This is a genomic window from Planifilum fulgidum (genome assembly GCF_900113175.1).
Taxonomy (GTDB): Bacteria; Bacillota; Bacilli; order Thermoactinomycetales; family DSM-44946; genus Planifilum; species Planifilum fulgidum.
The window spans coordinates 1-55,567 of record NZ_FOOK01000001.1 but is presented as its reverse complement, the minus strand read 5'-3'; the positions used below and the strand labels follow the sequence as shown (position 1 = coordinate 55,567).

Sequence of the window (55,567 nt, the reverse complement as noted above, 5' to 3'; positions counted from 1 at the left end):
GCTTGGCCTCGTGCGCCGTTTTGCGAACACCTCCTTCATTTAACCAATTTTTAGGCGATTGGGTGCGCGCTTTGGAAGTTGCAAAACGCCGTTTTCCCTTATTTTATGCGGGTTTTCACGTTTGCGAACAACCCCCGGGTTTTTGCCGAAGCTCCCGGTGTTCGCAAAATCAACCCATGCGGGAAACCAGACAATCCCATTATAAAGGCGTCACTGTTGCAACCAATCTCGCAGGGGACCACAAGATCGGATGATCCCCTGGATAAGACCCGACAATTCAGCGGGTGCCATTTACAACTATAACCTTCGGAAACAATTTCGTCAATTGAGAAGTTTGTTGTATTCCCATCAATCTACTGAAAGAAGAAAATGAAAGTGTCGTTGATCCGAGGGGGCTCGCGCTGATGCAGGTCAACGACATGGTGAACTACTTTACAATTTTCCATCGGGTTGGACCCTAAGTCTGAATCTGCACCGCGCATGGGGTTCTCATCGAAACCCGGGAAAAAGGATCCAATTGATTTCCGGATGCTTTATAATCAGTTTTTCGAGCATTTTAATGGATTGACATCGCTTTTCTGCTATATCAGTTCCCATCGCCACCTGACCGCCGATCAAGCCTTTTTGTTTTCATCCTGCTCCGGCAGATTCACAGATTTCGACAGGTTTCCCAGCCGGACCGGGGGAGATGGAGCGGTCGTGACCGGCCCCTGTGGAGGGCGGCTGCGATTTGGGCGCGGCAGCCGGCCTTCGGACGATGATGGGGAAATGCCGGCCGTGGTTTCTAAAGTAATCCAGGCCTTCATGCCCGATCTGCAAACCGGCGGCCGCCATTTTGTTTGGTCCGCGAGGATGAAACAACCGTCTCATGAGGTCCGCTTCCCTTACATCGGCTTTTTCTGTAGTGCTATTTGGCAAAGACGGCGGTGAGGCGGAGGCGCTCCTCCAGGATATTGGATGAATAGGCTTTTCGAAGGGCGTGCCTCAACGCTTCCTCTGCGGATCGTTTCTTGGAGAAGGGGCACGATGCCGCGAGGATTCCTTTCACCGTCTGGTCGATGGTCCGTCTCTGGGTCCAGCGATGAATGAACAGGTTCACCTGCCGGAAGGGAGAATGTCCGAGCGGCTCCACGGGACGGCAAGGAATGGTTTTTTCCACGGGAAGCCTTTCTTCCAGCTGCCGAAGCACCTCCAAGGCGACCTTTTGCCAATCGGTGAGGGGGCTGCACCGGTGGACCTCGGCGATGACGGCGCCGCCTTCCGGTTCCGTCATCTTTGCCAGAAAGGATAGCCGCCGCATCCGGTCCCTGCGGAGAAAGGCATCCTGCACGATCACCAAGCGAAACCGCCCCATCCGGGGATGCAGGAGTTCCGCCCCTCCCTCCAGGGGGATGACGTTGCGGATCCCCATCCGCGTTGCGTCCCGCCTTGCTTCTGCCAACCGATCCGGTTCCGGGTCGGCAATCAGGATCGATTCGAAGGATTCTGCGAGGGGAAGAAAAACCCCTGCACCGCACCACAGCACCAGCAGCCGCCCGCTTCCGTCGAGGCGGAAGTGCCTGCGCATCTCCTCGAAAAAGACCTCGGGAAGATCGGGAAGGCCGATAGGGCTTGCGCCCTCCCATGCTTCCAACAAGGGGTCTTGTCCATTGCGAAGGTCTTTCATATTCCTCACCAGGGTTTTCCTCATGATCTTCCGTTGTCCGCTCCCAGGTTTCATCTAAAAATGGGACAGATGCGGATAACCATGGCTTTTATCGGCCGACGCACCGAAACCCAATTGGCTGGCTCCTGCCGTATCCGCGGCTGCGGCGGATTCCGGAGGAAAAAGCCTGTTGCACAAACGGAGTTGTTGTGGTTCTTTCCGGGAGGAGATAGGAACCGGGCGACAGGACAAACGGCGGCGAAGTGGAGGAAGGAGCAGGCTTGGATGGGGGGCCTTGTATCGTCATTTGCTACGCTCCCGGGTTTGCCAACGCCTTTTCCGACGGGAGTTTGTCATCGTTTTCCATCTGCTTCGCCCGCCTGGTCGTCGGCGGGTCCGGTTTTTTTAAAACCGGCTGGATCTGCTCACGGCGGATTCGGGAAGGGGCTTTTAGCCGATAGAGTTTATAGGCGGGATCCGTGTTTCCAGTGGCGATATTGCATGTTTTTATTTGAGTATATATCCTAAAAACCGGTTATTCAATAGGTTGATTTTTAATAGAAATGACGACGAATGGATCGCATAATACGATTTGCATAAAGATAATCCGCTTTTATGAGCAAAAATTACACAAACGACAAGGGGAAGAGGGAGGGATGGGAAGGCGTTTATCGGAAGCGCCCTTTGCGTTTCGGAAAAGCAAGGTTTGGCAAAAATGTAGCCGATAAAAAAACACGAAAACCGTCCTTTTCCGTGGTTTTACCGCTTCGTCATGTCCAGGTTTTTCCGCATTCAGATGACGAGACCGAGGGCCGGGAAATGACCAATTGCAAATGAATCGCAAACCTCAAGTCACTTGGTATCTCATCATGAGAGGAAATCCATCGGAATTGGTAATGGATGAGTGGCCAAAGGGTTCATACTATCTTTGCTGAAGATAATGTGGCGTGGGTGGCGAAGGCATGGGAACGGACGGGCACAAACCGTTTCTAATTAATTGACCATGCTCCCGGGAAAAGCGATCATCGATGTGCCAGCCGGGCTGCAAAAACGAGTTATGCCCGACATTCCGCTGCCAAAGCGGTTTTCAAGCTGCTGAGCAAACAGCCATGGATCGCCGTCGGTTTCCATCCGTCCAGTCATAATGGAGAGAACAGGATTTGAAGTCCACATTACCCCAACGGCCAGCACAAATCTCTTCGCGATGTATTAAAATAAGAGAATGCATATACCTACAGCGCTTAATTCAAAATATTCTTTCGTTGTCTATAGACATTATATCGCCGGATTATGTCTATATGCAACCATCCTGCATAACAAGTGTACAGGCATCAGTGGAATAACCGTTTGTTTATAGACAACCCCTTGGGTTATAATATTGTCAAACCCAAATGATGGGGGAAAAGAGGCGAGGGGACATGAGTAAATTCCCAGCTATTCTTAAGGAGTTGAGGGCAGAGCGGAAAATTTCTTTATCTGAGTTATCGAAATTGACAGGCATAGATCAGGGGTATCTTTCCAGGCTGGAAAGAGGGGAAAAATCGAACCCGTCAGCCGAAGTGTTATCTAAGTTGGCCGATGCCCTCGGAGTCACCACTGACTTTTTGCTCGGCAGGTCATTTTACCTTTCAGATCGGAGAGGCGGATTTTCAGGTTTCGGCAGGCATTACGGGAAAAAGGCCACAAAAAAGTTGATAGAACTTCGGACAATCAAAACACCGGATGATCTGCCGAAAACGATTCGCCATGAATTGCAACCGCCCGTGTTGCTCTACAGCGTCATCCAATTGTTGGACAACAAACCTTTGGCCATATCTCGTTCCTACCTTCCGAGCTCCCTGCCGCTGGACGATCTTGAAAAAATCCTTGGGGGAGTGAAGAAAGACCCGACTCTCAGCCTGTACAAAACGCTGGAATCCTTAGGAAAAAAACCTGCAACCTGTGAAGAACATTTGACTGCTGAAATGCCATCCTCCGATGAAACATCTCTTTTGGAAATTTCCGAAGGCATTCCGGTGATCCAGATTACTCGGCGAACGTTTGATACTTCCAGTTATTTAGTCGAATGTTGCCTGATGACTTTAAGGGCCGATGCACACCAGCTCACATACCGTTTTGCTCTTTGAGGTGGGCCGGGGGATCCCGGCCCCAATTCGCGTAGACACCACGAAAAAACCGGGCAGCTGGCGCCGAAAAACCAAAAGCGGCGACAGGTGATCCGGCCGGCATCGATTGGTATATCAGGAATCGGATTTGTTGAGAAGTGGATGAAGTTTCACCATCGAGCATACCAACTATTATGCGGATGCCGGGAAGGGGCATTCCCCAATTTCAACGAAAAAATGTGACGTGAAAGGCCGGATGATATGACCCAGCCTTTTTCCTTACAGGGGGGAGGATGGCTGATTCCGTTTCATGGGGGAAGGAGAAATGCTGTTTCATCAAGCGGATCGTGGACTGTCCGGCGACCGGTGGCAGTTCCGGGCGGTTTATCGTCCAACGGAAAGCCTTGGCGGGAAGGCCGCAGACCCGCGACATCTCTGAGGCGGGTTTCGCGGATGCCGTATGTGATGGAGCCGTCCGCCGGAAAGCGAAAACAGCCGGCACTCCCAAGGCGAGGATGCAGGGGATCGATCACATTGAAACTACCATATTTCCGCAACCCATTCCGCATCACAGAGGAGATCTTCCGCAAGTAAATGCGCTTTTTTCCCCCTGCGCCTGATTGGATCCACCCGCCGGTGAGCCCAAAAATCAATCCCACCATAAGTGAATCAATCCCGTTGCTTCTATCACTTCTTTCAGGTCTTTGACCGAACCCCAGCCTTGATGGACGATATCCGGACAAAATTCATAGATCTCTTGGCAAAGCTGGTCCAAGTCATCAAATTGAGGCCAACACAGGAATTCGATCCCCACATCATCCGTTTCGGCGTGAAAAATGGATATCCCGTATTTCTCGTCAAACCGTTTCAGCCTTGTGATGATCTCCTCAGTAGTCCAGTCGCGGTTGCAATCAATCGTTCTGGCGATGCGCAGCTTGTCCCACTGATCCTTTCCGCACCCGATCACCACTTCCACGTCCTCTTCGCGGCGCCCATCCCCCAACCGTGTGCCGGAGGTTCCGGTGAACATCAGCACGCCTTCGGGCAGGGACGGCATTGCTTTCTGAATCAACTGGGCGGCATTTGTCTGAGACAGAATGACGGAACGATGGCTGCAATCCTTTGAGCGGCCGAAATCATATGTGGAATAGGGGCGGACTGCCTGACCGGTTTCCCGCTTGACCCATTCACATACGTCCTGGAAGTTGCGCATAAAAATCTCTCCTTGAACCGGTACTTCAATAACAGTTTACACGTTGTGACAAATGGTTTGGGCCGCAAAAAATCCCGTGTTTGTATTGTTAAGGACTTGGATGAAACCCAGGTCCTGGCAAAAGTCATCCCACGGCAGGATCATACGAGTAAAAGAACTTCCGCACATAAAAAAAGGCCGGTACACACCGGTCTCTTTCTATAAGTCTCTTTCTATAATCTGTTAATTCGTATTTCCCATTTGCCGGATTTTCTGCATCAATTTGAGGTAAAACTCCTTGACCTCTTCCTCTTTGATGAACTTTGGAAAAGCAAACTCATGGGTTTCAGATCTTGTTGCAACATAGACTTTGTTGGAAAAACTGTACATCTCTCCAAGAACCATCTTGACTTCAACGATTTGAGAATAGGGTAAAGTTATCAGAACCCTTGATTTGTCTGTGTTAAACTCTTCCACAAAAAGAAGTCTCCATTCAGTCATTGCCAAAGAATCGGCTCCAACCGGATACAGCGATTCAATAACTTCTCCTTCGAGGAGGAACTGTTGAAAATACTCTTTCCGCCTTTGAATTTCCTTTGCTTTGGTTTCTTCCGCCTTGGCCTTCATCTTCTCCGACATCCCGCTAAACAAACCCATTGTTGGTTCCTCCTTTCGCGTGAAATGGCATAGAAATCTGCTGAATCTACTTTAGAATGATTTCAATATAGCACACGATATTAAATTTGGTCAATTTATAAATTAATCACTTCATTCCGCATGATTTTCCTGTATTTGTAGAAACGTTGCGGATCTTAGGTCATCCCTTTTTGGGCCTCTCCCGTCTCCACCTGATGGGGACGGTCTTTTGCGTCCAAAAAAAAGAGGCTGTGCCTTTTCACGGCACAGCGATAGGGACCCAATTACTTGTTCTTTTTCGGGGGAACGATTTCCCCTATATCCGTCACCGGTTTCAGGACGTCATTCACTTTTTCGACGAGGATTTCCTTATCTACCGTAAAATGCAAAGTGTGTTTGATATCCTTGGAGGAAGCTCCGATGTAAACCGTGTATTTTCCGGGCTCCACGACCCAGGCCGAGCGTTTTTCGTCAAAAGACGCCAGCGATCTTGCATCCAGTGTGAAGGTCAAAGTTTGGCGTTCGTTCTTTCCAAGCTCCCTTGTCTTGCCGAAGGCCTTCAATTCTTTGACGGGCTTGTGCAATGCTTTGCCCGGAGCGCCGACGTAAACCTGGACCACTTCTTTTCCCGGCACATTGCTGGTATTTTTGACATCGACGCTTACCTTGATGGACTGATTGAATTTCTTGGAGCTCAGTTTTGGCTTGCTGTAGCTGAAATCAGAGTAGTTTTTGCCGTAGCCAAACTCATAGGACACCGGCACGTTGAAGGTGTCATAGTAGCGATACCCCACGTAGATGCCTTCATGGTACGTGACGGGATTTTCACCGAAAGTGGTGGACGGCACATACGGCCGGCCATTGGGAGCTTTTCCCTTTATGTCGATCGGGAAGGTGGTGGACAGTTTGCCCGACGGATTTTCTTTTCCGGTTAGTACGGCCGCGATCGGTTTTCCGAGTACCGTTCCGGTTTCCCAGGCGAGCAAAATGGCATCGGCCTTATCCTTCCAGCTTTCCATCTCTATGGGGGCCCCGGTGCTGAGCACGACAATGAAGGGTTTTTTGGCTTTGCGGCACAGTTCGGAGGCTGTGTCGATCAAGTATTGTTCGGCGTCGCTGAGATAATAGGCACCTTTTTCGGCCTGAACATCTACGCCTTCCGCCGAGCCCCTGCGAATGGTCATAATGACGCTGTCGGACTTGTCGACGATATCCTTGGCCAACTGTTCTTTGGAGGGTTTCATCTCTTTGAATGCGGGATCGCCGCCAAGACCGCCCACCGGAAGGATGCTGTCCACCTGTGGATAATCAAATTCGGTTGCATCGATCACCTTAGCCCCTTCCTCTTTCAGGGCCTGTGCCAGATGCACCAGTTTTGAAGGATCCACGTTCACATTGCCGCTTCCCGCGCCGCCGCGGACCAAATTGTTGGTCGCATTGCCGATGGTACCGATGGTTCCGCCTGTAATCGGAAGAGCCTTTTTGCCCTTCACTTTTTCGTTTTTCAGAATCACCATGCCTTCAACGGCGGTGTCATAGGCCACTTGCTCGTTCTCTTCGGCGTATTTGTTATGATCCGTGCTGGGCTGGACACCCTCAAATGCCGGGGTTTTCAACACATATTTCAAAATCCTGGCAACCGCCGCGTCGATTTCCTCCATCGTCAGGAAGCCCTTTTGATATCCCTCGATGATAGCTTCAGGGCTGCCGGAGGGCATGCTGAGATCTGTCCCCGCCTTGACCATAGAGGAATATGCGTTGTTTCCGGGCTGCGGCTCCCAGTAGGAGGCATTTCCTTGACCGCCCCAGTCCGTCATCACAATTCCGTCAAAACCCCATTCTTTCCGCGCGATCGTTGTGATCAGCTCGGGGTTTTGCGGGGGGCTTACACCGTTGATCTGATTGTATGCGGTCATGATCGCCCAGGGTTTCGCTTCTTTTACTGCGATTTCAAAGCCGCGCAGGTAGATTTCGCGAAGCGCCCTTTGGCTCACGTTGGTCGGCAGATTGCGGCGGGAGTTTTCCTGGTTGTTTGCTGCAAAGTGCTTAATCGTCGCGCCCACGCGCTGGGATTGCAGTCCTTTCACTTCCGCCGCCGAGGCTTTTCCGGACAACAGGGGATCCTCTGAATAGTATTCAAAGTTCCGGCCGTTCAGCGGGTGCCTGTGAATATTCATGGCCGGGGCCAACCACAGGTCGCCCCCGAAGTAGCGCAGCTCTTTGCCGATCGACCGGCCGACTTTGTTCAACAAATCCAGGTTCCATGTCGATGCTCTTGCGGAGGCGTTGGGGAATTGGGTGGCGTAGCGGGTAAGGGGAGTCCCATCCGGAGCAGTTCCTCCCGGAAGGGGATCGATCCGGACGCCGGCAGGCCCATCGGGGAGAGAGGTTGCCGGTATGCCGTACTTCTCATACAAATCGCCCGTTGTGCTGCCGGCCGCACCCTTTAATTTTTGCGAATCCCAGTCCCCCGCGAGAAGAAGCGCTTTCTCCTCCAGCGTCATGACTTTGAGCAGTTCGGGGATGGAAGATTCGTCTTCCAGGCGGACATTTTTCTCGTTTGCAAATGCGTAAGGCCCGACGGCGAACACCATGACAAGCATAACCGCTGTCATCAGGGATAATGCGCATTTGCTTTTGCCAGGCATCGGTTTTCCCCCATTTTCATTTGTTCATTTTTTCGTCCTCTCCGTCCGATTCCACCCCAACTGCCGACTTCTCAAAAACTTCCGGAAAAAGGAGTGTGCAGGGACATACATCCGGCGGAAATGAAACGCTCGAGGGATGGATGGTCCTTCATATATCCCCTCCCATTTCCAAGTAAGTGCTTTCATTTTCATCATAGATTTTTTATATTGAAAACTGCAACCCGGACATTAATAAATCCACGCAATGTTCATACCCGGATATTTTGACGCCATTTTCAGTGATTAAACGCATTGAAGGTTTGTCGTGCAGAGATTTCCCGTTTGATCGGGAGGGTTTTTTCCGACAATGTTTTGCAGAATCGCAAATATTCCTTCAAAGGTTCAAAGGTCTCCCTGCCTTGATTCAACAATATGTGCACGCTGCCCCTTCCCGCGCCGGGATCTCCCATAACGCTTGTCCGATTGATTTTGCAGCAGCGGATGAAACGAACGACTAAAGGATTCTGCGGTCGTCGTATGGATGAGGCAGGCTTGCGCTCCCATCCAACGGGGAGGATTGTCCAAAAATTAAAGGAAGAGGAGTGCGGCATTCCGGATGCCGGCGTTTTATCAAAGAGTGGGTAAAAGAGCTGTCCGTCTACCGATAAGGAAAAAGCCGGTCCAGCTGCAGGTCCTGGAGGGCGCGCCGGCAGGGTCCGGAAGGACACGGATGATCTGGAGGCAAGCGGTGAAGATAGAGCGATGGGGATGTAAAGGGGAAGTGGAAATTTTATGGGGCCAAACCGCAGGTGACGGTTTCTGATCGCAAATCGGATGAAAAGGAGCGTTATGTGGGCGCACTCTCTTAACCGCGAATCATTCCCCGTTTCAACAACTAATGGTTTTTCCGTCCCACCCGGTAAAATTCGTGAATGGTTTATGGGATCAGGAAAGTTTGAGTTTCTCCAACGTCGAAGAAGGTTTAGGGTCGAAAAAGGAACATTGAATAATAAAGATTATGGCTGCAAGAATAGGTGAAAGTATGAAAAAAGAAGTAGGCCCATCCACTATTGCCATAAAAGAATGATTCTTCTTACCTTCTTATTCTTTAAGGTCGTTATCGTGTTTTAACTAATAGAGAAAGGTTTTCCGTGTATACATTTTTTTTTCGTTTTGGACTAATGCAGTGATAGAGTTAGTATTTGTAATCAAATTGAGGACTGAAATGGTTCAATACAATTTCAACATTTAATTATCTAACAGAAGGAGATCATTATTTTTATATCGAATACTGCCTTTGTAGGATAAAGGGGTGGGAATGGGGAAAATGTTACGTGTTGATTTTCAAATCGTGACGCCGCTCGTGTTGTCTGGTGCAGATCAAAGAAGAGCGGAACTTCGCTTGCCTTCCGTAAAGGGAATGCTGCGTTATTGGTATCGTGCAGTGGATCCTGGGTACAACCAAAGTAAGATTGGAGATGCCAAAAAAGCGGATGGTCCAACTTGGGAGAGCAGTTTGTTTGGAGGAACGGGTACCGGTGAGGGGCAATCCAGCTTTCTGATGCGGCTTTACTCCGAAAAGCCGTCCGTCCGGAGTTGGAAAAAAAGGATAGATCTTAGCTATTTGGCTTTTTCCTTAGAAGGAAAAACCAGAAAGAATCGAATTGTCCAGGAGCCTCGGGGCTACCTGGAACCGAATAACGTTTTTTCTATTTATTTCTATATGCGTCCCTCAAAAGAAGAAGTAGATCAGTATTGGCGACGACTGGTTGCGGCGATATGGCTTCTGGGGCATGTGGGCGGGTTGGGGTATCGTTCCCGTCGAGGATTTGGTTCGGTGGCTTTGAAGGCTTGGCAAGTTGACAATTCCTTACAAAAAGAGATTACCACAGAAGTGATCCAGCAAGTGACCAGTCAATTGCCCATTGCACACGGATCCGGTAGTGTACACGAGTGGATGGACAGGTTTGAGCGAGGACTTCGGACTTTGAAGGGTGAAAAGGGATGGTTTCCTCGTTTTTCCGCAGTAACTCACACGGTGCTCGATGAATCTGTTTTTCTATTTCACAATAAGGGCTTTTCGAAGTGGGAGGAGGCCCTTGCCTTTGCGGGATCGCAACTGAAAGGCTACCGAAAAGAGATTGACATTCGTAAGCGAACGGTCTTTGGCATGCCCATGTTGGTTCCACAGCGGAAAATCCAGTATACGCCGGAAGAGGTTGAGCGGATGGCTTCCCCTGTCTGGATTCGAGTGGTGGAGGCTGGAGGATGTTATTTTCCGATGTTTTGCATTTACCGTACACCTCCCTTGAAAGCCGTGGAAAAGCCCATAGGCAAACACAAGGGGAATCAATCGCTTAATGGACGGTCCTTCCTCGTACCTTTTAAAGAGGTCCTGGTCGAGTTTCAGAACCATTTGCGACGGAACGGGTTTACGTTGGAGGTGCACGTATGAGAAAACTTCATTTCACCCTCGGACCGGTGCAGAGCTTTGTCGCTCAATCCCGGCGGACCCGCGATCTTTTGGCCGGCTCTTTTCTTCTTTCATATCTTGCGGGGCACGCTATGGTAGCAGTGATCCAGGGAGGCGGGCGCATTCAGTTCCCCCAAGTGCATGGTGAGGGAGCGGAGCAGGTGAAGGATGAATTGCTCCAAGCTATTCTTGAAAGCTTGAAAGGCCTGCCGACAAAGGGCCCATGGAAAGGATCGTTACCCAACCGCTTTCAGGCGAAGGTACCGGAAAACTTTGATCCCAATGCGTGTGTCGAAGCTGTCCATAAAGCTTGGGGCAAGGTAGCCGATGCGGTTTGGAGACATGTGGTGGAGAAGGCGGAACTTTACGGATGTAAAACTCGAGAGATATGGAACCGGCAGGTGGGAAAATTCTGGGATATCGCCTGGGTGTTGGATCAAGGGGATTTAGATAACGGCGACCTGCTTGATCGCCGGAAAAATTGGCGGAGTTATGTACCAACGGTCGAGCCCGGCGATAAATGTACACTGATCGGTCATTTGCAGGAGCTTTCAGGATGGCTTCGGATACGGGAGCGAACGAAGCAGGAAAAGTTCTGGTCCGTGGTGCGCGAGGCGGCGGGGGGACTGGATCTCCAAGAAAACGAACGGCTCAGTGCCGTTGGGCTGATTAAGCGCTTGTTTCCCCGATTTGCCGAGGAGTCGATTGGGTGGAAATTTCCTGAAACAGCTATCCATTTCCCCTCGACATCCTATATGTCCGCTTTGCCGTGGATAAACAGGGCGATTCGGGAGGAACCGAAGAAAGCGTTGGCATTGGTTGAGGCGGCTCAGTCTACGCGGACAATTAAAAAAGTGGGAAATGGAGAGCGCTTTCCACTGTTGAAAGAAGCGGTATCAGGACAAGATTCGTTAAAGGATTTTGCTTGCTTGGATGCCTCTTGTTTTTTCCGGTCCAATTTAGAAAATGAAAATTTCTGGAATGAAGCGGATGACCAGGAGAAAAGAGAGGCCGTAAAAAAAGCTTTGTTCGAACTAACCGAAGCTTTAAAGGAGAGTCCCCGCCCCTATTACGCTCTTCTCCTCATGGACGGGGATCGGCTGGGGAAGTTGCTGCGGGAAATCGGCGGAGAGAGGGTAAGTCAAGCGCTGGCTCAGTTTACTAAAAAAGTTGACCGGATCATTACTGATCACAACGGCGCGCCAATTTATGTCGGTGGAGATGATGTTCTGGCCCTCCTTCCCTTGGATCATGCGCTGGATGCGGTGGTGGAGGTGCGCAGCGCCTATTTGGAATCCTTTGCAAAGGAAGGTCGGAATTGCGATTCTGCCACCATTTCCGCCGCTATCATCTATGCCCATACCAAGGCGCCTCTCAAAGGAGTGTTGGAACACGCTCATTTTTTGTTGGACAAGGTGGCGAAGGACCAAACCGGTCGGGACAGCCTAGCGGTCTGTGTTTGGAAAGGGGGAGGTCCCACGATTACCTGGTCGGCTCCATGGAAGGTGGTATGCGGGGAAAGCTGGCGAATGACTGGAGACCCCACCGATTTGCAAAGGCTTGTTGAGGAATTTCGAAGCATGGCTTATTCCGGAAGTTTCTTCTACAAGTTAAAAGAACAGTTTGAGGTGATCGGTTCAAACCATGCAGAGGAGGATTTGGTTGAATTTCTGACTAAGCTGATTACCGCCGATTACCTCCGTATTTTGGAGGATCGACAAACCCTCAATGTTGGGACAGCCGAGATGCGCATCCGTCGATTGGTGGAGTTTTGTCTGTGCAATCGAAGGGATGAGCATGGAGGCATTGAGCTGGAATTACCGTTCCGGGCGGATGCAGCATTGTTGATACGTTTTCTCGGGCAGAGGGGAGGAGAGGAGGCGTGAAAACGGTCTGGACTTTTCGAGCATTGGATGCTTTATTTTTTCGGGATGGTACCCCTTTTCACCAAGGGGAAGGGGGATTCGTTCAGCCCAAAGGGACCTTCCCCCCAACGATAATGCCCCTGCAGGGGGCCATTCGTACGGCCCTGGCCCGTTGGCGTGGTTGGGAACCGGGACGGGAAACGGATTGGCCTGCTGAACTTGGCGGACCGGAGGATCTGGGGGATTTGCAGTTGTACGGTCCCTATCTGCAGCTCGGGGAAAGAGTGTTATATCATGCTCCTCTCCTCCTCTTCGGTAAGAAGAAGGAACAGACGTGGGAAATAACCCGCCTTGTCCCCGGGAGTCCGGTTTGTTGCGATCTGGGGAGAGAGATCTGTCTTCCCCGTCTGGTTTTTCCGGTGGAGGGCGGTGATCCCCTTGATGCTTGGTTGACCTGCGAAGGATTGGAAGAAGTGCTATCAAATGGAATTCCGAAGAATTATCAAATTTATTCTCATGATGAGTTATGGAAAGAAGAACGGCGTGTAGGGTTGGAGAGGGAGAGGGACAAGCGGACGGCAAAGGATCATCACTTGTACGGCATTACGATGATCCGCCCAATGCAAAATGTGCGTCTTGTTGTCTGCGTTGACGGAATTCCTGATGACTGGGATCTGCCGGAACGAGCCATTCTTCCCCTGGGTGGAGAAGGTCGGGCAGTGGAAGCGACTATTACGAAGGGTCAAAGTATCAATGGATGGCCAAAGCGACCAGAGATGATGCAAGATGAAGACGGTCTGATTCGGTTTACCGTGACGCTGTTGACCCCGGGGTGGTACGAGGATCCTGAGGCTGTCATCCGCTCTGGTCCGCCTGAGGTGCCCGGGCGTTGTGTGTCGGCTTGTCTTGGCAAAATGATGCAAATTGGTGGTTGGGACATGAGAAATGGATGCCCGCGCCCTCTTTGGCCGGTTTTTCCCCCGGGGAGTACTTGGTTCTACGAGGCTCCGGCTTCTGAACGTCACAGAATCGAAAAATTGCACGGAAAAGTTACCGGTCCACGCTCCCGTTACGGCATGGGACAATTGCTCATTGGTACTTGGAGTGAAAAGGAGGCAAGTGAAGGATGAAAGCGTTAATTATGGGATTGTTGGCGGAAACGTCTCTTCACCCGGGTAGCGGACAGTCGACCGGCGCAATTGATTTGCCGGTATCCCGGGAGGCAGCCACTGGTTATCCTGTGGTGATTGGTTCCAGCTTGAAGGGGGCACTCAGAGAGAAAGTGGAGCAGGAGCGAGGGAGACAGGATCCTTTGGTGGATAAAGCTTTTGGAAAACAATCCAATGCCGGAATGGTGTTGGTGACCGACGCTCGCTTATTGTTGTTGCCAATCCGTTCCTTGAGCGGTCATTTTCGCTGGGTGACCTGCCCTTATATCCTGGAGAGGCTGGAACGGGATTTGGCTCTGATTGGACGACCCTACGATTTTGGTTCTATCGAGGTGGGAAAGGGAGAGGCAGCCTTGGCGCAAATGAATGGATCGGAACTCTTTTTGGAAGAGATTTCTTTCAAGGTAAAGCAGATTGATCAAAGCATTTGGGATCGAATTGTGGATGCTGTCGCTCCCCTCATTCGCCACGAACGGACCCGCCGGAGGCTTGAGCGTCAGTTGGTGATCATCAATGACGATGATTTTTCCCACTTTGCCAAGTTTGGTCTGGCGGTTCAAGCACGCAATCAACTGGACAACGATACAAAGGAGAGCAAAAATCTGTGGTATGAGGAAACTCTGCCGCCGGACACGGTTCTCTATGGTCTTCTGATTTCCCGAACGAACGACGCAAATGTACTGCAAGCGTTGAAGGATCTTTTGGTGAAACACCCTTATCTGCAGGTGGGGGGCAATGAAACGATTGGCCAAGGATGGTGTATTACGTCCATTGAGGAATGAGGAGGGAACGAATATGTCGGATGCGAAGACATTGGATCAGGAGCGGGCGGCGGATTCGTTGAAAAAAGTGAGATGGATCCAAAAAAACTGCTCTGAAGAGGAGCAAGATTCTTATGCTGACTATGTGGAACGTCTTCCCGCCACCATCTTGATCAACGGCCTGGGACAAGCTTTAGCCCAACTCTTGGCGGCGGCGAAAAAGAACGAGCGGGATCCCCATTATCTTTTGTACCGTGATGTACAAGGTTGGTTATGCCGGGATGATTACCGGGCGCCCTACCGAAATGCGTCCGATGTATTGGAAGCGATCACCCAAAACGGCCGGGACAAGTACCTCCAAGCTCAGGCTGAAGCAATGGCTTGGCTGGAGTGGCATAAAAAGTTGGCAGTGGCTTATTTGAAGAAGGCAGGGGATGAAAATGGAAGGCCGGACACCGCTGTATAATGACGGAAGGAGTTTTCCGCATAAAATGCCTGATACCGCTCATACGGGACTTTGGTATGACAAGTTTTGCAACCGATGGAAAGTATATGTAGATAAGAATTCTGAAAAGAATTTTTGGGAACTGGGAAACAGGAAAGCCGATTGGATTCAAACGGTGACGAAAAAACGATGTGGAGACAAGCATTTGATCCAAGAGGCCGTCGAACGAATGGAAGCGTTGGTGAGGGCCCGCTCTGGTCGCCTGATGTATGCTCGGACGGAGGGACGTTTTGTTACTGGTTTGGGACGTTCGCACCCGGTAGAGAATGGATTGGTTTGGCACCCGGTATTGGGAACCCCTTATTTACCCGGAAGTTCGGTAAAGGGAATGGTTCGGGATTGGGCGGAGAAATGGACGGGCGGTTCAGAGATTGATCGCATTTTTGGATCCAAGCACACTGATTCTTCGAAACACATTGGTAGTGTTGTCTTTTTTGACGCTCTTCCCCGGGCTGCTGTGAAATTGGAAATTGACGTGATGACACCTCACTTTGCTCCCTATTATCGGGATCCGAAAAAGCATCCGCCGGTTGAACGGTATGCGCCTATTCCGATTCCTTTTTTGACGGTGTCGGAGGGGCAGTCGTTTGTGTTTGCCGTCGCTCCGAGGAAAAAAGAGGATCAATGCGATGTAGATAAGGTAATGAACTGGTTGAAGGAGGCACTGGAATGGATCGGCGCCGGTGCTAAGACATCGGTAGGATACGGGCGATTTGTCGTCGATGGGGGGGTATGAAGGAAACATCGGTGGGAGGATGGAAACTAGAGCTCTCTTAAAGTTGAAGAGGTTGGCGATTTCGAAGGCCGCTTCTCCCACGACATGGGAGGAATCCGAAATAACTTAAAGGGGGCTTTTCATGCATAAGTTACTTTCTTTTTTAGGTACACGCGATTATACACCGGTGTATTATACACTAAATGGGAAGAGGTCATCTAAGACTTCGTTTTTTCAACGGGCACTATTGGAGTTTATGCGGGATGATTCTCCGGACGAGGTAATAATTTTTCTTACAGACCAAGCACGTAAACAGAATTGGAAAAAACTCAAGGAGGAATTGGAAGAACTAGGGGTGAAATCGAAGGGAGTTCAGATTTCCGGTATTGGACGGGAAGAAGAACTATGGAAGGATTTTGGAAGAATATTAGAATGCTTGGACAATGGGGACGAAATCGACTTTGATATTACCTATTCTTTCCGATATCAGCCGATCATGGCGATGCTTGTCATCCATTTTGCAAGTGTGGTCAAAGATGTACAGATTCGAGGCATTTATTACGGTAATTTCGAGGAGAAAGTGGGCGATGAGGCCCCGGTGCTCAATCTGAGAAATTTTGTTGATATGCAGGAGTGGATCACTAATGTATATGCGTTTGTAGAAAGTGGTCGGGCGGAATCGCTAAGTAAATGGGTGGAAGAAAAGAAAGGTTTGATGAGTCAATCGTCTTTGTCTCCACGAGTAGAGGCAGCGGAAGAGTTAGTGAAAAAGTGGAATCAACTAGCTGAAAATTTACAAACCTGTCGTGGTCCTAAAATATCTCGTTCTGCTAAGGAAGCGCAAATCGCTTTGCAGCAGGTTCGAAAGGAAGAGCCTTATCCGACTTTTGTTCCCTTGTACGCTTTGTTTGATGATTTGGAAAACCAACTCGAAAAAATGGCTATCGGAGACGATATCGAAGCAAACTTGGAAACAGTTCAGTGGTGTATTGATCATGGATTGATCCAACAGGCTTACACCCTTTTAACGGAAGTCGTGATTACAGCATTTTGTTGGGCGGAGGGGCGGAATCCCATAAAAAAGAAAAAAAGAGGTGAAATAACATGGCACATTAATAAGGCGATTGAAGTATTAAAAGGACAAAAATCCTTTGACTGTTTTACACCGAAACAGCAGGATGTAATTCGGCGAATGTTGAAGCATTCAGAGTTATTAATTGCTTATCAACGGATAGCCGACCTACGACACGACATCAACCATGCTGGATGGAGGGAGAATAGCAAAGAAGCTGGCATATTTTTGAAAGGATTAAAGGAAAATTATCTAATTATTGTTAATTATATTCGTCAGCTGCGCCAAGAAGTGAAGCAAGTTTAGAGGTTATTGTACAGAACGATAAAGAATTTAGCATTTGCAATCCTTATAAGAATTATTTGCTGCAGTCGGGTGAACGATAAGGATTTGGGATCACAGTTATGGAGAATAATGGCTGGACAGTCTCTTAGGAAAAAGAACACGACATATCATTGACGAAAAAACCGGGTATTTACCCGGTTTGTCAGTTCATCGCATCTAATTACTTTTCCGTCCCACCCGGTAAAATTCGTGGAAGAGTTTGATCAACGCCCGTTTTTCGATTCGGGACACATAGGAGCGGGAGATGCCCAGTTCCCGGGCGATTTCCCGCTGGGTTTTTTCCTTGCCGCCGTCCAATCCGAAACGGTTGCGGATCACTTCCTGTTCCCGTGGATCGAGGATGTGTAGGTGGTTGTATATTCGATTCTTTTCGATCTTGGTTTGGACCGTTTCAACCACCTCGTCCCGGTCCGTGCCGAGGATATCGATCAGCGTGATTTCATTGCCCTCTTTGTCGGTGCCGATGGGGTCGTGCAGGGACACGTCTTTCCGGGCCTTCTTCAGGGAACGCAGGTGCATGAGAATTTCATTTTCAATGCACCGTGCTGCATAGGTGGCCAGTTTGGTTCCCTTGTCGGGTTGGAAGGACTCGATCGCCTTGATCAGGCCGATGGTTCCGATGGAAATGAGGTCTTCGGTGGATTCTCCGGTGTTCTCAAACTTTTTGACAATATGGGCGACCAGCCGCAGGTTGTGTTCGATGAGGGCATTGCGGGCTTCTCTGTCTCCCTGGGCCATCCGCTTCAGATGCTCTTCCTCTTCTTCCTCGGAGAGGGGTTGTGGGAACGCGTTGTTTTTGATATAGGAGACGAACACGATGATTTCCCGGATCAGCATGGCCAAAGCGGAAAACATTCCGAACAAGAGAATCCCTCCTTGGTCCGTCTCCAATAAAACAGGTATTATCACCTATATGAGGAGGGATTCCGGCGCGTGCCTGTACCCTGAAAAGATCCAGCAATTTTTGTGAAAAAAGGAGGAGCCTTTTTCCTTCGAAGAAACGGGAATGTTTCACCGATTCCCGCTCAAATCGGGAAGTGGCAGAGAGACAGTTTGTCTCATCGGAAATGTTTCCGCCTTCGGGAAATCAGGTCTTCAAAGAACCATCTTCGGTTTACTTGTTCCGGATAAATCAATTAAAACGGATGGCTGTTGATGGCTGAAGTCCTCCGAATGTTTGCAAAGATGGTGCGATGTTTTGGCTCCTTCACCGGGGGTAGCGTCCCTTTGGCCCGGGGCGGGAAAAAGCGAAGAAAAAAGGCAGCCTGTCCGCCCCGTCGGAAAGGGGGAGGAGCACCTTGTTTTCATGAAATGGCGCTGGATTGTCAAACGCTCCCATACAAATGGCGCAGATACAAGAACGTGCCCGGCCGCATCCTTCCGCTCACAGTGATGGTGGAGGTTTGTCAGATCCCGGGGTTCAGCATGGTGAGCCCAAAGGGAGGATCCTGTTCGTCAAGCAGGTGGAAAAACCGGTTTGAAAAAAGGGCAGGCATTATCTCGCTTTCAATCACCTATGGAGCAAAGCCCGGGGGGACAAAAAATAGGTCAATATTGAGGTGGCCGGTTGCGCAGGCCGAGGCGGGAATCGTTGATTCCTTTCTTTCCCATCCCCGCCGGTCCCTTTCACTACCACCCGGGATGGAAAGGGTTAAGGAGACAAGAAGCGATGGCGACCTTTTCACGCCCCTTGGCAAGATGCGAAAAAACTTTAAAATAGAGATCAGTATTATATAAAATTATGAGAAAAAAGGGGTGGAAAAATTGAGTGCCATCGAAGTAGTATTGGCGTTTCATCTGAAAGATGATACACCCTCCGAGGTCGTAGAAGTTCTTGAATACATGATTCATAAAGAAAAGCGAAATCCGGAAGACGAATTTGATCCTCCTTTTAAGCTGCCCGACCATCCATTTTTCCAAAAAGATCCCTATAAACAAGAATGGCTGATGTTTTGCAACATGGATCAAGGAATGTTTGCGAGCATTCCGCATGCGAATATGTATCAATATGGGCCGGGAGATGAATATCGCGTTTCCATCCGAACCAATCTTCCTGTCACCTGGATGGAGAAAGTGGATGATTTCTTGGACTGGCTGAAGCCATACATTTCGGGGGCAGGCGACGGAGATGAGTTTGTAGGCTATTGGAGATTCGAGAATGAAAGTGATCCTGTAATCCTTCGTGTATGAAGAAGCCGTGACCCTGAAAGGTCATCAAATCTGGGCGGGGCGTGTCTTGTCAAGGATGCATAAGCCCAAAAGTTGACCGCCCGCTTTTGATGACGGGTGGAATCGCCCAGTTCCGGCATCGGAACAGCCCATGCCATCGAAGTGCGGCGGTTCGGCTCGGATCGTCCGGGAAAACGTCCGGATAAGTTGAGAAAAAGGCGGGATTCGCCGCACGATCCCCGAACGACGAAATCCACGGGAACGGCACTTTTCCCTGACAAAGCCCTTCATGGAAAACGGATGCACACAAAAGGACAGCCGGTTACATAAGTTTTCGGTTGCCTTTACTTTTGCGGCTTTTTTCCTTGCTCGCGCGCAAGCTGCACCTGATCTTTTCAGGCGAAGCGTAGTTCCCAAATTGGATCATCTTGCGAAAATGGCTGAAAACATCGCAGGTTCCGTTTGGTGTTGAGATTGCCTTGATGAAAAAATGAGGGGGAAAATGCACGACTTTAGGTAGTTGCGGCGTTCCTTCTTCAGGGCCGCTCTCTTTTTTCGGGGATTTGCCGCCGGAAATCCATGGAAAGCGGAGTGGAGAGCCATGAGAAGGTGTTGGATTCTCTTTTTGGTTTTTGTCGTGTTGTCCGCCGGATGTGCGACAAATCCGGAGGCAGGAGGGGCGAATGATGATCTCAGCAACTCGGCGACGGAAAAAACCCAATTGGTGAAGGAGCCCGGGGATGCGGAAGAGGTGGAGTTTGTGGCGCCTGTGGACGGGGACACCGCCAAGGTGAAGATAAAGGGGAAGGTGGAAACCGTCCGCTTCCTTCTTGTAGACACGCCGGAAACCAAACATCCGAAGTGGGGAGAACAGCCGAAGGGAGCGCAGGCAGCCGCATTCACTCAAAAGATGTTGGAGGAAGCGGACCGGATTACTTTGCAGTATGATGTGGAGAAGCGGGACAAGTACCAGCGGGTGCTGGCCTATGTTTTTGCCGACGGTGTGAACGTTCAGGAGGAACTGCTGAAAAGGGGATTGGCCAGGGTGGGGTATGTCTACGACTCCCGCCGTCACCTCGAAGCCTTCAAGGAAGCGGAGAAATTTGCGAGGGAGCGGAGGCTGGGGATTTGGGAATGCGCCGGGTATGTTGCGCGGGATGGGTACAAACCGGAAAAGTGGTGCAAGGGGAATGAAGGCGCGAAGAAGGCGATGCACACCGTGGTGCGTAACGGAAGAACCTATCATGTCCCCTATGATCCCGAAGGCCCGGATCGAGACTGTTCAGACTTTGACTCCCAGAAAGAAGCGCAGGCATTTTATGAAGCCGCAGGGGGACCGGAAAAGGATCCCCACCGCCTGGATCCGGACCGGGATGGCATCGCCTGCGAATCGCTTCCATGAGGAGCCGATTGCGGTCAGTCCATAGATGGCGTTTGAAAATGTCGACGTAAGTGGGAAAAAGATCCCGGAGGTTGGCGACACTCCCGTTTTTGACCGTCTTCGCCGAAACCGATGGGATGCGGAAACGTGATTTTGGAATTGGCAGACCGATTCCTGGATAAGAGATGGACAAGCGGATCACCCTTTTTCTCGGATCGTTTCCCGCCGCGTTTGATAGCGGTTTGCAAAGCATACAGAAAAGTCTTGATTCCGGGGGATCAGTGGAATATGATGAATGATGCAGGAACATGTTACCTGCTCCCCTTTTTTGGTTTTGGTCGGGCCGCCGCAGGCGGCCCGCTTCAATTGATTCGGCCCACTTGCGGGAATGGGGCAAGCCGCCCAAGCCGCAAGCCCCGGTCGGGTTTGTGGGATTTCCGAACGCCATCGGTGAGACCCGGAAGGTGTTCGGAGACACGGGAAAGTGGAGGGGCGTAAATCAAGGGAATCCGCCGGGAGGCATTCCATGGGTTCGTCGATCTGTTCCATAACCTGATGCGGCGTCATCTGTGCGGTGATGGCGGCCCATTCCTCGAGAAAGCCTGTCTATGGGGAACGGGAAGCCCATGCTGGGTTTTCCCGGTTTTTGATGCTAAATTTTTCGGTGGGGTTCCGGGGAAATTCAGGCGCCTAAAGATTTTTTGCCGACAGAAAAATGGGTACTTTGTTTAAAAACTGAAATCGCGGCCGGAAGTGAAGGAGATGGGGACGATGAAAACGTTGTCTGCGGTGGTCATCGGGGCGGGAGACCGGGGGATGCGGGCCTATGCTCCCTATGCCTTGAAATTTCCTCATGAGCTGAAAATTGTGGGCGTTGCGGAGATCAACCCGAAGCGGCGGGAACAATTTCAGAAGATGTACGGCCTTGAAGATGGAGCATGTTTTTCCCGTTGGGAAGATCTGCTGAAACAACCCCGGATGGCGGATATCGCGATCATCTGTACCCAGGACCGGATGCACTACCAGCCGACGGTTCGGGCGCTGGAACAAGGCTATCACGTCTTGTTGGAAAAGCCGATGTCTCCCGATCCCGCGGAATGCATCGCGATGATCCGGAAAGCGAAGGAAAAGGGACGCTTTCTCACGATTTGTCACGTATTGCGTTACACTCCCTTTTGGTCGGCGATCAAGGAGTTGATCGATGAAGGAAAAATCGGGGAAGTCGTTTCCGTCCAGTTGAACGAAAACGTCAACTACCATCATATGGCTCACAGCTTTGTTCGGGGCAATTGGAGAAGAAAGGACACCTCCAGCCCCATGATTCTGGCCAAATCCTGCCATGATATGGATCTTCTTGCGTGGATTGTGGGAGCTCCCTGCCTCCGAATCAGTTCCTTCGGTTCCCTGATGCATTTCAGGGAAGAGCATGCCCCGGCTGGCGCCCCGGACTACTGCCTGGACGGCTGTCCCGCGGAGCACGAATGCCCCTATTGCGCACCGCGTTTTTATTTGGAAGAGGGCAGGGAGGAATGGGCTCCCAAGATCACCGAGGATTTGACGAACGAGGGAATCCTGAAGGCCTTGCGGCGAGGTCCCTATGGGCGGTGTGTCTACCGGAGCGACAACGACGTGGTCGATCATCAGGTGGTCAGCCTGGAGTTTGAAGGCGGCGCCACGGCGGTTTTCAGCATGTGCGGTTTCACCCATGACAACACCCGGACGGTGCAAATCATGGGCACCCGGGGAGAGATTCGGGGAAACCTCATTGAACAGCGTTTTACCGTCTACGACTTCGTAACACAGAACCGGATGGAAGTTCGAGTGAATGCAGCAAATGCTCAACACGGGGGAGGAGATTTAGGGATCATTCGCCAGTTTTTACGGGATTTGCGCCGTCACGACAAGACGGAGAGCCTCACATCCGCCCGGGAGTCGCTCCACAGCCACATGATGGCCTTTGCCGCGGAGGAATCCCGCCTGAACGGCGGACAGGTGGTGGAACTGGAAGCGTTCGTCCGGCGGTTGGAACATCAGATGCCTGAAAGGTTACCGCGGAAATAAAAAAGCCCTACACGGGATTGTTTGCCGGTTCATACCCGGGTCATGAAGCAATTTCCAACGCATATGTCTTTCTCTCTTTCTTGCGAAAGAGGTTAACAAAATCCTTGAATCAGGGGCACCTCATTGCCTGATGTTTGTGCTCGTGCGGTGAACCAAATCGCTTATTCGCAGAAGTCTCTGAGAAAGTTGTGCAGCGTTTCTGATAAAGCTGGTTGTAGTCATCAGGAATTGAAACAGACACAACGGAACAAAAGGTTACCTATGCTTTCGGGCTATCCGGATAAACCTCCCCATTGTGTTGGGGAGGTTTATTCATTTTGACGCAGTGCAGAGCAATGCCAGTTGTTTCAATTCTTTTCCAAGGAAAGCAAAATCTCGGTGTGATACGATTTAGCCGTATATGGTCGAATCCAAAAATCGCGGAAAAATCCGCTCGCCAGCGGGAGAAATCCGAACATAAAAACCCTGAAGCTCTTCAGGGAATATACAGATTGCTGTGTTATCCTTTTTGTTATCTTTTTGGCGGAGGGAAATGGATGACGATTCGAATTTTGCTAGTCGAGGACGATGAGCATATCTGCAACACCGTCAAGGCCTTTTTATCGGAGGCGGGATATAAGGTGGATGCCTGCCTGGACGGCGACGAAGCGTACACCAAGTTTTACGAAAACACCTATCAGCTGGTCATTCTCGACATCATGCTGCCGGGAATGAACGGGCATGAGCTTTTGCGGGAGTTCCGCAAGTTGAGCAATATCCCTATTCTGATGTTGACCGCTCTTTCCGATGACGAGAATCAAATCAAGGCGTTTGACTCGGAAGCGGATGATTATGTGACGAAGCCGTTCAAAATTCAGATTCTGCTGAAACGCGTCGAAGCCCTTCTTCGGCGAAGCGGTGCGTTGGCAAAGGAGATTCGTTGCGGTAAGCTAACGCTTTTTCCGGAAGACTACATGGCGGTTTATGATGACAAAGAGCTTCCCTTGACGCTTAAAGAATATGAAATCCTTTTGCTTTTGGCGCAAAACAGGGGCAGAACACTATCCCATGAAATGATCCTATCCCGAGTGTGGGGCTATGATTTTGATGGTGATGTGAGCATTGTGCATACCCACATCAAAAACCTGCGAGCGAAACTGCCCAACAATCCCATCAAGACCATTCGCGGTGTAGGTTACCGGTGGGAGGAAGAAACGGAATGAAGAGAAGCGGAATCTTTGTCAAGGTATTCATTTACACAATCATATTTTCGATCTTGTTGGTTGGTGTGACGGTAACCATGTTTTTGGCTCGGATTATGACCTACTACTCACATCTTCGCTCACAGGAAATTATCAACACCTATCAGGGCATTGTCATTCAGTCGCGGGGGGAAGATGACATCACCGAAGTGGCGAGGCAGTTCTACGAAAAGAATCAATCCATGCAATTCTACATCAAGGATAAAGACGGACACGTGGTTTACGCGACACCTGAAGCCCACGCATCCGGCATTGAGACCGGCGAACCACCATACAGCAGCTCAATCATGTTGCGTCTGGACAATGACTATTTGCTTTATGCGCTGAAAAATGACATTTTTGAGTTGAATTATGACAAGTGGATTGCAGAAGCGCTTGTAGTGTTGTCCGCCATGTTTGTCGTCTGCGTCATTTGCGCGTTGGTCTTTGCTCGGCAGATGACAAAACCCATCAAACATCTGGCGGATGCCACGAATAAGATGACCAATCTCGAAGAAGTACCGCCCCTGCCGGAGCGCAATGATGAACTCGGCGCTTTAGCCCGTGACGTTTATGCCATGTACAGCAAGCTGAAGGAGACCATTTCCCAATTAGAGAATGAGATTTTGAAAGTGCGTGAGCTGGAGGAAACCCAGCGCTACTTCTTCTCGGCGGCTTCTCATGAATTAAAAACGCCTATCTCGGCCACAAGGGTCTTGCTTGAAGGAATGCTTGAAAATATAGGCGATTACAAAGACCACCCCAAATATCTGCGCGAATGCTTGAAGATGATGGATGCACAGAGCAAAACGATTTCAGAGATCATGGAGATTGTACGTCTGAATGATGGGAAAATTTCGCTTATGTCTGAGAAACTGGACATCCGGCATGCCGTCGCCGAAATGCTGCCCGACTTTCAGACCTTGTGCGAAGCAAACGGCCAGCGCATCGTGACGGACATTCCTGACGGACAAATCTGTCTTGCCGATCCCAAAATGCTCCGGAAGGCGCTGTCCAACGTCATATTGAACGCGGTGCAAAATACGCCCGAAGGAGGAGAGATTCGGATATGGAGCGAAATTGCGGCTGATCAATATCGCCTTTGCATTTTGAACACAGGGGCGAGGATTGACGATGAGATCTTGCCGAAGCTGTTTGATCCGTTCTACCGCGTGGATAAAGCGCGAAGCCGAAAAGGCGGTCGGAGTGGCTTGGGATTGACCATTGTCAAGAAAACATTGGAAGCGATGGATATTGCTTTTGCTTTGGAAAACACCACAGACGGTGTTTTGTTTTGGATGGACTTGCCGCGGGCTTAAGCAGCATAAGAGAGAATACAATTCGTAAATCTGGATGCAACCGCCCATCATTGATTGATTTGACCGACAGGACGATTCCTGCCGGTTTTTTTGTTTGCATGCAGAGAAACTACAGGTTGTCTACAGGAAAAATACAGATTGCTTTGCCATAATCGCAACAGCGGTAAACCAAAACATGCGTTATATTCCCTGCTTTGGCGATGCGGAGAAGCAGAATAAACGCCAGGAGGCAGTAACCCATTGAGCCAACCGGGAACGAGCTTGGAAAGGTATGTTGATAACAAAAAATGGGGAGTGTCAACTAATGACGATTTTACAAGTCAAAGACCTGGTAAAGACGTATGGCAAAGACAACACAACCGTTATGGCTTTGAACGGCGTGAGTTTCAGCGTGGAGAAGGGGGAATTTGTCGCGGTCGTGGGTGCGTCCGGCTCAGGCAAATCAACCCTTATGCATTTAATCGGTGGAGTTGACCGTCCCACGTCCGGCAGCGTCGTAGTTGATGGAGTGGAAATATTCAAGCTGAATGAAAGCGAACTGGCGATTTTTCGCCGCCGAAAAATAGGAATTATCTATCAGTTCTACAATCTCATTCCGACTCTGACTGTGCAAGAAAATATCATGCTGCCGTGTCTATTGGACAATCGCAAGCCGGATCCCGACAAATTGCGGACCATACTTGAAACAATCGGGCTGACGGACAGGGCAAAACACTTGCCGAACGAGCTTTCCGGCGGACAGCAGCAGCGGGTAGCCGTCGGCAGGGCGCTGATCAACAATCCCGCGCTCATCCTCGCCGATGAACCGACGGGCAATCTTGACAGCAAATCGAGCAGAGAGGTTATCGACCTTTTGAAGCGATCCAATCAGCAATACAATCAAACTTTGCTTGTCATCACTCATGATGAAAAAATCGCGCGCCAAGCCGACCGGGTTATCACCATCAGCGATGGACAAATCGTCAGGGATGAGGTGTTGCGCCGATGAAGCTGACCGCAAAATTGGCGTACAGCCAAATCAAAACAAACCGAAACCGCGCCTTTTGGACGCTTGCCGGAATCGTGCTGTCAACGGCGATGTTAACCGCCGTTTTCGGTTTTGCGTCCAGCGCCGACTTGATGTTTAAGGAACTGCTGGGCGAGAGTGATTATTACAACTCCATGTATAATGAATTACTTTTGGGTTTAAGCGCTGTTGTCGGTTCTGTAATCATTGCCGCCACCGTTATCGTTGTCTCCAACGCCTTCCGCGTCAGTGCCGGAGAGCGTATCAAGCAGTTCGGCGCACTGAAAAGCGTCGGTGCGACAAAACAGCAAATTGCCGGGATTATCACGCATGAAGGTTTGATACTGGCGACTGTCGGCATCCCCCTGGGAATCGCGTTGGGACTTCTCGTGAATTTTGTCGGCATACAAATTATGGATCATCTCCTTGCAGCAGCGAATAAGAGAAACACGTTCCAAGTCAACTTTGATTTTGTTGTTGCGTGGCAGGCGATCCTTGTTTCGGCGGTGCTATCGTTTGTGACCGTATGGATGTCGGCGTGGCTTCCGGCTCGCAAGGCGGCAAAGATGGCCGCAATCGATGCCATACGGGGAACGGATGAAGTTAAGATTAAGGCGAGGGATGTCCGTGGCGGACGGCTCATTGGCAAGCTGTTCGGTTATGAAGGTACACTTGCTTATAAGTCCCTGAAACGGAGCCGGAGAAATTTCCGGGCGACGGTTGTGTCGCTCACCATGAGCATCATACTGTTTATTGTCGCGGGCTATTTCGGCGAACACTATAAAGAGACCACGCGCTTGTTTTACCCGGTCGTAGATAACGCCAATGTGGTGGGCGAATTTTTGAGACCGGAGAAAGGAACGCTTGGTCATGATGGCGATGAACAGACATACCATACGTTAAATAGCGTTCTTGCGGACGAAGTAACCCAGAAATTTCGCGAGTATCCGAACACGACCGTGTTCGGCGTGGGCGACAATTTGCGGGATGAAGATCACTCGTACAAAACAGTGATTCCGAAAGAGATGCTGACATCTAAAATGAAAGAGTTTCTCGACTCCAATGGTGGTGTCCCTGTCGGGGATGGATATTCGTTCCCGATCACCTTATATGCGATAGACGCTGAGAATTATGCGGAGTTGTGCGAACGCGCGGGTGTTTCGCCCGGCTCAAACATCCTTGTAAATTATGTTCGAATACCGGGCGATAACGGTGACGGGAAAGCCGTATTCACACCCTTTGTATCCTATCCGAAGACGTTGCTCTTAACCAATCAAAAGGACCATTCCGTGGTCGAACTGCCCTTAGAGGGTGCACTTGATCTTCGTGATGTTCCGAATGAGATTGCAGCTACCTATGTAGGCAATATAATGGTGATTGTTCCCCGGCTTGATGCGACGCGCTACACATGGTTTGTGAATGCAGCCGATCCGGAGGGGTTTAAAGGATACGCAACCAAGATATTGCATGAATCGATTGCATTTGAAGGAAGCTCGGAATATATCGATGTGAAAAGCGGGGAAGAAGTTCCTTTTGCAATGCGTGACATAACCCGCTTGATCTTGGTGTTTATATATGGTTTCATCACCATGCTCACACTGATTGGGATGACGAATGTAATCAGTACCATATCCACCAATGTACTCTTCCGCGCCCGGGAATTTGCGGCTTTGCGCAGTGTCGGCATGACGCCGGCAGGACTGAAGCGGATGTTGACCCTTGAAAGCATACTGTGTTCGGTCAAATCTCTCGTCATCGGAGTGCCTCTTGGGATGCTCGGGTCGTATTTGCTATATCGGGCCTTTTCGTCCCCCGTGGAGTTGGATTTTGCGATCCCGTGGTTGCCGATAGTACAGTGTACACTCGGTGTAATTGCCGTAACGTGGATCATTATGCGGTTTTCGCTGTCACGGCTTCGCGATGATAATATCGTTGAAACGATACGCTTGCAATACAGATGAAAATAGAGGGAAAGGCTTAAGTTGAACTATTCTGGCTGGCGACGAGGGTCTCTCGGCAGTTGCACAGGCAAAAGGCGGGAAAGGGTACGGGCGCGGTGGATGCCTGTTGTGGTCATTGTCCCATAAAACGATGATCGGAGACCGGGCATAACGCCCGGTCTTCGCGCCTTACTTACAGTTGATCCGTTCCTGTCTTGGGCTCTGAACCATCAGGAGAATGGACTGCCATATGATCTGTGGGCAGTTTTTTCCGCAGGGTAAGGATCAAAAGCCCTGCTGCCGCCAATGAGAAAGCCAGGTAAAGATAGGCCCAAGTGAAGGTTCCGGTTAGATCTTTTAGAAATCCGACCAAATAAGGGCCGGTCCATCCGCCCAAGTTGCCCACCGAGTTGATCAGACTTACTGCACCTGCCGCGGCGGCTCCCGAGAGGAACGATGTCGGATATGTCCACCAAACCCCCATGCCCACGTACACACCGATGGCAGTGATGCAGACCAGCACGAAACTCAATATCGGGTGGGTGACAACCGATCCCCATCCCATCCCGATGGCGCCAATAAACATGGGGAGCGCCACATGCCATCTCTTTTCCCCTGTGCGGGAAGAGGAGATGCCGTTCACGATGAAGCCGATCAAGGCAAGCGTCATCGGAATAACGATGAGCCATCCAATACTTGCATTGGACCAGCCGGAAACGGATTTCAAAATCGTTGGCATCCAGAACCCGAAACCCCAAAAACCGGTAATCCACATGAAGTATATCAGGCAGAGTTTAAGGACTTCCTTATCCCGCAGGGCTTCCCAAACCGTATAGTTTTTTGCGGAGCTTTTGATTTGATCTTCGCGTTCATATTGTTCAGCCAGGACCTTCTTTTCATCTTCACTCAACCAACGCACATCTTTTGGCCAGTCGGCCAGCCAGAACGGGATGATGAAACCGAAGAGGAACGCGATTCCTCCCTCTATCAGAAACAACATTTGCCATCCTTTTAACCCCATCCATGACAAATCCAATAACATTTCCGCCAAAGGAGACCCGATAATATTTGATACCAACAGCGAAGTCAACATGATGGAAATGGCCGTCGGCCGTTCCCTTACGTTAAACCAGCGAGGGATGACGACGGCATAGCAAACGGGATAGAAACTTGCTTCCGCGGCACCGATCAAAAAGCGGAGTATGTAGAACTGCATCTCGTTTTGGATAAAAGCCATGAGCGCACACGAAAGACCCCAGGTAATCATGATTCGCGCAATCCATTTACGCGGGCTCCATTTATGGGCGATCAGCGTTCCCGGCACCTCAAACAAGACGTAACCCCAGAACAAAATGCCTGCGCCCATGCCGAAAACCTTGGCGGTAAAACCAAGATCTTGGTTCATCGTCAAGGCGGCATAGGCGATGTTGAGCCGGTCGAGATACGCCAAGACGGAACCGATGAAAAGGGGAAGAATAATGTTCACGTATTTTTTGACCAAAGAACCGTTCAATATTCCTGTACCGTTCATGTCTTTGGTCCTCCTTTTTGTGCATCAAGTTTTAGAGACTGACTTTGTGAACCCGGGCAGGTTTGCACATAAAGGGTGACGGGAGACGTGCAGCGACGGGATGCTTTTTAACTTTGATTACTTTACATTTTATTCTGAATATATCATGCGATGAAAAGTATAGGGAGGCTTTTTCTTCCGAGTGGAGAGACATCAAAAAAGGGCAACTCAGTGCCCTGTACCGGTTGTGCCTGTGCTTTGAACGTTCTATTGGCTTTTTCGTCCCACCCGGTAAAATTCGTGAAAAAGCTTGATCAACGCCCGTTTTTCAATCCGCGATACGTAGGAGAGGGAGATGCCCTGTTCCCGTGCGATTTCCCACTGGTTTTTTTCCTTGCCTCCGTCCAGTCCGAAGCGGTTTCGGATCACTTCCTGTTCCCGCGGATCGAGGATGTGCAGGTGGTTGTATATTCGTTTCGACCACCTCGTCCCGGTCCGTGCCGAGGATATCGATCAGCGTGATTTCATTTCCCTCTTTGTGGGTGCCGATGGGGTCGTGCAGCGACACGTCCTTGCGGGCCTTTTTCAGGGAGCGCAGGTGCATAGGCCGGGCATCCGCCCGGCCTTTTTCCAGCCGTCATCCGGTGTGTCCAATGCCTTGAATTCCCGCCCCAAAAAGCATTTGCCCATCCGGCGATTTCCCGATGGGGCATTCCTTCAACCCCTTTTAGAAGGTCTTTTTTCGTCGATGCATTTTGTGCTAAAACTATATGCTAACGGTTATGAAAAAAGGGAAATAAATAATTAGAAATACGGGCCTGGAAACGGAATTCTGCCGGGAGGGGTGGACGACTCCATGGAAATGATCGGGTATTACGTGTTGTTGACCGCCGTGTTTGTCGGAGCCGTCCTGGTATACAGTTTCGCCAGTCTCTTTCGCAAACCGTCCCTCGGGGAGAAAAACAAGAGCGGGGATTTGTCGGGATTGGGCACCTGCCATGGTTCCGCTTCGGAAAAATGAAGGTTACCGGTATGAGGCGGATTTGCCCGCCTTTTTTGTTTGTTCAGCAAAGGTCCTGTTGATTCTGGTCGACCCCAACGAGCCTTTCATGCCGGCGGTCATCACTTTTTCCCAGGCGAAGAATTATGCGATCCATTTGATGAAGGAATGGTTTGACTGAGAAGAAAAGGGCAAACCGGCGTTACCCGGCATCCCTCGGTGAAATGGACTCGGAAGAACCTCCTTCCTTTTTCCTGCGCTTAAACTCCAATGGAGAACAACCCGCCACCTCGCGGAAAATCTTATAAAACCGAGAGGGATTGCTGAAACCGACCGTGTAACAGATGTCCGTGACGTTTTGGTTTCCGCTTAAAAGCAAGCGTTTCGCCTGTTGCACGCGAATTCGTTCGAGGAAGCGCTTGGGGCTGACGCCGGTTTCTTTTTTGAAGAGTCGCTGCAGATGGTGCGGACTGATCCCGATCCGTTTGGACAGACTTTGGAGGGTCCAGGGCCTGTCGAATTCGGTTTCCAGAAGCTTTTTCACTTCCTGAATCCATTCCCGGTTGGGGGCGTAGGTGGATGTTTGCAAATCGGGACGACACCGTTTGCAGGGTTTGTATCCCTTTCGAAGCGCCTCTTCCCGGCTGAAAAAGAACTCCACGTTTTCCCGTTTGGGCGTCTTGGATCGGCAGGAGGGGCGGCAGAAAATCCCCGTTGTCTTCACCGCGTAGTAAAAGAAGCCGTCATAACGCTCGTCGCATCGGATGACCGCCTTCCACAGGGAGTCCGGCCCAATCTTCACTTACAACCCTCCTTATTTAAATGAGCGGTTTTCCTCTTCTTGGCCTGGGGACCAGCCGATGGATCGTTTCACAGGGGTCCAGTCCCCCCTCCAGTTCCAGCAGCCGCTTTTCTGCGGCCGGACCGCCCAAGTAACCTCCCAGCCCCCCCTTGCGCCGACGACGCGGTGGCAAGGGATGATCAAGGGAACGGGATTGGTTCCGACCGCCCCGCCCACAGCCCGGGAAAGGCGGAGATCCCCCAGAGCTTTGGCAATGCTTCCATAGGTTTCGGTTTGACCGTAGGGAATCTTTCGGATTTCGTTCCACACCCGGAGCTGAAACCGGGTTCCCCGCAAATGGACGGGGACATCGCAAACTTTTCGTTTTCCCTGAAGATATTCCTCCAATTGTCGAAGGATCGTTGCCGATTTGGCCGGATCCCACTCGATCCGAAAGTGGGGAAAAAGCTTCTGCAGACGGGATAAGACCCGATCGGGATCAAATCCCGCCGAGTACACTGTTTTCCCGTCGGACGCCAGGCAGATCCGCCGCTCCCATTCATAGACGGCCAGGTACAGTTTCATCACCGCATTCCTCCGATATCTGGGATGTAATTTATAGATATCACGGACAGGGGAATGATTCGTCCGATTTTTTTGCGAAGTAATTTTGGAGCGGCTCCGGGGATTTCCCGGTTTCCTTGGGGCGATGCGCCAACCGTCAGCCGGACCGGATAAGGGGCGGGCGGCCCGTTGATGTATTGTGGCTTAAGATCCCCGAATTTTGCTGGATTCTTTTGCATGCGGGTCTGAGGATGTGGTATAGTTATTGCCGATAACGGAACGGACTTTTTTCGCAGAGGTGGACCCGTGCTGAAAGCAATCATACCGAAGCATTTTGCTGCATCCATCTATGAGATCGATTTTGAGAAACTTCAGCGGCGCGGGATCAAGGCGGCCATCTTCGATCTGGACAACACGCTGGTGGAGTCGACCCGCCCGGATGCCACTCCCCGGTTGGTCAACTGGCTGGACCAGCTTCAGAAGATGGGGTTTCGCGTCATGATCGTTTCCAACAACAATCGGACCCGGGTTTCCCGGTTCGCCAAACCCCTGGGGGTGCCGTACATTCACCGGGCGAAGAAGCCCCTCTCCAGAGCGTTTATCGAGGCGATGCGGCGCATGGGGAGCCGCCCGGAGGAGACGGCGATGATCGGGGATCAGCTGTTTACCGATGTGCTGGGAGGAAACCGGTTGGGACTGTACACGATTCTCGTGGCTCCCGTCTCCCATGTGGAGGGATTTTGGACGAGAATCAACCGCCGCATGGAGCGGCTGGTTTTTCATTTCATGCGCAAACGGGGGCTGTTGGAGGGGGAGGACCGCCGATGACGGAGGGTACCCGGTGTGAAGGGTGCGGAGCCCTTCTTCAGACGGAGGATCCCGCACGGCCGGGATACGTGCCGGAAGCCGCGCTGGAACGGGAAAATCCCGTTTGCAGGCGCTGTTTCCGCATCCGCCATTACAATGAGGTGGCGCGGGTGGAGCAGGATCCCGACGCCTACCTGCGGCTGCTTCAGCGGATCGGGCAGACGGACAGCCTGGTCGTCTGGGTGACCGATCTGTTCGATTTCGCCGGCAGTTGGATTCCCGGCATCCAACGCCACTTGGTCCAAAACGATATCCTGTTGGTCGCAAACAAGATCGACCTGTTCCCGAAGTCGGTCAAACGGGGCCGCCTGACGGAATGGGTCCGCCGATCGGCGGAAAATCTGGGCCTTCGTCCGGTGGGAGTCGTCCTGTGCAGCGCGGCCAAGGGGCTTCATATCGACGAGGTGATCGCCGCCATCGAGAAGCATCGCCGGGGGCGGGACGCCTATGTGGTGGGGACCACCAATGTGGGCAAATCCACCTTGATCAACCGCATTCTGCGGGAAGAGGGAGGGGAGGGAGGCGAAATCACCACCTCTCCCTACCCGGGCACCACCCTCGATGTGATCCGCATCCCGCTGGAGGATGGACGGGCCTTGATCGACACCCCCGGCATTGTCCGCCGGGACCGGCTGAGCGAATGGGTGTCGCCGGAGGACCTGCGGGTGATCGTTCCCCGCCGGGAGATCCATCCGCGGGTGTACCAGCTGAACGACCGGCAAACCCTGTTTTTCGGCGGTCTGGTTCGCTTCGACTTCGTGAAGGGGCCGAGGCAGCCCTTCGTCTGTTACATTTCCAACGACCTGTACGTTCACCGGACCAAGTGGGAGAAGGCCGATGAGGTGTACGCCCGTCACCGGGGGGAGCTGCTTTCGCCTCCGTCGGGGACCGCGGATCTGCCGGAGATGGAGCGGCACGAGTTCCGGCTGGCCGAGGGCGAGAAGCGGGACCTTGTCATCCCCGGACTGGGATGGATCGCGGCGGGGAAAATGGAGGCTGAGATCCACGTCTGGGCCCCGCGCGGGATTCCCGTGGAAGTGCGGCCGGCGATTATATAACGCTTGTCGGGGGGATGAGGATGGATGCCGGAACCGGAGTGGTGGGGCTGATCGGCCATCCGGTGGGCCATTCCAAGTCGCCGGAGATGATGAACCGGGCGTTTCGCGCCTTAGGCCTTCCCTTCGTCTATTTGGCCTTTGATGTTTCGCCCGCGGAACTGGGGACGGCCGTTCGGGGAATGCGGGCCCTGGGATTCCGGGGGTGGAACGTGACCATCCCCCACAAGGTGGCCGTCCTCGAACATCTGGATGAAGTGGAGGAGACCGCGAGGGAAATCGGCGCCGTCAACACCGTCGTGGCGCGGGAGGGGCGGCTGGTCGGTTACAACACGGACGGCGAGGGATATCTTCGATCCCTCGTCGACGAGACGGGACTGGATCTCGTGGAACAAAAGGTGCTGATCCTCGGCGCGGGCGGTGCGGCGCGGGCGGTGGCCCACGCGCTGGCGGGGGCCGGGGTGAAGTCGATCACCATCGCCAACCGGACGCGGGAGAAGGCGGAGCGCCTGGCGGCTTCCCTCCGGAAAGGGGATGCGCGGGCCGTGTCGCTGTCGGAGGTGGAGCGGGTGATCGGGGAGACGACGCTTTTGGTGCAGACTACCTCCGTGGGCATGTATCCGGAGACGGAGGCGATTCCGATTGACCCGTCGCTTTTGCACGAGCGGATGACGGTGAGCGACCTGATTTATCGTCCGCGGAAAACCCTCCTTCTGAGGGAGGCGGAGGCGAGGGGCGCCAGAATTCACGGCGGGCTCGGCATGCTGCTCCACCAGGCGGCCCTGGCCTTTGAGAAGTGGATGGGAAAACCGGCGCCCGTGGACGTGATGAGGAAGGCCCTGGAAGAGGCGATGGAGCCTGCAGGCGGCGGTTAAGCGGGGAGAGAGGGATGGACATGCGCATTGGCATCTTCGGCGGAACCTTTGATCCGATTCACATGGGCCATCTCCTGGTTGCCGAACAGGCGAGGGAGGCTGCGGACCTGGACGAGGTGTGGTTCATTCCCAACGCCGAGCCGCCCCACAAGGCGGCTCCCGTTTCCGCCCCCCACCACCGGGAGCGCATGGTGGAGCTGGCCATCGCCGATCATCCCCGTTTTCGCCTCTCCCGGGTGGAGCTGGACCGCCCCGGCCCCTCTTACACGGTGGATACGGTGAGAGACTTGAAGAAAGCCCATCCCCAAGCGCACTTTTTTTTGATTGTGGGCGCAGACATGATGAACGATCTGCCGCGGTGGTATAAAATAGAAGAAATCATGCATGTTGTCCAGGTCATCGGCCATCTGCGGCCGGGGGTGGTCGTCGGGGATCTTCCTCCCTTTATTGCCCGCCGGTTGACCCTGGTCGAGGATGCCGTCACCCTGGACCTTTCATCCACTGAAATCCGGAGACGGGCGGCGGCGGGGAAATCGATCCGCTATCTGGTTCCCGAGAAGGTCCGCCGCTATATCGAGGAGAATCGGTTATATGAAAATGAGCCGTGAGAAACTAATGGAAGCGACCAGGCGTCAGATGCCTTCCTCCCGCTGGGAGCACACCCTGCGGGTGAAGGAGACGGCGGTGGAGCTGGCCGAAAGGACGGGCGCCGATCCGGAGAAGGCGGAGATCGCGGCCATTCTCCACGATTACTGCAAGTATTGGCCGGAAGAAAAGCAGAGGGAGTGGATTCTCCGCCACCGTCTGCCCCAGGACCTGCTCCAGTTCCACAAGGAATTGTGGCACGCTCCCGTTGGCGCGGTGGCCGTGCGGGAGGAACTCGGAGTCGACGACGAAGAGGTGCTGAACGCGATTCGTTCCCACACCACGGGGCGCCCGGGGATGTCCCTGCTGGAAAAGGTGGTCTTTCTCGCCGATTACATCGAACCCGGCCGGAGCTTTCCCGGCTTGGACGAGGTTCGCCGACTGGCCCGGGAGGACCTGGACCGCGCGGTCTTGAAGGCCCTGGACAACACCATCCTTTATCTGGTGGAACGGGGGCTGAAGGTGTACCCGCTGACGATTTTAACCCGCAATGATTTGCTTGATAAAATCCCTCAAATCCTTCCAAAGGAGGAATCTCATTGAACCTGGAGGAAATCGCCCGGCTGGCGGCCGACGCCGCCGAAGAGAAAAAAGCCCAGCGCGTCACCATTCTGGATATTCGCGGGTTGTCGGTGATCGCCGATTATTTCGTCATCTGTCACGGCAATTCGGCCACCCAGGTGCAGGCGATCGCGACGGGCATCAAGGAAAAGATGGAGGAGGCCGGAATTCCCATCAAAGGAGTGGAGGGATTCCGGGAAGCGCGGTGGGTGCTTTTGGATCTCGGTGACGTGGTCGTGCATGTCTTCCACAAGGACGAGAGGGATTTCTACGATTTGGAGCGTCTTTGGGGCGATGCGCAGCAAGTCCGTGTCCAGTAGACAGGTATTTTGCGGTCCGAAACGGGAAAGGATGAGAACTGCAGGGCCCCTGACGCCCTGAAACCCATTGACACGGGCGAAATCGTGGCATATAATAAAATCCAAATCTTCGACAAGAATTTGACAGGCCAGGATGAGGAGTAGTAGTTCGTCCGCTCTGCGCAGAGAGTCGGCGGAAGGTGCGAGCCGATCAGAGGGGCCGAATGAACTCGCCTCATCGCCCCGGAATGGAAAGGGGAGTACATTCCGGCGCCTCATCCCCGTTATCGGATGTGAATGAGGGAGCGCCTGCCGCCGGGTGGGTGCTAACTAGGGTGGTACCGCGGGAGTGAATCAACCTCTCGTCCCTAGCGCTTTTTTTCAGCAGGGGCGGGAGGTTTCAATATTTTTGCTGGTGTTGGAGGAGACGCCCATGCGAGCGTATCAAGCGAAGGAAATCGAAGCGAAATGGCAGCGGGTTTGGGAGGAGAAGGGAGTTCACCGGACCGATCCGGATGCCGGGAAGACCAAGTTTTACACGTTGGAGCAGTTTCCCTATCCGTCGGGCGAAGGGATGCACATGGGACACGTGCGGGTGTATTCCATCGGGGATGTGATCGCCCGGTTCAAACGGATGAACGGCTACCGGGTGCTTCACCCGATGGGCGTGGACGCCTTCGGCTTGCCGGCGGAGAACGCGGCCATCAAGCGGGGGGTAAACCCCCGGGATTGGACCCTCAGCAACATGAAAAAGTTCCGGGAAGAGCAGGAGCGGCTCGGGATTTCCTACGACTGGGACCGCTACGTGGCCACCTGCCTGCCCGACTACTACCGGTTCACCCAGTGGCTGTTTCTCCTTTTCTACGAGCGGGGTTTGGCCTACCGGAAGAAGGCGCCGGTCAACTGGTGCCCCGACTGTGCGACCGTTCTGGCCAACGAACAGGTGGAAAACGGCAGGTGCTGGCGGTGCGACGCGGAGGTGACCAAGAAGGAGCTGGAGCAATGGTTCCTCAAGATCACCGATTACGCCGACCGGTTGCTGGAGGGGCTGGACCGGCTTCCCCGCTGGCCCGAACGGGTGAAGACGATGCAGCGCAACTGGATCGGGCGCAGCGAAGGGGCGAAGGTGACCTTCACCCTGCCGGAGCTGAGCGATGAGCCGGTCACCGTTTTCACCACCCGTCCCGACACCCTGTACGGAGTGACGTACCTGGTGTTGGCGCCGGAGCATCCCCTGGTGGAGCGCCTGATCGCCGGGAAGGAGAAGGAAGGGGAACTTCGCGCTTTCATCGAGCGGATGCGGAAAGAGAGCGAAATCCAGCGGACCGCGGCCGATGCGGAAAAGGTGGGCATGGACACCGGAGCGGTGGCGCGGCACCCCCTGACCGGCGAAGAAGTGCCCGTATGGATCGCCAACTACGTGCTGATGGATTACGGGACGGGTGCGGTGATGGGCGTGCCGGCCCACGATGAACGGGATTTTCAGTTCGCCAAAAAATACGGCCTGCCGATCCGCCGGGTGATCCGCCCCCGGGACGGGGAGTTGGAAGAGCCCCTTGCCGAGGCCTATACCGGGGAGGGCGTGCTGGTCGATTCCGGTCCCTTCGACGGCATGGACAACCGGGAGGCGATCCGGGCCATCTCCGAGCATTTGGCCGAAAAGGGACTCGGAGGGCCGGCGGTCACCTACCGGCTTCGCGACTGGCTGATTTCCCGCCAGCGGTACTGGGGCTGTCCCATTCCCATCGTCTACTGCGACAAATGCGGCACGGTGCCGGTGCCGAAGGAAGAATTGCCCGTTCTGCTCCCGGAGGACGTGGTCTTCGACGGCAAACGGAATCCGCTGACCACCTCGGAATCCTTCGTCCGGACCACCTGTCCCTCTTGCGGGGGCCCCGCGCGGCGGGAGACGGACACAATGGACACCTTCATCGATTCCTCCTGGTACTTTTTCCGGTACGCCGATCCCAAGAACGACCGCCTTCCCTTCGATCCGGAACGAATCCGGGAGTGGCTGCCGGTCGACGAATACATCGGGGGAATCGAGCACGCCGTGCTCCATCTTCTGTACTCCCGCTTCTTCACCAAAGTGCTGTATGATGCGGGACTGGTGCATGTCGACGAGCCCTTCACCAGCCTGTTGACCCAGGGCATGGTGCTGAGGGACGGCGCGAAGATGTCCAAATCGAAGGGGAACACGGTCAGCCCCTTGGAGATCATCGAGCGGTACGGAGCGGACACCGCCCGCCTGTTTATCCTGTTCGCCGCTCCGCCGGAGCGGGATCTGGAGTGGAGCGATTCCGGAGTCGAGGGGTGCTACCGCTTCCTGGGCCGGGTCTTCCGGACGGTGATGCGCCACGAGGAGTTGTTCCGGAACCGGCCGGAAGCCCGTCCCGAGAAGGGACCCGCCCGGGATCTGCATCGCCGGGTTCACCGCACCATCAAAAAGGTGACGGAGGATGTCGGGGAGCGATACCATTTCAACACGGCGATCAGCGCGATCATGGAGCTGTTCAACGCGATCGGCGAATATCCGAAGGACGCCGATCGGGGAACCCTGGCCGATGCCCTGGAGACGGGCGTGATCCTGCTGGCCCCCTTCGCGCCCCATCTGGCGGAGGAATTGTGGCACGCCATGGGGCACGCATCCAGCGTTCACGAGCAGTCCTGGCCCTCCTACGATCCGGCGATGCTGGTGGAGGAAGAGGTGGAGATGGCCGTTCAGATCAACGGCAGGGTACGGGACCGACTGGTCGTGCCCGCCGAGGCGGACCGGGAAACGGTGGAACAGCTGGCGCTCAGCCAGGAACGCATCAAAAGCCTCCTGTCCGGCAAAACGGTGCGAAAGGTGATCGTGGTTCCCAAAAAGCTGGTCAACATCGTCGCCAATTGAGGCGGCCGAAAGGGGACGGAAAAACCGTCCCCTTAACTTGTGCAGACCGCGATGTCCGGGCGCAGGGCGCCCGTCGCCGGGGCCGAGGCGGAAAACGCTCCGTCCGGATCCCTTTAAGTGGGTCCGGAGGCGGTTTTCCGGCGAGACCTTCGCGGATGCGGGGGGAAGGGGCGCCGGATTTGGGGCCGCCCAAATTTTTGCGTCGGAGCCAGGTTGTGATAGGATAAAATTTGTGCGGATTGAACGAGACACGGAGGCGAGAGGATGGCGGAAAAGCGGCTGCGTCTCGACAAATTGCTCGGAAGGATGGGTGTCGGGACGCGGAAGGAGATCCGGAAACTGGTCAAAGAGGGGCGAGTGACCATCAACGGCGAAGTGGCCGAAAACCCGGGGATGCACGTGCACCCGGAGAAGGACCGCGTCGAAGTGGACGGCCTGCACATCCAATACCGGGAATTTATCTACCTGATGATGAACAAGCCCGCCGGAGTGGTTTCCGCCACGGCGGACCGGATCTCGGAGACCGTGGTTCAGCTCCTGGAGCCGGAACACGCCCTGTTTGAGCCTTTTCCGGTGGGAAGGCTGGACAAGGACGCCGAAGGGTTGCTCCTGCTCACCAATGACGGAAAGACCGCCCACAACCTGCTTTCTCCCAAGAAGCGGGTGCCCAAGCGGTATGTGGCCCTCGTCCGGGGAAAAGTGACCGAAGCGGATGTGGAGGCCTTCCGGCGGGGCGTCGTCCTGGATGACGGCTATCAGGCGATGCCGGCGGAACTTGCCATCCGCTCGTCCGGTCCGGAGTCCGAGACGGAAGTGACCGTCTACGAGGGAAAATATCACCAGGTGAAGCGGATGTTTGAAGCGGTGGGCAAACGGGTGGTTTACCTGAAACGCATCGCCATGGGCCCCCTTCGGCTCGATCCGTCCCTGGAGCCGGGAGAGTACCGGGAGCTGACGGAGGAAGAGGTGGCCCTGATCACGGGAAAGGACATTGAGGGATGAAGGAAGAGAGGCGGATTCCCAAGCGAAAAGCGGACCACATTCACATCGCGCTGACCCGGGAGGTGACCGGCCGGGGAATCACCACCGGCATGGAGCGGTATCGTTTCCGGCACGAGGCGTTGCCGGAAATCGACTTTTCCGAGGTTTCCCTTTCCGCCTCCTTTTTGGGCCGGCCCCTGAAGGCGCCTTTTCTCATCAGTTCCATGACCGGGGGGACGGAACAGGCGGGGCGGATCAACGCCGCCCTGGCGGAGGCCGCCCAGGAGCGGGGGTGGGCGATGGGCCTCGGGTCCGTCCGGGTGGCGATCGAACACCCGGAAACGGCGGCCACCTTCCGGGTCCGCCCCGTCGCCCCGGACATTCCCCTGCTGGCCAATCTGGGGGCGGTCCAGCTCAATTACGGATACGGGGCCGAGCAGTGCCGGAGGGCCGTCGAATTGACGGAGGCCGACGGGCTGGTCCTCCATCTGAACGCCATGCAGGAGGTGTTTCAGCCCGAGGGAAACACCCGATTCGGAAATCTGCTCCGGAAGATCGAAGAGGTGTGCCGGGCGCTGGAGGTGCCCGTCGGCGTGAAAGAGGTGGGATTCGGCATTCACGGGCGGCTGGCCCGGCAGCTGTTTGATGCCGGGGTGCAGTTTGTGGATGTGGCCGGCGCCGGCGGCACCTCCTGGATTCAGGTGGAGAAATACCGCGCGAAGGATCCACTGCTGGCGGCGGTGGCGGAGGCCTTCGCCGATTGGGGCCTTTCCACCGCGGATTGCGTCCGGGATGTGCGCCGTCATGTGCCGGAGGGATGCGTGATTGCCAGCGGCGGGCTCAAAACCGGGGTCGACGCGGCGAAATCGATCGCCCTCGGCGCCGATTTGGCCGGTTTCGGGCGATCTCTGTTGCCCGCCGCGGCCACCTGCGATCCGGAGGAAATCGCCCGGGAGATGAAGCGGATCGAGTTGGAGTGCAAAATCGCCATGTTCGGGGCCGGAATCGCCACCGTCGACGGGTTGAAGGGGACGGACCGGCTGTTTCGCGCGGGAGATCCACCGGGTTTTGATGGTTGACCGGCTTTCTGGAAATAAAAGGGGATTTGCGGTATACTGAACATGCGTTCCGTGGAAGCGGATCGCCTGGTCACCCCTTGCTTCCCGCGCCCTGCAGGGATTGTCGCACCTTTTCGACGTCCTCGACAAATTTGGCGTGGGTGAGGCGGAACAAGCGGATCAACACCGGATCCAGTTCCCGCTCCAGCAGATCGAGTCCTTTCCGGGTGATGCCGCCGGGAACGGCCACCCGCTCCTGCAGGCTTTCCAGGGTAAATCCCCCTTCGGTCAGCATCCGGGCGGTTCCCAGGGCCATCCGGATGATCAGCAAAAGGGCCGTATCCCGGGGAAGGCCGGTCACTTCGCCCGCGGCGCGGGCGAGCTGCTCCAGAAAGCGGGCCAAAAATGCCGGACCGCAGCTGGCCAGATCCGAGGCCACGCGGCAGTGGCGTTCGTCGATTTCCAAGGGCGTTCCGATCGCCGAAAGGAGATTGAGCAATTCCTCCCGATCCCGAAGGGTCAGCCGGCTGCCGGGGATGAAAAGGCAAGTTCCGTCCAGCACCGCGTGGGTGATGCTCGGAATGATCTTGGCGATTTTGGAGGGCAGGGCCGCTTCCAGATCGCGGATCATCACCGGACTGGTAATCGAAATGATCATCTGTTCTTTTCCGGCCCTTCCGCCGATCTCATCCAGCACATCCCGATAATCGCGGGGCTTGACGCACAGGAACACCCAATCCGCTTTCCGGACGAGCTCGGCATTGTTTTCGGCGATGCGGATTCCGGGATGGGACTCGGCCAGCGACTCCGCCTTGCTCCGAGTCCGGTTGCTGAGCAGAATCTGAGACGGCCGAAGCGCTTTGGAACGTATCAGCGCTTCCACCAGGGTTTGCCCCATGCTTCCCGTCCCGATAAAACCGACCAGTTTGTTCATCGCCCTTCCCCCTTTCGTGGCGGGAGCCGGACCGGACCCGGCTTTTTATAAAGGTACGCGGCCGGCGGAGGGGTTATGAAGCGGGAGCTTCCGGGAGGGCGGGGTGGGGAGCGGGGCGGGCGTCCGTCTTCCGCGGGGCGATGATGCCGCATGGAGCTCGGGAGGGGGATCAGATGGATGACCTTTGGACGCCCCGGGAGAAAAAGCTGGCCGTGTTGTCCATCCTGTTGGCCGTCGCCCTGGCGGGCGTCGTTGCGGCGGATTGGTGGGGCGGGGATGAACCGGAGCAGGTGCCGCTTCCGGCCTATGCTCCGGAGCGGACGGCACGTCCCGCCGAAGCCCCCGCGGAAAAGGAGAGGGAGGATGTGGTCGTCGATGTGAAGGGGGCGGTGGAACGCCCGGGCGTGTACCAGCTTCCCGCCGGCTCCCGGGTTCGGGATGCTTTGGCCGAGGCGGGCGGTGCGGGGAAAAAGGCGGATTTGGACCGGGTCAATCTCGCCCAACCCCTCGCCGACGGGATGGTGGTCTATATCCCGCGCCGCGGGGAAAAGATGCCGGCATTCTTTGAAGCCGGCACGGCGGGAAGCGGACCGGTGGGAGCCGGTTCGGGGAAAATCAACATCAACACCGCCTCTGCCGCTGAACTGGAGACACTCGACGGGATCGGCCCCGCCAAGGCCGAGGCGATCCTCCGCCACCGGGAAGAGCACGGCCCCTTCAAAGACGTCCGCGACCTGCTCGAGGTTCCCGGAATCGGAGAAAAAACCCTGGAAAAGTTTGCGGATCAGATCTCCGTGGATTAAGGGGCCGTTTCCGGGCATGGGCGCTGCCGGAAGGGGGGCTTTTCCTTCGACCCTTGAAAGGTAACGCTTTGCCGGATATACTGAAGACGTCCGTGAAAGGCGCGGAGGCGGTGCCCGGCATTTTCGGGCTTTCCGGGGAATGGCGGAAGGGAGACGAAAAGGTCGGGGGTGTGCCGCCCGGGCGGGAATTTGCGGCACACCCCGGCCTTTGCAGGCGCGGATGGGCCTGCGCAGGCGCCGGGATGCAGCACTTTTTACGGAAAAGAGGTGTGGCAGATGACGGTGAGGGTGCGGTTTGCCCCCAGCCCGACGGGGCATCTACATATCGGAAGCGCGAGGACGGCGCTGTTCAATTTTCTGTTTGCCCGGAAGCACGGCGGAAAGTACATTCTCCGGATCGAGGATACCGACACCAGCCGCAACCGGGCCGATGCGGTGGAAGGATTCATCGACGGGTTCAAGTGGCTGGGGCTGAAATGGGATGAGGGGCCGGACATCGGGGGAGAGTACGGTCCCTACACCTGCATGGAGCGGCTGGATATTTACCGGCGGTACATCGAGCGTCTGTTGGAAGAAGGCAAGGCCTATTACTGCTACTGCACCAAGGAAGAACTGGACAGGGAACGGCAGGAGGCGAACGCCCGGGGCAAGGTTTATCGTTATTCGGGCAAATGCGCCCATCTGGACGAGGAAACCCGAAACCGGTATGAACGGGAGGGGCGCCCCCGAACCATCCGTTTCCGGGTTCCGGAGAACCGGGAAATCGTCTTCCGGGATTTGATCCGGGGCGAAGTCCGCTTCCACACCAAAGACATGGGCGATTTCGTCATCGTCAAATCCAACGGGGTGCCCTTGTACAACTTGGCCGTCACCATCGACGACGCCCTGATGAAAATCACCCACGTCATCCGCGGGGAGGAGCATCTGTCCAACACGCCCGCCCAACTGCTGCTTTACGAGGCCTTTGGCTGGGATCCGCCGGAGTTCGGCCATCTGCCCCTGATTTTGAACGAAAGCGGGAAGAAGCTGTCCAAGCGGGACGAGACCGTCATGCAGTTCATCGAGCAGTACCGCGAATCGGGGTACCTGCCCGAGGCCCTCAACAATTACCTGGCCCTTCTGGGATGGTCGCCGCCGGGGGAATACGCCGAACAGGAGATCTTCTCCATGGATGAGCTGATCCGCCTCTTCTCCTTCGATCGGGTGAGCAAGGCGGGAGCGATTTTCGATCCCGAAAAGCTGAAATGGATGAACGGGGAATACATCAAGAAGCTGGATATCGACACCCTGACCGACATGGCTCTCCCCTATTTGCAGGAACACTACGGGATCGAGCGCCTGGACCGCGAATGGGCGAAACAACTGGTGGCCCTCTATCAGCCGTCCCTTTCCCATCTCAAGGAGCTGCCCCGGTTGGCGGAGCTGTTCTTCCGGGATGACGTCCGCCACGATGAGGAGGCCATCGAAGTGCTGAACCAGCCCTCCGTCCCCGTCGTGCTTCCCGCCTTTCGGGCGAAGGTGGCCGAGATGGAGGATGCGGAATTTCAGCCGGCAGGCATCAAGAAGGCGCTGAAGGGGATCCAAAAGGAAACGGGATATAAGGGGAAGCAGCTGTTCATGCCGATTCGCGCGGCCGTCACGGGACAGACCCACGGCCCGGACCTGAACCAAACCCTTTCCCTGTTGGGCAGGGAAAAGGTGCTGCGCCGCATCGAACAGGTGCTGGAGCAGTATCTGAATGCATAAGGGAAAAGCTTTAAAAAAAGGGACCCGAGATCGGGTCCTGAGGCTTTTGTTTTGGGAGAGGGGAGCGATTTTGCGCCTCGCGGCAGGGGTCGCTTGGCAAAAATCGCTCCCTTCCGCTTTGTCGACTTCCTCGGGACCCGGATGGGGTCCCGTTTTTTGTTCAGTGCTGGTAATAAGGGTTCATGCTGCGGGATTGGCTTCCGAATTGTTGGGCGGGTTGGGTCTGGACCATCTGCGCGGAAGGAGCCGTTTGCACGGACGGGGTCCCCTGTTTCGGCACTCCCTGTTGCAGGATGCTCAGCGCTTGATTGGGAGACAAGCCGGGCTGGAGGTGGCGCTGCACCCACTGCTGGGTGCTGGAAGATTGTTGCCGGGAGGGCTGCTGAAATCCGGCCGGTTGCTGGTACTGGGCGGTAACCGGCTGGGGAGCTTGGGCCTGGAAGCCGGTTTGCGCGGCGGGCTGCGGCTGAAATGCGGACGGATGGACGGAATGGGCCTGCTGCCTCAGCTGGCCGACTTCCTGCCGCGCCTGGGAAGCGATCTGGGAGATTTGCTGCAGTTTTTGGGCATTAAAAGCTTCTTTCTGCGCCATGTTTTGGAGCTGGGCCCGAACATGGGGATCCATCACGGATGATTGCAACTGCTGGGCCGATTGCTGATTGGAACGCTCCGCCTGTTCCAACTGCATACACATGGATCGTATCTGGTCCAGTTCCGATTCGATTCGGGAGATCACTTGATGCACGCAGAATACCTCCTTCGGATGAGATTGATGGGTCCACCGTTACTATGGTTTGCGCGGAAAGGATTTATGCGCGCCCTTAAGGGGTGAGATGATTTTACATCAAAGATAAACAATGTATTGTTTGTTTTTAATTTCCTGGTTAAGTATTCGCAAAAAAAACTATTTACAGCCAAGAATCTGTTTTGATATTATGAAACAAAATAAAGTAATACTGTAACCGTTCCAAACAAAGGAAGAGATAGTATGGATGATATTTCCAAAAAAATCAGGGGACTTCGTATACAAAAAGGGCTAACACTGAAGGAGCTCAGTGAAAAAACCGACCTGTCTGTCAGTTTTTTGTCGCAAGTGGAAAGGGGGGCTTCGTCGCTCGCAATTACATCGTTGAAAAAAATTGCAGACGCCCTCGGAGTGAAGATGACCTATTTTTTTGAGACTCCGGAAAATGAGCAATATGCGGTGCGAAAGGAGGAACAACAACCTTTCCGACTCGAAGGATCCGAGTCGGTTTATACCCGTTTGGCTGGACAGTTTTCCGGAAGAACTCTGGAACCGATGAAAGTGATCCTGCCTCCGAAGCACAAACAAACCGCGAAGTTCCACCATCCGGGCGAGGAGTTTTACTATGTGCTGAAAGGGGCGGTGCGCATTTACGTTGCTCAGGAGGTTTATCACCTGCGCGAAGGGGATGCCATTCATTTCCCGTCCCAACTCTCCCATTATTGGGAAAACCCGCTGGATGAACCCGCCACCATTCTTTGTGTGCTCACGCCAGTGATTTTTAATTGAGTTTTTGAAAGGGAGGTAACACCATGCGCGTTGCAACGGATATCGGCGGAACCTTTACCGACCTGGTCTATGTGGATGATGAAGGGAAAATCGGCATGGCAAAGAGCCATACAACTCCGCCCAACTTCGAAAAGGGTGTCATGGATGTGATTGAAAAGACCGGCATCGATCCCCATGCCATCGATACCTTCATCCACGGCACCACCGTCATCATTAACGCATTGACCGAGCGCAAAGGAGTGAAAACCGGACTCATTACAACCAAAGGATTTCGCGACGTGTTGGAAATCGCGCGCGGAAACCGTCCGGATTTGTTCAACATCCGCTACAAAAAGCCGGAACCGTTTGTTCCGCGTTTCCTTCGCTTGGAAGTGGAAGAGCGGCTCAATTACAAAGGGGAAGTCCTTACAGAGATCAAACGGGGCGACGTCGAGAAAGCGGTGGATCACTTCAAAAAAGAAGGAGTCCAAGCCATCGCCGTTTCATTCCTGCATGCCTACAAGAATCCCGTGCACGAACAAAAGGCGGCGAAATGGATCAAAGAGATGTGGCCGGAAGTGGCAGTCACCGCTTCCCACGAGGTGACGAAGGAATGGAGGGAGTACGAACGGACAAACACAGCCGTGTTAAATTCCTACGTCAAGCCGATTGCCGCTTCTTACATCGATCGCTTGCAAGACAAGCTTAAGCGGCACGGGGCGAAAAGCCGCAACTATATCATGCAGTCAAACGGCGGAACGACGACGTTTGACAGTGCGAAAGAGACTCCGATCCATATGGTGGAATCCGGGCCGGTCGCGGGCGTGTACGGAGCTGCCGTACTGGGAGAAATGCTGGGAGAGAAAAATATTATCGCCTTTGACATCGGCGGTACGACCGCGAAATGTTCCTTGATTGAAAAAGGGGAAGTCAAGGTGAGCACGGACTATTACATCGAGAAGTCCGAGAAGAGCGCGGGTTATCCCTTAAAAATTCCGGTGGTGGATATCGTCGAGATCGGCAACGGAGGCGGTTCGATCGCTTGGATCGATGACGCCGGTTCCCTCAAAGTGGGTCCCCAGTCGGCGGGGGCTGTTCCCGGCCCGGTGGCGTACGGACAGGGGGGAACCGAGCCGACGACGACGGACGCCAATCTGATCACGGGACGACTTGCCCCGGAAAACTTTGACTATCCGGTCGATTTGGAACATGTGAAAAAAGTGATGGAAGAAAAAGTGGCCAAGCACTTCGGTTTGTCGGTGGAAGAAGCGTCGCTCGGCATTATCCGCATCGCCAATGCGAACATGTTGAACGCGTTGCGCTTGATTTCCGTACGTAAAGGCCATGACCCGCGCGATTTCACACTTGTCGCTTTTGGCGGTGGAGGGTCCATGCACGCTCCTGCCTTGGCCCGGGAACTCGGTGTGAAAAAAGTGATCGTTCCGGTAGCGGCACCGGTTTTCTCCGCCTGGGGGATGCTGATGACCGATTTGCGGCACGATTACATCGAAACACGGATTCAGCGTCTGGACGAAGCGGATGTGCGAACGTTGAACCGGCTATGGGCCCAAATGGAGGAGACCGCCGTTCAGCAGTATCGCGAAGAAGGATTTCCCAAGGAACGCGTGATGTTTTCCCGTTGGGCGGATATGCGCTATGTGGGGCAGGAGCATACGGTGAAAGTGCCGGTGCCGGGCGAATCCTGGACGGAGCGGACGATCCGCGAGGTGATTCAGCGGTTCCATCAACTTCATGAACAGCATTACACCTTCAAATTGGAGTCGACACCCGTGGAAATCGTCAACATGCACTTGACGGCTTTCGGTTCGGTCACGAAACCGAAGATCCAAAAAATGCCCGCTGGCGATGTGTCCGAAGAAGAGGCGATCAAAGAGGTCCGTCCGGTCTTTTACGAGGAAGAAGGATGGGTTCAGACCAGCGTTTACCTCCGGGAGCGCCTGTCACCCGGGATGCATTTGAGCGGGCCGGCCATTGTTGAGGAAAAGGCGGCTTCCACAGTGGTTTATCCCGGACAAGCAGTCATCGTCGACGATTACGGTAATCTGATCATCGAAACGGGGGTGAAGTGACATGCGGAAAACGACTGCCCAGGTGGATCCGTTTACGCGGGAAATTGTGAAGGACTCGCTGATCGCCATCGGCGAGGAAATGTTTTACGCCTTGGCGCGCACGTCGATGAGCCCGATTATTTACGAAGTGCTTGATTATGCCAGTGGTCTCACCGACAACAAAGGTCAGCTGCTTACGCAGGGAAACGGCGTGACAGGGTTTATAGGGATGTTAAGTTTCATGGTAAAGGAAACGTTGAAGAAGTTCGGCCCGGAAAACCTGCGGCCGGGAGACATTATTATCATCAACGATCCGTATGGTGGGGGAGGTTCTCACCTGTCCGATGTGGGGCTGGTGATGCCGATTTTCTACGATGGAGAATTGGTTGCTTTTTCCGCCAACAAGGCGCACTGGACGGAAGTCGGAGGGAAAGATCCCGGTTCTTTCACAAACGATGCAACGGAGATTTTCCAAGAAGGGCTGCAGTTTCCCTGTGTGAAATTGTTTGACGAAGGAAGGTTGAACGAAGCGCTGGTCGAAGTGATCAAAGCGAACGTTCGTTTTCCCGATCTTTCTCTTGGCGACATGTGGGCGCAAGTCGCCGCCCTCCGCACGGGCGAGCGCCGTTTTCGAGAGCTGTGCGACAAATACGGAAAGGATACGGTGTTGGCTTCCATCGAGTACTTGCTCGATCACGGAGAAAAATTGACCCGTCAGGAATTGAAGAAATTGCCGAAGGGGACTTTCGAAGCGGAAGATTATATCGACGATGACGGGATGGGGAACGGCCCCTTTAAAGTAAAAGTGAAAGTGACGATCACCGATGACAAATTCATCTGTGATTTCCGCGGAAGCCATCCTCAAGTGGCCGGGCCGATCAACTGTTCCTATACCGGCCTGGTGTCGGCGGTTCGTACCATCTTTCTCGCCATTACCAATCCATCGCAAGACATCAACGACGGGGTTTTTCGCCCCTTGGAGGTCATTACCGATCCGCGATCGATTTTTTCCGCCGAACGCCCAGCGCCTGTGTCTATCTATTGGGAAAGCATGTATTATGGAGCGGATATGATCTGGAAAGCCTTGGCCCCTGTGTTGCCCGAGCGCCTCACCGCCGGTCACCTGCTTTCCGTGTGTGCGGTGACGCTTTCCGGTACTCATCCGGATCGAAACGAGCCGTTTCTCATCGTGGAACCGTCCGTTGGCGGTTGGGGAGCCGGTAAGGGACAAGACGGCATGCGGGGACAGTTTTGCATCGGTGACGGGGAGACGTACAACGTGCCGGTGGAAATCGCGGAAACCCGTTACGGAGTGATGGTTGATGAGTACAGCCTTCGGTGCGATGGTGCCGGTGCGGGAGAGTATATCGGAGGATCCGGTGTTATCCGTTCGTACCGGGCGCTGACGGACAACCAGTTCGTCACGGCGACGTTCGGCCGACACAAATTCGTGCCGTGGGGGGTCAACGGCGGCAGAGACGGCTCCGCGAACGAATTTTACATCATCAAAGCGAACGGTGAAGTGGACGGGCCGTTCGGCAAGTATGCCCGTTATCCCCTGAACACGGGCGATGTCGTGAAATTGATCACCGCAACGGGGGGCGGTTACGGAAATCCCTTGGACCGTGCTCCGGAAAAGGTCGCCTTTGACGTGAAGAACGGCTATATCAGCCTGGAACAGGCAAAGGAGATTTTCGGGGTTGTTGTCAATCCGGAAACCTTCGAAATCGTGGATTTCACTCCGGAACGGAAGCAGCGGACAAAACAGAGAGAAAAGGCATAAAAAAAGCGCATGCATTGGCTGAAGGAGCTTTCCTCCTTCAGCTGTGTTCCAATATATTTAAGAATATTCAAAAATGGGGGGTGCGGGCCATGAATCGCCAAAGGAGCCATTCGTCCCTCGATCAGGATAAAGCTTTATCCTCCATTCCGTCCACTGAAAGACAGCATTGGCTGGCCCCTGCCATGATTTTTGGCGGGCTGGAGTTTACCATTCCGGTGCTCATGGTGGGAGCTACGTTGGCGGGAAGTTTCGGCTTGTCTGAAATCGTTCTGGTTCTTTTGATCGCGCTGTTCTTTTTCCAATGGGTGGGGAACGCTCTTCAGGGTTATATTGGGGCGAAGACGGGAAGATCTTCTTCTGTAATCGCGCGGACCAGTTTTGGGGCCTATCAGGCGAGATTTGTCGTCGGTTTAACCATATTTTTTGTTTCCATGGGATGGTGGGCTCTGCAAACCGCCGTTGCCGGTAATGCGATATCGGTGATGCTCGGTATCGATTATGAACAACAATGGTTGCCCTGGGCGGTCGTCACCGTGATTGCGGGATTGATTTTCGCGCTACCTTCCATCATTGGTTATAACTCGATGAAGTGGACTGATTATCTCGCGGTCCCTGCCGGTCTTCTTCTGGTTGGAGCGGGAATCGCACTGGCGCTAAAAAATACGGGATTGAAGACGTTGATTCATTGGTCCCCGACACCATCCATGTCTTTTCTTGCCGCTGTCAGTTTGGTCATCGGTGTCAACGTTTCCCAGTGGGTGATCGCCTCCGATTACACCCGCTACGCAAGGCCGAGAGTGAAGGACAATGTGCTGATCCCTATGGGAATTGTTGCCGTCGGATTTCCACTGTTTTTTGTGGGGGCCGTCATGGCGGTGGGCGTTGGCGAAGCGGACATCGTGAAGGTCATGGAAAATCTCGGGTTTCCTTTCTGGGGATTCGCCATTTTGTGGTTCGCCACGTGGACCAGTCAATTGGTCAATAATTACAGTATGGGTCTGGCGTTGGCGAACATGCTGAATGTCAATTCGGGAAAGGGACGCGCGACACTTACCTTCATTGGCACGCTTTTGGCCATCGCCCTTGCATTGGCCGGGATATTGGATTACTTTACGGATTTTCTTTACATGACCGCCTTGATTTATCCGGCCATTGCCGGTGTGATGATGGTGGACTTCTACTTCATCCGCAAACAGCGGTGGATGGACCACGAAGGATGGAACTGGATGGCGACGATCGCGCTCGTGGCCGGTGTGCTTGTCGGTTATCTCACCCAATATGTTTGGCCCTTTGGTCTTCCCGCCGTACAATCCCTTTTCGTGTCAGGAATCACATATTATGTGGCGATGAAAGGGAAAGCGAGGATTGCTCCGGACGTTTTTACCGAAGTGCTCATTTCCGATCGTCGGAACGGGCAGCCTGGCCATCGAGTTGACAAAACCGCTTTCTTCAAATAAATTAAAATCGACGGAATCAAGCGACGATCCAACCTGCGTCCATTCACCCGGCCGGTGAAGGAGCCGCAGGTGAGAGCCGGGAAGGCGAAGACTCGCGGGGAGGAGAAGCCCTCGAAGGGTTTCCGGACCGCCGATCTTCGCCCTGCCCGGCTATTTTTTTCGAAGGGGGGAGAAGGGATGTCCGAAGGAAGGGGACCGCTGGAGGGAATCCGGGTGGTCGATGTCTCCCGGGTGCTGGCAGGCCCTTTTTGCACGATGATCCTGGGCGATTTGGGCGCCGAAGTCATCAAGGTGGAAGCGCCGGGGGGAAGCGACGACACCCGGGGATGGGGTCCCCCCTACGCCGCCGGGGAAAGCGCCTATTACCTGTGCACCAACCGAAACAAGAGGGGGATCACCCTCGATCTGAAGAAGGAGGAAGGAAAGCGGATCTTTCTCCGGCTCATCCGGGAAGCCGACGTGCTGGTGGAAAATTTCAAGGTGGGGACGCTGGCCCGAATGGGCTTGGCTCCCGAACGGCTCAGAAAGATCAATCCCCGCCTGGTGGTGGCGGAAATCACCGGTTTCGGCCAGACGGGCCCCCTTTCCTCCTTGCCCGGTTACGACTTTATCATTCAGGCTCTGGGCGGCCTGATGAGCATCACCGGAAGCGAGGAGAGCGGTCCGATGAAGGTGGGGGTGGCCATCGTCGACGTGCTGGCCGGATTGTACGCCGCCCTCGGGATCCTTGCCGCCCTCCACGAGCGCAAGCGGTCCGGAGAGGGACAGATCGTGGATACCGCCCTGCTCGATGTCTGCGTGGCTTCCCTGGTGAACGTGGCCAGCAACTATCTGGTGGGGGGAAAGGTGGCGAAACGGCTCGGAAACGCCCACCCCAACATCGTGCCTTACCAGTCCTTCCGCGCCGCCGATCAGGAGATGGTGATCGCCGTCGGCAACGACCGGCAGTTCGCCAAACTGGCGGAAGTGCTGGGGAGGCCGGAGCTGGCGAAGGACGAGCGCTTTGCCACCAATCCGAATCGGCTCAGCCACCGGGAGGAGCTGACGGAGGCGTTGCAGCGGGTGTTTGAAAGGCGTCCCGCTCGGGAGTGGATCGAGCGGCTGCAGGAGGCGGGCATTCCCTGTGCGCCCATCCAGCGCATCGATCAGGTTTTCGATCATCCCCAGGTGCGGGCGCGGGAGATGGTGGTGGAAATGCCCCATCCCTTCGCGGAGAAGGTGCGGTTGGTGGGCAGCCCCATCAAGCTGTCCCGCACGCCGGTCACCTATCGCCGGCATCCTCCCCTGGTCGGGGAGCACACCCGGGAGATATTGCGGGAGTTGGGGTATTCCGAGGAGGAAATCGAGAAGCTGAGGCGTAAGCGCGTGATTTGATCCTGAGAAAATACGAGAACGCTTTTGGAAGGGGAGGAGCGGCCGATGTTTGATTTTTCCTATTCCGAAGAGCAACTGGCGGTCAAGAAGATGGTGCGCAAGTTTGTCGACAAGGAGATTATGCCCTACATTCAGGAGTGGGACGCCAAGCAGCATTTTGAGACCAGCCTGCTGAAAAAACTGGCCGACCTGGGGTTGATGGGCGTCTGCATCCCGGAAAAGTACGGCGGACAGGGGATGGATTACAACACCCTGGCCATCGTCTGCGAAGAACTGGAGCGGGGAGACACCGCCTTCCGCACCGCCGTGTCCGTTCACACCGGGTTGAACAGCCTCACGTTGCTCCAGTGGGGAGATGAGTTCCAGAAGGAGAAATATCTGATTCCACAGGCCAAAGGGGAGAAGATCGGGGCCTTCGGGCTGACCGAACCCAACGCCGGCTCCGATGTGGCGGCGATCCAGACCCGGGCCGTTCGGGACGGGGACCATTACATCCTAAACGGCAGCAAAACCTGGATTTCCCTCTGCGACGTGGCGGACCATTTCCTGATTTTCGCCAAGACGGACCCGGACAAGGGACACCGCGGCATCACCTGCTTCATTGTGGAGCGGACCTTTCCCGGCGTGACGACCCGCGGTTTCAAGGACAAGCTGGGGATCCGCGCGGGCAACACGGGGGAAGTGATCCTGGAAGATGTGCGGGTTCCCGCGGAAAACCGGCTGGGCGAAGAGGGGGAAGGCTTCAAGATCGCCATGTCGGCCCTGGACAACGGCCGGTTCACCGTGGCCGCAGGCGCCGTGGGGCTGACCCAGGCCTGCATCGAGGCCAGCGTCAAATATGCGAAGGAGCGGGAAACCTTCGGCAAGCCGATCGGACGGCACCAGCTGGTGCAGCAGATGATCGCCAAGATGGTGGCGGGGTATGAGGCGGCCCGGCTGCTGGTCTACCGGGTCGGCTGGATGAAAAACCGGGGGATGCGCAACACGCGGGAAGTCTCGCTGGCCAAGTGGTTTGCCTGTGACGTCGCCTTTCAGGCCGCCGTCGACGCCGTCCAGATTCACGGGGCCAACGGCTATTCCCACGAATTTCCCGTGGAGCGCTACCTCCGCAATGCCAAAGCCCCCGTCATCTACGAGGGAACCCGCGAGATCCACCAGATCATGCAAGGGGAGTATGCGCTGGGGTACCGGAAGGACAAACCGCTCCGCAAGAATCTGCCCAAGTGGCCCTTTGAGGAATGAGAAGGGGACTTTCCTTTCCTCGCCCGCCCTTTGAGGCGGGCTTTCGCGTTTCCCATTTTCTCACAAAGGGACGGAACCCGCGCTTATCGAAAGGTGGAGACAGGGAAGTGCCGCAGTTTGTGGATAAGACCGTAAGGAGGGAGCCGGATGGCCAAGACGATCATGCTGGCGGGACACGCCAAACTTCCCCAGGGGATGGCCGCGAAGAGCGTGTTTGAAACCTTGACGATCACGGCGGAAATCGACCGGAAATACGGGGTGATTGTCCAGGCATCCTGCACGCTGGCGACCGATCACGCCCAAGCGTTTATCGGGGAACTCTTGAAGGGATACAGTTTGTTGGACGGCATCGAACCGGTCCTGGAGGCGATCCGGGAAGCGTATCACGGGAAGGCGAAACAGGCCCTTGTCGCGGCCGCGAAGGATTTGTACGGGCAATTTTTGCTTTACCGGGACAAGGAGGCAAAGGGCCGCTTGCCGGCGGAATCGTGAAATCCCGCACATGGAAGGGATCGATGGCGGAAGGAAGTGGTGGGAACTTGGCAAAAGCGGGACGCTGGAACTACCCCCGTTGTTTTCTTCAAGCGGGTATCTGCGGTTCGACGGGTTCCTGCTGAAGCCCTTGGCTTTCCAGAAGGCGCACGGCATCATTGATGGGGAAAATGCTGATCAGTTCTCCGCGCGCGTTCATCACCCGGTAATTGAGGGAAGAGCCCACTCGTTGCACCAGATAATTTCCCATGCGGATGCAATTGGATCCCTGAAGACTCATCAATTGACGGCGGATCGCGATTTTCATAGGCATTCCTCCCTTTTTGAAGCGTTTGATAAGTTTTTTGTCCCGGGAGGGAAGCGGAAGCCTCCGTCCCGTTGAATGGTTCCTGTTGTTCGCATTCCATTTCGTTCATGGTTAAACCCCTTTTCCCCGCAGTTTTCGACCTCGGACGTTTCCGCCGGTTGGAATGCTGCAAGACTTCTCTTCTCGGACGCGCCCAATCGCCTCCTTGCCCCATATTTTTAAATTTAAAAATATACACGTGGAATTTTACATAACAATGTTTGTCCTGATTCCCCTTTCCCGCTGATTGGGCAAGGGGAATCAAGGAAAGCGGTGTTTGACAAGGTATGGGGGTAGATCCATTATTCCTATAACCGCAATGCTCTTTTTGTAAACATTACTTTTTTATTACAGGGATGTGAACCCGCATTTTCGCCAGGTGTTCCGGACAAAAAACCACCCCCGCCTCGATGGTCAAGCCCCAAAAATGTAGACACGTAAAAACACCCGGCTTATGCGGCGTGCTGACGCCTGTATTCTACAGGCGTCAGCTTGTTTAATTTCAGTTGAAGC

The 55,567-nt window shown here is 54.0% G+C and carries 47 protein-coding genes, 1 pseudogene and 1 other annotated feature; of the genes and pseudogenes, 36 read left to right on the top strand and 12 right to left on the bottom strand.

Going from position 1 to position 55,567, the window contains the following annotated elements; translation table 11 throughout:
• Positions 1–907: 907 nt before the first annotated feature.
• A complete protein-coding gene (locus BM063_RS00250) occupies positions 908–1,636 on the bottom strand; it encodes a hypothetical protein (RefSeq protein ID WP_143085181.1) in 729 nt (242 codons plus the stop codon).
• A 1,427-nt stretch (positions 1,637–3,063) separates the two neighbouring features.
• On the opposite strand from BM063_RS00250, the gene BM063_RS00240 reads away from it, so the two are divergent.
• The gene (locus tag BM063_RS00240) at positions 3,064–3,771 is read left to right on the top strand and encodes a UTRA domain-containing protein (protein ID WP_177198896.1); all 708 of its coding nucleotides are present in this window, start codon (positions 3,064–3,066) and stop codon (positions 3,769–3,771) included.
• Positions 3,772–4,399: 628 nt separating this feature from the next.
• Here the strand turns inward: BM063_RS00240 and BM063_RS00230 are convergent.
• The 3 genes from BM063_RS00230 to BM063_RS00220 all read right to left on the bottom strand — a co-directional run bounded on the left by BM063_RS00230 (position 4,400) and on the right by BM063_RS00220 (position 8,082).
• Positions 4,400–4,963 carry a DUF4253 domain-containing protein gene (locus BM063_RS00230; RefSeq protein ID WP_092035318.1) on the bottom strand — a complete coding sequence of 188 codons (564 nt, stop codon included), beginning with the start codon at positions 4,961–4,963 and terminating at the stop codon, positions 4,400–4,402.
• Between the two features lie 222 nt (positions 4,964–5,185).
• Positions 5,186–5,599, bottom strand: a complete 414-nt coding sequence (locus BM063_RS00225; RefSeq protein ID WP_092035317.1) for a PH domain-containing protein — start codon at positions 5,597–5,599, stop codon at positions 5,186–5,188.
• 263 nt (positions 5,600–5,862) lie between these two features.
• Positions 5,863–8,082, bottom strand: coding sequence for a glycoside hydrolase family 3 N-terminal domain-containing protein (locus tag BM063_RS00220; protein ID WP_245751951.1), 2,220 nt, complete (start codon positions 8,080–8,082; stop codon positions 5,863–5,865).
• Positions 8,083–9,532: 1,450 nt separating this feature from the next.
• Between BM063_RS00220 and cmr1 the strand changes: the two genes are divergently transcribed.
• The 7 genes from cmr1 to csx2 all read left to right on the top strand — a co-directional run bounded on the left by cmr1 (position 9,533) and on the right by csx2 (position 17,071).
• Positions 9,533–10,660 (top strand): type III-B CRISPR module RAMP protein Cmr1, encoded by a 1,128-nt coding sequence (gene cmr1 / locus BM063_RS00210; protein ID WP_177198895.1) that lies wholly within the window; start codon positions 9,533–9,535, stop codon positions 10,658–10,660.
• On the top strand, positions 10,657–12,564 hold the full coding sequence (gene cas10 / locus BM063_RS00205) for a type III-B CRISPR-associated protein Cas10/Cmr2 (protein ID WP_092035313.1): 1,908 nt from the start codon (positions 10,657–10,659) through the stop codon (positions 12,562–12,564). Before cmr1 ends, cas10 begins: the two co-directional genes overlap by 4 nt.
• Positions 12,561–13,673 (top strand): type III-B CRISPR module-associated Cmr3 family protein, encoded by a 1,113-nt coding sequence (locus tag BM063_RS00200; protein ID WP_177198894.1) that lies wholly within the window; start codon positions 12,561–12,563, stop codon positions 13,671–13,673. Before cas10 ends, BM063_RS00200 begins: the two co-directional genes overlap by 4 nt.
• The gene (cmr4, locus tag BM063_RS00195; protein WP_092035311.1) at positions 13,670–14,494 is read left to right on the top strand and encodes a type III-B CRISPR module RAMP protein Cmr4; all 825 of its coding nucleotides are present in this window, start codon (positions 13,670–13,672) and stop codon (positions 14,492–14,494) included. The genes BM063_RS00200 and cmr4 overlap by 4 nt, the downstream gene beginning before the upstream one ends.
• Before the next feature lie 13 nt (positions 14,495–14,507).
• Positions 14,508–14,939 (top strand): type III-B CRISPR module-associated protein Cmr5, encoded by a 432-nt coding sequence (gene cmr5, locus BM063_RS00190; RefSeq protein ID WP_092035310.1) that lies wholly within the window; start codon positions 14,508–14,510, stop codon positions 14,937–14,939.
• Positions 14,908–15,714, top strand: a complete 807-nt coding sequence (gene cmr6 / locus BM063_RS00185; RefSeq protein ID WP_092035309.1) for a type III-B CRISPR module RAMP protein Cmr6 — start codon at positions 14,908–14,910, stop codon at positions 15,712–15,714. The genes cmr5 and cmr6 overlap by 32 nt, the downstream gene beginning before the upstream one ends.
• 121 nt (positions 15,715–15,835) lie before the next feature.
• A complete protein-coding gene (gene csx2, locus BM063_RS00180; RefSeq protein WP_092035308.1) occupies positions 15,836–17,071 on the top strand; it encodes a TIGR02221 family CRISPR-associated protein in 1,236 nt (411 codons plus the stop codon).
• Between the two features lie 195 nt (positions 17,072–17,266).
• Here csx2 and sigK read toward each other — a convergent pair whose 3' ends face one another.
• Positions 17,267–17,974: an RNA polymerase sporulation sigma factor SigK gene (gene sigK / locus BM063_RS00175; protein WP_092035307.1), complete on the bottom strand. Its 708-nt coding sequence runs from the start codon at positions 17,972–17,974 to the stop codon at positions 17,267–17,269.
• 291 nt (positions 17,975–18,265) lie between these two features.
• On the opposite strand from sigK, the gene BM063_RS17130 reads away from it, so the two are divergent.
• From BM063_RS17130 to BM063_RS00135, 8 genes are all read left to right on the top strand, one after another.
• Entirely contained in the window at positions 18,266–18,847 is a 582-nt protein-coding gene (locus BM063_RS17130) for a hypothetical protein (protein ID WP_143085179.1), read from the top strand.
• Positions 18,848–18,874: 27 nt separating this feature from the next.
• Positions 18,875–19,300, top strand: coding sequence for a hypothetical protein (locus BM063_RS00165; RefSeq protein ID WP_143085178.1), 426 nt, complete (start codon positions 18,875–18,877; stop codon positions 19,298–19,300).
• Positions 19,301–19,880: 580 nt separating this feature from the next.
• Positions 19,881–20,681, top strand: a complete 801-nt coding sequence (locus tag BM063_RS00160) for a thermonuclease family protein (RefSeq protein ID WP_143085177.1) — start codon at positions 19,881–19,883, stop codon at positions 20,679–20,681.
• A gap of 750 nt (positions 20,682–21,431) precedes the next feature.
• On the top strand, positions 21,432–22,721 hold the full coding sequence (locus BM063_RS00155) for a Gfo/Idh/MocA family protein (protein ID WP_092035303.1): 1,290 nt from the start codon (positions 21,432–21,434) through the stop codon (positions 22,719–22,721).
• A 536-nt stretch (positions 22,722–23,257) separates the two neighbouring features.
• Positions 23,258–23,923, top strand: coding sequence for a response regulator transcription factor (locus BM063_RS00150; RefSeq protein ID WP_092035302.1), 666 nt, complete (start codon positions 23,258–23,260; stop codon positions 23,921–23,923).
• On the top strand, positions 23,920–25,260 hold the full coding sequence (locus BM063_RS00145; protein ID WP_092035301.1) for a HAMP domain-containing sensor histidine kinase: 1,341 nt from the start codon (positions 23,920–23,922) through the stop codon (positions 25,258–25,260). Before BM063_RS00150 ends, BM063_RS00145 begins: the two co-directional genes overlap by 4 nt.
• Positions 25,261–25,564: 304 nt before the next feature.
• Complete coding sequence (locus BM063_RS00140) at positions 25,565–26,248, top strand: ABC transporter ATP-binding protein (RefSeq protein ID WP_092035440.1); 684 nt, start codon at positions 25,565–25,567, stop codon at positions 26,246–26,248.
• Positions 26,245–28,227, top strand: coding sequence for an ABC transporter permease (locus tag BM063_RS00135; protein ID WP_092035300.1), 1,983 nt, complete (start codon positions 26,245–26,247; stop codon positions 28,225–28,227). Before BM063_RS00140 ends, BM063_RS00135 begins: the two co-directional genes overlap by 4 nt.
• Positions 28,228–28,399: 172 nt before the next feature.
• Here the strand turns inward: BM063_RS00135 and BM063_RS00130 are convergent, their stop codons facing one another.
• Entirely contained in the window at positions 28,400–29,737 is a 1,338-nt protein-coding gene (locus BM063_RS00130) for an MFS transporter (RefSeq protein WP_092035299.1), read from the bottom strand.
• 246 nt (positions 29,738–29,983) lie between these two features.
• Positions 29,984–30,320: pseudogene (locus tag BM063_RS00125) on the bottom strand (sigma factor-like helix-turn-helix DNA-binding protein); the annotation flags it as partial.
• Positions 30,321–30,572: 252 nt separating this feature from the next.
• Between BM063_RS00125 and BM063_RS17465 the strand changes: the two are divergent.
• Together BM063_RS17465 and BM063_RS17460 are read left to right on the top strand one after the other, a co-directional pair.
• The gene (locus BM063_RS17465) at positions 30,573–30,737 is read left to right on the top strand and encodes a hypothetical protein (protein WP_177198892.1); all 165 of its coding nucleotides are present in this window, start codon (positions 30,573–30,575) and stop codon (positions 30,735–30,737) included.
• Entirely contained in the window at positions 30,715–30,897 is a 183-nt protein-coding gene (locus tag BM063_RS17460) for a hypothetical protein (protein WP_092035298.1), read from the top strand. Before BM063_RS17465 ends, BM063_RS17460 begins: the two co-directional genes overlap by 23 nt.
• A 21-nt stretch (positions 30,898–30,918) precedes the next feature.
• Here the strand turns inward: BM063_RS17460 and BM063_RS00115 are convergent, their stop codons facing one another.
• Positions 30,919–31,518: a bifunctional transcriptional activator/DNA repair enzyme AdaA gene (locus BM063_RS00115; RefSeq protein WP_092035297.1), complete on the bottom strand. Its 600-nt coding sequence runs from the start codon at positions 31,516–31,518 to the stop codon at positions 30,919–30,921.
• A gap of 12 nt (positions 31,519–31,530) precedes the next feature.
• Positions 31,531–32,082: a methylated-DNA--[protein]-cysteine S-methyltransferase gene (locus BM063_RS00110; protein WP_092035296.1), complete on the bottom strand. Its 552-nt coding sequence runs from the start codon at positions 32,080–32,082 to the stop codon at positions 31,531–31,533.
• A 285-nt stretch (positions 32,083–32,367) separates the two neighbouring features.
• On the opposite strand from BM063_RS00110, the gene BM063_RS00105 reads away from it, so the two are divergent.
• From BM063_RS00105 to fni, 9 genes are all read left to right on the top strand, one after another.
• Entirely contained in the window at positions 32,368–32,889 is a 522-nt protein-coding gene (locus BM063_RS00105; protein WP_092035295.1) for a YqeG family HAD IIIA-type phosphatase, read from the top strand.
• Entirely contained in the window at positions 32,886–33,986 is a 1,101-nt protein-coding gene (yqeH, locus tag BM063_RS00100; RefSeq protein ID WP_092035294.1) for a ribosome biogenesis GTPase YqeH, read from the top strand. Before BM063_RS00105 ends, yqeH begins: the two co-directional genes overlap by 4 nt.
• Before the next feature lie 14 nt (positions 33,987–34,000).
• A complete protein-coding gene (locus BM063_RS00095; protein ID WP_092035293.1) occupies positions 34,001–34,858 on the top strand; it encodes a shikimate dehydrogenase in 858 nt (285 codons plus the stop codon).
• 14 nt (positions 34,859–34,872) lie between these two features.
• Positions 34,873–35,466 (top strand): nicotinate-nucleotide adenylyltransferase, encoded by a 594-nt coding sequence (gene nadD, locus BM063_RS00090; RefSeq protein WP_342713715.1) that lies wholly within the window; start codon positions 34,873–34,875, stop codon positions 35,464–35,466.
• Positions 35,456–36,046 carry a bis(5'-nucleosyl)-tetraphosphatase (symmetrical) YqeK gene (gene yqeK, locus BM063_RS00085; RefSeq protein ID WP_092035439.1) on the top strand — a complete coding sequence of 197 codons (591 nt, stop codon included), beginning with the start codon at positions 35,456–35,458 and terminating at the stop codon, positions 36,044–36,046. The genes nadD and yqeK overlap by 11 nt, the downstream gene beginning before the upstream one ends.
• The gene (gene rsfS, locus BM063_RS00080) at positions 36,037–36,384 is read left to right on the top strand and encodes a ribosome silencing factor (protein ID WP_218154391.1); all 348 of its coding nucleotides are present in this window, start codon (positions 36,037–36,039) and stop codon (positions 36,382–36,384) included. Before yqeK ends, rsfS begins: the two co-directional genes overlap by 10 nt.
• Positions 36,385–36,505: 121 nt before the next feature.
• Positions 36,506–36,736: a binding site (T-box leader), on the top strand.
• A 60-nt stretch (positions 36,737–36,796) separates the two neighbouring features.
• A complete protein-coding gene (gene leuS / locus BM063_RS00075) occupies positions 36,797–39,256 on the top strand; it encodes a leucine--tRNA ligase (protein ID WP_092035438.1) in 2,460 nt (819 codons plus the stop codon).
• 264 nt (positions 39,257–39,520) lie between these two features.
• On the top strand, positions 39,521–40,258 hold the full coding sequence (locus BM063_RS00070; RefSeq protein WP_092035290.1) for a pseudouridine synthase: 738 nt from the start codon (positions 39,521–39,523) through the stop codon (positions 40,256–40,258).
• Positions 40,255–41,316 carry a type 2 isopentenyl-diphosphate Delta-isomerase gene (gene fni / locus BM063_RS00065; RefSeq protein ID WP_092035289.1) on the top strand — a complete coding sequence of 354 codons (1,062 nt, stop codon included), beginning with the start codon at positions 40,255–40,257 and terminating at the stop codon, positions 41,314–41,316. Before BM063_RS00070 ends, fni begins: the two co-directional genes overlap by 4 nt.
• Before the next feature lie 70 nt (positions 41,317–41,386).
• Here the strand turns inward: fni and comER are convergent, their stop codons facing one another.
• A complete protein-coding gene (gene comER / locus BM063_RS00060; RefSeq protein ID WP_092035288.1) occupies positions 41,387–42,229 on the bottom strand; it encodes a late competence protein ComER in 843 nt (280 codons plus the stop codon).
• Positions 42,230–42,402: 173 nt separating this feature from the next.
• Between comER and BM063_RS00055 the strand changes: the two genes are divergently transcribed.
• Entirely contained in the window at positions 42,403–43,032 is a 630-nt protein-coding gene (locus BM063_RS00055; RefSeq protein WP_177198891.1) for a helix-hairpin-helix domain-containing protein, read from the top strand.
• A gap of 276 nt (positions 43,033–43,308) precedes the next feature.
• Entirely contained in the window at positions 43,309–44,778 is a 1,470-nt protein-coding gene (gene gltX, locus BM063_RS00050) for a glutamate--tRNA ligase (RefSeq protein ID WP_092035286.1), read from the top strand.
• Between the two features lie 160 nt (positions 44,779–44,938).
• Here gltX and BM063_RS00045 read toward each other — a convergent pair whose 3' ends face one another.
• Positions 44,939–45,523, bottom strand: a complete 585-nt coding sequence (locus BM063_RS00045) for a hypothetical protein (protein WP_092035285.1) — start codon at positions 45,521–45,523, stop codon at positions 44,939–44,941.
• A gap of 243 nt (positions 45,524–45,766) precedes the next feature.
• Here BM063_RS00045 and BM063_RS00040 point away from each other — a divergent pair, with 243 nt between their 5' ends.
• The 7 genes from BM063_RS00040 to BM063_RS00010 all read left to right on the top strand — a co-directional run bounded on the left by BM063_RS00040 (position 45,767) and on the right by BM063_RS00010 (position 54,708).
• Complete coding sequence (locus tag BM063_RS00040; RefSeq protein ID WP_092035284.1) at positions 45,767–46,312, top strand: helix-turn-helix domain-containing protein; 546 nt, start codon at positions 45,767–45,769, stop codon at positions 46,310–46,312.
• A gap of 23 nt (positions 46,313–46,335) precedes the next feature.
• Positions 46,336–48,381: a hydantoinase/oxoprolinase family protein gene (locus BM063_RS00035; protein ID WP_092035283.1), complete on the top strand. Its 2,046-nt coding sequence runs from the start codon at positions 46,336–46,338 to the stop codon at positions 48,379–48,381.
• Position 48,382: 1 nt separating this feature from the next.
• Positions 48,383–50,143: a hydantoinase B/oxoprolinase family protein gene (locus BM063_RS00030; protein ID WP_092035282.1), complete on the top strand. Its 1,761-nt coding sequence runs from the start codon at positions 48,383–48,385 to the stop codon at positions 50,141–50,143.
• Positions 50,144–50,232: 89 nt separating this feature from the next.
• Positions 50,233–51,600 carry a purine-cytosine permease family protein gene (locus BM063_RS00025; protein ID WP_092035437.1) on the top strand — a complete coding sequence of 456 codons (1,368 nt, stop codon included), beginning with the start codon at positions 50,233–50,235 and terminating at the stop codon, positions 51,598–51,600.
• A gap of 177 nt (positions 51,601–51,777) precedes the next feature.
• Positions 51,778–52,974 (top strand): CaiB/BaiF CoA transferase family protein, encoded by a 1,197-nt coding sequence (locus BM063_RS00020; protein ID WP_092035436.1) that lies wholly within the window; start codon positions 51,778–51,780, stop codon positions 52,972–52,974.
• 45 nt (positions 52,975–53,019) lie between these two features.
• Positions 53,020–54,216, top strand: coding sequence for an acyl-CoA dehydrogenase family protein (locus BM063_RS00015; protein ID WP_092035281.1), 1,197 nt, complete (start codon positions 53,020–53,022; stop codon positions 54,214–54,216).
• A gap of 147 nt (positions 54,217–54,363) precedes the next feature.
• Positions 54,364–54,708, top strand: coding sequence for a DUF3870 domain-containing protein (locus BM063_RS00010; protein ID WP_092035280.1), 345 nt, complete (start codon positions 54,364–54,366; stop codon positions 54,706–54,708).
• A gap of 88 nt (positions 54,709–54,796) precedes the next feature.
• Here BM063_RS00010 and BM063_RS00005 read toward each other — a convergent pair whose 3' ends face one another.
• Complete coding sequence (locus BM063_RS00005; protein ID WP_092035279.1) at positions 54,797–55,015, bottom strand: hypothetical protein; 219 nt, start codon at positions 55,013–55,015, stop codon at positions 54,797–54,799.
• Positions 55,016–55,567: the final 552 nt, after the last annotated feature.

Coding starts and splice junctions, on each gene's coding strand:
- BM063_RS00240 (WP_177198896.1), top strand. CDS start 3,064: ATGAGTAAATTCCCAGCTATTCTTAAGGAGTTGAGGGCAGAGCGGAAA.
- BM063_RS00230 (WP_092035318.1), bottom strand. CDS start 4,963: ATGCGCAACTTCCAGGACGTATGTGAATGGGTCAAGCGGGAAACCGGT.
- BM063_RS00225 (WP_092035317.1), bottom strand. CDS start 5,599: ATGGGTTTGTTTAGCGGGATGTCGGAGAAGATGAAGGCCAAGGCGGAA.
- BM063_RS00220 (WP_245751951.1), bottom strand. CDS start 8,082: ATGACGCTGGAGGAGAAAGCGCTTCTTCTCGCGGGGGACTGGGATTCG.
- cmr1 (WP_177198895.1), top strand. CDS start 9,533: ATGTTACGTGTTGATTTTCAAATCGTGACGCCGCTCGTGTTGTCTGGT.
- cas10 (WP_092035313.1), top strand. CDS start 10,657: ATGAGAAAACTTCATTTCACCCTCGGACCGGTGCAGAGCTTTGTCGCT.
- cmr4 (WP_092035311.1), top strand. CDS start 13,670: ATGAAAGCGTTAATTATGGGATTGTTGGCGGAAACGTCTCTTCACCCG.
- cmr5 (WP_092035310.1), top strand. CDS start 14,508: ATGTCGGATGCGAAGACATTGGATCAGGAGCGGGCGGCGGATTCGTTG.
- cmr6 (WP_092035309.1), top strand. CDS start 14,908: ATGAAAATGGAAGGCCGGACACCGCTGTATAATGACGGAAGGAGTTTT.
- csx2 (WP_092035308.1), top strand. CDS start 15,836: ATGCATAAGTTACTTTCTTTTTTAGGTACACGCGATTATACACCGGTG.
- BM063_RS17130 (WP_143085179.1), top strand. CDS start 18,266: ATGGCTGAAGTCCTCCGAATGTTTGCAAAGATGGTGCGATGTTTTGGC.
- BM063_RS00160 (WP_143085177.1), top strand. CDS start 19,881: ATGAGAAGGTGTTGGATTCTCTTTTTGGTTTTTGTCGTGTTGTCCGCC.
- BM063_RS00155 (WP_092035303.1), top strand. CDS start 21,432: ATGAAAACGTTGTCTGCGGTGGTCATCGGGGCGGGAGACCGGGGGATG.
- BM063_RS00150 (WP_092035302.1), top strand. CDS start 23,258: ATGACGATTCGAATTTTGCTAGTCGAGGACGATGAGCATATCTGCAAC.
- BM063_RS00145 (WP_092035301.1), top strand. CDS start 23,920: ATGAAGAGAAGCGGAATCTTTGTCAAGGTATTCATTTACACAATCATA.
- BM063_RS00140 (WP_092035440.1), top strand. CDS start 25,565: ATGACGATTTTACAAGTCAAAGACCTGGTAAAGACGTATGGCAAAGAC.
- BM063_RS00135 (WP_092035300.1), top strand. CDS start 26,245: ATGAAGCTGACCGCAAAATTGGCGTACAGCCAAATCAAAACAAACCGA.
- BM063_RS00130 (WP_092035299.1), bottom strand. CDS start 29,737: ATGAACGGTACAGGAATATTGAACGGTTCTTTGGTCAAAAAATACGTG.
- BM063_RS17465 (WP_177198892.1), top strand. CDS start 30,573: ATGGAAATGATCGGGTATTACGTGTTGTTGACCGCCGTGTTTGTCGGA.
- BM063_RS17460 (WP_092035298.1), top strand. CDS start 30,715: ATGGTTCCGCTTCGGAAAAATGAAGGTTACCGGTATGAGGCGGATTTG.
- BM063_RS00110 (WP_092035296.1), bottom strand. CDS start 32,082: ATGAAACTGTACCTGGCCGTCTATGAATGGGAGCGGCGGATCTGCCTG.
- yqeH (WP_092035294.1), top strand. CDS start 32,886: ATGACGGAGGGTACCCGGTGTGAAGGGTGCGGAGCCCTTCTTCAGACG.
- BM063_RS00095 (WP_092035293.1), top strand. CDS start 34,001: ATGAGGATGGATGCCGGAACCGGAGTGGTGGGGCTGATCGGCCATCCG.
- nadD (WP_342713715.1), top strand. CDS start 34,873: ATGGACATGCGCATTGGCATCTTCGGCGGAACCTTTGATCCGATTCAC.
- yqeK (WP_092035439.1), top strand. CDS start 35,456: ATGAGCCGTGAGAAACTAATGGAAGCGACCAGGCGTCAGATGCCTTCC.
- leuS (WP_092035438.1), top strand. CDS start 36,797: ATGCGAGCGTATCAAGCGAAGGAAATCGAAGCGAAATGGCAGCGGGTT.
- BM063_RS00070 (WP_092035290.1), top strand. CDS start 39,521: ATGGCGGAAAAGCGGCTGCGTCTCGACAAATTGCTCGGAAGGATGGGT.
- fni (WP_092035289.1), top strand. CDS start 40,255: ATGAAGGAAGAGAGGCGGATTCCCAAGCGAAAAGCGGACCACATTCAC.
- comER (WP_092035288.1), bottom strand. CDS start 42,229: ATGAACAAACTGGTCGGTTTTATCGGGACGGGAAGCATGGGGCAAACC.
- BM063_RS00055 (WP_177198891.1), top strand. CDS start 42,403: ATGGATGACCTTTGGACGCCCCGGGAGAAAAAGCTGGCCGTGTTGTCC.
- gltX (WP_092035286.1), top strand. CDS start 43,309: ATGACGGTGAGGGTGCGGTTTGCCCCCAGCCCGACGGGGCATCTACAT.
- BM063_RS00040 (WP_092035284.1), top strand. CDS start 45,767: ATGGATGATATTTCCAAAAAAATCAGGGGACTTCGTATACAAAAAGGG.
- BM063_RS00035 (WP_092035283.1), top strand. CDS start 46,336: ATGCGCGTTGCAACGGATATCGGCGGAACCTTTACCGACCTGGTCTAT.
- BM063_RS00030 (WP_092035282.1), top strand. CDS start 48,383: ATGCGGAAAACGACTGCCCAGGTGGATCCGTTTACGCGGGAAATTGTG.
- BM063_RS00025 (WP_092035437.1), top strand. CDS start 50,233: ATGAATCGCCAAAGGAGCCATTCGTCCCTCGATCAGGATAAAGCTTTA.
- BM063_RS00020 (WP_092035436.1), top strand. CDS start 51,778: ATGTCCGAAGGAAGGGGACCGCTGGAGGGAATCCGGGTGGTCGATGTC.
- BM063_RS00015 (WP_092035281.1), top strand. CDS start 53,020: ATGTTTGATTTTTCCTATTCCGAAGAGCAACTGGCGGTCAAGAAGATG.
- BM063_RS00010 (WP_092035280.1), top strand. CDS start 54,364: ATGGCCAAGACGATCATGCTGGCGGGACACGCCAAACTTCCCCAGGGG.
- BM063_RS00005 (WP_092035279.1), bottom strand. CDS start 55,015: ATGAAAATCGCGATCCGCCGTCAATTGATGAGTCTTCAGGGATCCAAT.